The organism is Pseudoalteromonas sp. AWM4_233 (assembly GCF_056158285.1).
Genome location: NZ_JBSWSZ010000113.1, coordinates 57672 through 115342 on the forward strand (window position 1 = coordinate 57672; position 57671 = coordinate 115342).

A 57671-nucleotide genomic window follows, 5' to 3' on the forward strand; every position below is an offset into this window, starting at 1 on the left:
AAAAATTTCAATTATGCTCCCAGCTCGTTTTTATTTATTTCTTTGTTTAGATTCCCTTCTCATCTGCATTTTTTAATCGCACAGTCTAAATTTGCATTGTCCCTAATAATCCCTAGAATGCGCCGCTCAATTGACTGACAGGTTATTACGAGGTTTTCATGTCAAAGTCTTCTCTATTAACGCTTGGGTTTATGACCTTTGCGTTATTTTTAGGTGCGGGTAACGTTATTTTTCCGCCACAGTTGGGCCAAGGCTCAGGTCAATTTTTCTGGCCAGCAACCATAGGTTTTTTAATCACAGCTGTGGGATTACCTGCCCTCACCCTAATTGCCATTGGCTATATGGGTGGTAGCGAAGCGCTTACCAATAAACTACCGCGCGCAGGCCATTTACTGTTTTGGGGTGTATTGTTTCTATCAATTGGCCCGCTATTTTCATTACCACGAACATTTAGCGTGTCGTTTGAGTTTATTGCCAAACCATTTTTCGCCGATTGGGCTTTGTTACCTTTCACTTTAGTGATGGCTGCAACCACGCTATTCTTTGCGCTTAGCCCAGGCAAACTAATGGACAGGATCGGTAAAATCTTAACGCCGGTTTTATTACTGATGCTGTTATTTATCGCCATCAGTGCTTTTTTATATCCTCACGGACAACTCGAAAACACCGCAGAGCAATACCAATCTTTCGCCATTGCCTCTGGCCTATCCGAAGGATATATGACCATGGACGTATTAGGTGCTGTAGGCTTCGGCTGGTTAGTGATCAATGCACTTAAAAGTGCGGCCCCTAATGCGCCTGTTGTGCCTAACCTGATCAAAATTGTGCTGATTTCTAGTGTTGCGATGTGTTTCGTTTATATTGCAATTGCTTTTGTGGGTGCAAATTACGGCATTGTTGAAAGTAATGGTGGTGCACTGTTATCAAATTACATGAATTGGATTTATGGCACCCCAGGTGTTTTACTGATGGGTGTGATTGTAACGCTCGCTTGTTTGACTACCGCCATAGGTTTGACCTGTGCTTGCGCTGAGTTTACTAGCCAAAACTTCAAAAGCATTAACTACAAAACCAGTACTATTACGATTGTTGCCATTACAACATTAGTCGCTAATCTGGGCTTAGACCTGTTGATTGCTATTACATTGCCACTCGTTGTTGTACTTCACCCTGTTGCTATCAGTATTATTTTATTGGGTCTGTTTTATTTAAAGCGTACGTTCAACGGCTTGGTATACAGTTTAACCATTGCAGCCGCGATCACCGGTGGTGTCATTGATGCGCTCAAGATCCTTGGAAATATGCCAGAGCAACTGCATAACGTATTTGTAAATTACCTACCTTTATATCAATACAATGCTGGCTGGATCGTGCCGACATTAGTCGTTTTTGCAGTAGCAAATATGCTGTTCCAACGCAAAGAAAATACAGCTCAAGCTGCTGCTTAACTTGAATAACAACTAAGCTAAGGCCAACGATTTGCTATAAGTAATATAATTTTACAATTTATATACGCAAAAGTTGGCCTTCTCATTTTTCATTCGATTTTTCTCTATATAATGCCACCAGCAAAAACAGGGAAAAGAAATGAAAAAAATAAAACATACACTTAAAACATGGCTAAAGCGCTCTCCCGTTGCCATCGCTCTTTCAAGTGCTTTTGTATTACCGACTACCTTTGCCGCCCAAATCGATGGCGTACTTGATGAAGTACAATGGCAAAACGCTCAAGTCATCAACTTAGACAAAACCACCAGCCCATTCACCCTTGCCCAAGCTGATAAGCAAACTCAAGTAAAATACTTCTCTAGCGAAGAGGGTATACACGTTGCCGTGATTGCCACGCAAGCACTCGATGAGCAAACCTCTATGCGAACCGCCCGTGACAGTGATTTAGAAAGTGACTTTATTGAGCTTATTATCGACTTTGATAATGGTAAAAACACCGCTTATGGCTTTGCGCTAGGAAATGGTGGCTCAATGCGCGACGGTATTTGGCAAAACAATAACCGTTTCAAAAGTGACTGGGATGGCACCTGGTTTGGAAAAACCAGCCAAACTGACACAGGTTGGGTAGCTGAATATTTGATCCCTTGGAATGTTGCGCCAATGGCGACAATTGACGGTAACGAACGCCAAATGGGCATTTACGTTCGCCGTCATGATGTAAAGTCGAACCGAAGCTACAGCCATGCACCAACCTCATCGAGTCAGCCTGACTTTTTACGCGAGTTCAGTCAAATTAAGGTTGCTAACCATGCCAGCTCATCTTTAGATATCTTCGCTTCAGCAACATACCAAAGTGATATGCTGAACGATACCGATGACAGTAATATCGGCGTTGATATCTTCTGGCGCCCAGATGCAAGTCAACAATTGAGCGTGGCATTAAACCCTGATTTTGGTCAGGTCGAATCTGATGGCCTGGTCGTTAACTTTTCACCATTCGAAACTTTCTTTGCAGAACGTCGCCCTTTCTTCACAGAAAACCAAGCTTTATTCGATATTCAGGGTAATGCAGGTATGCGCCTAGTTCACACTCGTCGAATTGGTGTTTATGGCGACATTGATGCCGCTGTTAAATACACGTCGAATGGCCAAAATAATGACTTTGGTGTAATGGCAGTATTTGAAGATGACGGTCATTTTAACGATAAAGAATCAAACAAGTTTGCCACCGCCCGTGCCCAACACCGTTTTGACGACTCTCAAGTTGGCTATTTAGTTACTTATGCAGATAAAGCGACACAGGGCCGTGAGTCTCAAGTTCACAGTGTCGATTACCGTACTGACGTGTCTGATACACTGCAAATTCGTGCGCAAGTAAACGGCAGCTTTGTTGATTCTGACACACACAAAGGTCAAGTCGACGGCTACGGCGCATGGCTGAACTTTGTACATAAATTCAGTGATAACTGGCAGCAACGCTTAAACTTCACGGTTTACGATGAAGAGTTTCAAGTCAATGATTTAGGCTTTTTATCACGCTCAGATTTACAACGAGTTTGGTATAACAACGAACGTTACTTCACCGACTTTGATGAAAACAGCAGCTTAAAGCAACGTCGTGTTGAAGGTTATTTTATGCGCGACCACAATAGTGATGGCGATCATCTAAGAACTGAAATGGGAATAACCGGTACCGAAGAGTACAAAGACAGTGCTTTCTGGTTCTGGCGTTTCGACTATACGTCATCAGGCCTTGATGACAGAACAACCCGTGGCAATGGCGATTTTAATTTAGGTTCAGGCCGCGAGTTTTTCACTGAGTACAACTTTGGTAGCCAAAACAAATTCCGTCACCATATCGCTTTTGGACTACAAAGTTATGACCGAGAAGGCGATGGCGGCCGTTTCCACTATCACCCAAGCTACTACTTCACAGATAACTATCGTGTATCTTGGAGTTTATGGGCTGTGCAACAAAAACAAAGCCTATATTGGATTGACGACCAGTTGGCGCGCTATGACTACAAGCAATTAGAAAACAGCTTAGACTTTGACGCCACCATCGATGACAAGCAAGAAGTTCGAGTGCGTTTCCAATGGGTTAGTGTAACCGGTAAAAATGGTAACCTATTTGCAATTAACAAGCATGGTGACCTATACGATGCCAACGCCGTAGTAAGCGACTTTTCTCGTTCAACAACACGACTGCAAATTCGCTACCGTTATGAGATTGCTCCGCTTTCTAACATCTATTTGGTTTATAGCCGTGGTGGACAATCTATCGATGATTTAGATCAGAGCAACTTCTCGCTATTCAAAGAGGGCTGGGACAATCGTACCGGCGACAACTTTGTAGCGAAAATTCGCTATCGTTTCTAAAGGACGCTCTATATTCCCCAAATCACCTTGTTCATAAACATTCAGTGGTTTGGGGGGTTGCTCTACCAAAAGTAATTTGTGACATAGATTTTAGTCCCTTTTTTCGTGTATTATTCATTTTTTAATAATAATGAAGATACGAAATGGATTTATTCAAACCCGCCCTGCTTACCTCTTTGCTATTTAGTGCTAACAGCTTTGCCACAACAACGGTTGACCAAAGAAGTTTATCAGTTGAGCTTACAAAAACCGCAGCAATGTTAAATAAAAACGGGCCTGTGATGTTAGATGAAGAAACACGATTAGACTCTGTTGCGACATTTAGCAGCCATATTATTTATAACAACACTATGATTAACTACAGTGTCGAGCAATTAGATCCCAATCAATTTACAACACTGCTTCAAGACATAGTAATAAAGCCACTGTGCGGCAATAAAGACTTAAAAGCATTCAAAGAGTATGGCGTGACCATGGTTTATCGCTATCTTGATAAGTCAGGTAATTTTATCAGCGAGTTATCGAAAGATATGTCAACTTGCCCATAAGCTTATAGCGATTAATGCCCGAATATTCTTAGCAAAAAGATAAGCGCTTACATAAAACACCTTATCTTTTTGTTTTCACCACTAGCCATTCCTTACGATTTAATTTCTGTCTATACTCATGTGATAACAATGCTTTTGATAAATGAGCTTTATATTGCGACTGAGTGTTTGCTTTTTCCTATTCTTATTCAGCCATAACTTATTTGCGCAATGTGCCAAAGACAAAACCGTGCACGTAGGCATTGGCGCGACATGGCCGCCCTATGTTATGTATCAACAAGACAGGGCCTTTGGTCTTGAAATAGATATCAGCAGAAAAGTGTTTCAAACAGCAGGCTACTGCGTTGAGTTTGTAAGACTGCCAACCACTGACAGGGCCATAAAAGAACTCAGTATTGGCTTAGTTGACGCGCTTCCCTCTTCAAGCTTCAACATCGAACGAGAAAAGATCGCTGCTTTTACAGCACCGTATCGACGTGAAAGAATGCGATTATTCACACACCTCCCAGTTGAACCAATCAACGACTTAAAAACTCTGTTCGACCAAAAAATGTCATTTGTGATCAACCCTGGGGCATTTTACGGCGATGAATTTGATGGGCACTTTCAAAAACCAGAAAACAAATCACAATTTGCTTTTGTAAAAAGCATTAAACAGCGCATGAGCATGGTGCATTTAAAAAGAGTAGAATTTTTGATCGAAGATGAAATGGCTGGGCTTTACTACTTTTCTACGTACCGCGGCGGTAACATTCAGCTTCACCCTTATATAGTCAATGACAACCCCATTCACTTTATGCTCAATCGTGAACGCTTTTCTGAGCAAGACATTCTCAAAATTAATAATGCAATCTCGTTACTTCAAGAAGAGATTAATACAATTATTGATCGCTATACGACATCCAACACTTAAGGCTGGTAAAATCTGAGCTAGCACCCATCTTTGTTGAAAATTACTGCACTATAAATACCTATTTGGTATCCAAGTCCATTCAAAATGTTAAAAAACTTGTGGAACACTCATTTTTGGCCTTTTAAAATTTAAATTTACGCAACAAACCTAAGGCGCTTCAACTACACTTAATCAATCGTTTATTCAAGTTGAGACTCTTACCTTGAACTACGTTTTTAAAGTGAAAACTCGCGTTGCGACTTTTATATTTTTGATCTGTTTACCATGCACTGTAGTAGCTGATAGCAATGAGGAAATAGACTTATTTTCTTTGTCGCTGAGTGAACTAATCAATGTCACCGTCGAAGCTCGAAAAGTTGAAGAAGACTTGCAACGCACTCCCATTTCAGTTTCTGTCATGTCAAATCGCTTTTTGAAAGAGCGCAGCTTAACCAACTTATTAGAAGCCTCTTACTTTATTCCCAATATTGAAATTACCACGGTAGGCGAGAACTCAGGCTGTACGCATTGTGCGGGGATCACCATGCGAGGGGTTGGACAAGTAGATCCTATTCCAACCACAGATCCGAGTGTCGGCATTTATATAGATGGTGTTTACCATGCCCGCTCAGCCGGAGGTATTTACAGCTTTTTAGATATTGATCGCATCGAAGTGTTAAGAGGGCCACAAGGCACACTGTTTGGAAAAAATACCATTGGCGGCGCCATTAATGTGTTCACAAATAAAGTCACTGACAAAAAACAGTTTAATGGTCAGGTGACCATCGGCGAATTTAACCGAAAAGATGCATCTGTTATCTTCAATTCTCCTATTAATGATAACGTGTCTGCACGCTTAGCTTTGTCGAAGAACTATCGAGAAGGTTTTGTAACTCGTGTTAATGGAGATAGAGAAGGCGGACGAGACGATCTCAATGTCATTGCGAAACTGAATTTTAAACAATCAGAACAGCTAAATTTTGAATTGAGTTATGATAGACAACTACAAAACAATGGCAGTGCGCCCTCAGTGCTCCCTAAAAAAAATGATGATGCTTCACTCATTGTTTTGTACAACAGTATTGCTGAAGTATCTCCAGCAATTGACCCTTATCCTAAACTGACCGTATTTGATGATAAATTTCGCAGTGCCTCTACTGATGAAAACGAAAATCGCCTGAATCAATATGGCTACAAAGCAAATATTGAGTGGGATATCTCAGATCAGCTTAAGCTTAAGTCGATTAGCTCCTATCGAAGCCTTGAAGCCGTATATGGTCGTGATTTTGACAATAACTCTTTTAATATTGGCGTAACCAGAGACTACCAAACTCAAAAACAAACAAGTCAGGAGTTTAATTTAACAGGTAGTGTCGGTAGCCAGTTCGATTGGTTACTAGGCCTGTTCGCCATTGATGAAGAAATTCACTATTTGTTTAATTTTACTTTTATCGAGGGCTTGTACCTTGGCCTTGAAACAATACCCGGCCCACTTGATGGCTCTCCGATAAGCAACCCGACAGCAATTGGAGGCGCCGGCAATACCTTAAATATTGGACTCGACTTAGACAACACATTCAATAATGACATTGAGAGTGAAAGTGTCGCAGCCTTTTTCAATGGTAACTATCGCTTTGATGAGCAATGGACGTTAACTTTAGGTGGTCGCATTACCCGTGAGAAGAAAAAGCAGCAAGTCATTACAACCCGAAATATTGCCCAAGTTGTCGCCATAGAAAGAACTGATACGAGCCCAGAAGGTCCAATAGAAAAAAGCTGGCGGGTATTTTCGCCTTTAGCCAGTGTTCAATACCAAACTTCAAACAATATGATGCTGTTTCTAACGGGGTCTCGCGGATTCAAATCTGGCGGTTTTAATGGTGTAGCTAATACGCCCGTTTCGGCCAGACCGTTTGATCCCGAATACTTAACCGCATTTGAACTGGGTATGCGCTCTCAGTGGTTTGATAACACCCTAAGATTAAATGCAACGGCATTCTTTATGAAGCACAAAGACATGCAACTAAGAGGAGGTGAGTCAGGTGAGGATTCTGGCGTCGAAATATTTATTGATAACGTTGGTAATACTGAGACTCAGGGCGCTGAAATAGAGTTTGAGCGCATCACTGGCAGCGGTTTTACTTTTTCTGGTAGTTTGTCTTATACAGATGCCAAGTTTACCGATGTTGGTACAGCTACTGAAGTCACCACAGACAGCAAGCTGATTAAAACACCTAAGTGGACAGCCTCATTGGGTATTAAATATAAATGGGAGTTATCGCATGGCCAGCAGCTTTCGACTCGCCTAGACTGGGCTTATCGAAGTAAAGTGTACAATGATGTCTTTAATAGTCCTTTTGCAACTCAACAGAGCATAGCTCTGGTGAATGTATCAGTAAACTATCAGATCAACGAGTCACTCAGTGTCACTGCGTTTGTCACCAATTTAACTGACAAATACCATGTTATAGGTTCAAACGACTTTACTGCGTCATTTGGTGTCGCAGAGTTTTATCTCGCACCACCAAGGCAAGCGGGAGTCAGTATTCAATATCAGTTTTAAATAAAGATATCAGCTCAATAAATGAGCAAAATTGCATATCTTCGTCTATAGTTAATTAAAGTCAGATCAAATAGTCATTTTGTGTTGCGATTTTGACTTTTTATAGCCTGAATTTCAGGCTAGCTAGTTGTAAATATGAATTTTCCTATTTCCTTTGCAAAAGATAAAAGGGGTAGCCAGAACTGCGCTAACCCCTTTGTTTCATGCGAATAAAAAACTTCATGTGAATAAAAGCAGCTTGCCCATATAAGCTTCACAAGTAAAAGCCGCCTTTTGACTATTCTCTATTTTGCCTCGCCGGATAAAATACGTAACTGCCAACCAGTGTTGCAGCCAACATAAATATCGCGCCATCATGAACTTGGCTATTAAAGGTATATCTAAATAAAGCCAACAAACCAAAGTAAGCTATCGTGGAATATTGCAGCCAATGCCAGCCTCGATTCACCTTAGGATCTCTCTGAGACGCTATTAAATAGCGACCAAGCCACAAGCCTACTTGCGATGACAATAGCACTAGTCCGCCTACCACAAAAAATGACAACCAAACCAATGACTCAGGCCAATTAATGATCTGCGCTGATTTCGCTGGTCCTGACCAAAGCGCATCCCAACTCACTGCGATGATCAACGCCCATGAAATCGCTTTATGCGTAAAGTTGGCTTCTTCGCCTTCATGATAGTCTTGCAATTCTTGATACAGAAAATAAGCAATAAACGCGAATGCAACTAAACCAATAATAGGGCTAATGCTCGGTAGCCATTTCAAACCAAAATAACTCAGCATATAGCCAAACATCGGAAACAAAGTATGGGTTGCTGTGACTCCCACTACCCAACGCACTTTCACAGCCTTGTCGCTCAGTTGTTTACTATAAAGTGCTGTGACTATGGCAACATCTAGCCCAATAGCTAAGCCCATGAGCAAACAGGCAAAGAGAAATTCAAGCAGTAGCTCCACACCTTTACTCCTTCAAGGATTTGCTATTTTCAGCCTGCGTCCAATCAAGTCGAATATCAAAGCCATACCTGAAATTCTCTTCAAGTGGTGGCATATTATCTTCCACTTTTTCAAGTACGTTCGTTGCTACACCCAATGTTGCATCTCGACCGAACAGATAACTTTGCTCTTTCATGATCGTAAAATAGGCTTTATTTAAATCCAGTGCTCTGCGTGTTGAAGGCATAATTAGTTCATAAATATTTGGTAATGCCTGCACCTGCGCTGTTTTAACCGACCCATCATGATTGAACCACTTTTGTAGCATTTCTTTGTTTTGTCTGAACTCATCGCCCCCGCCAACTCTTTGCAGATAGGTTAAAAACTCACCTTGCTGTTGACCCAGTGTTGGCGTGTCTTTTTGTGTTTTCAGGTTGATGTAGCCCCACCCTTTAGCACCTTCAACTTTGCGAGCAAAAGAAAACGTTTGATCTATGGTTGTGCCCACTGTTTTATGACACCCATTACATGACTGTAATTCTTGATAATGTTGTTGACGCAATTGACCTTTTTCATCTTCAATGAAGCCATTTATGGTCCAGCTAAAGCCGTTATCTATGCCTCTTTCGCGCAAGTTAATTGTGCGTGGGAGTTGTTCAAACTCTTTTTCCTTGCCTTCTCTGTGATATGTAATCGCTACTTTGCGCTTATTCTTAAAGGCATGTTTTTTCATGTAGCGAACTTCTTTCATACGCTCTGCATTGTATGGATTGCCATTTTCGTCAACGCCAATGTAACGAACAGTATGTAAGAACTCGGTCCCCTGTGGATATAACATATCTGTTAAAGGCACTTTCTTAGCGTCACCAAGGTAATGACTACGCTTTTGCATTGTCGTGATCACAGAAAGCTTGCCGTCACCATTTAAATCCTCCTGAAGCCTGTTTTCATTTAAATCAGGTACTGTGATGCTGTCTAATCGCTTCATCGACATTTCAAGCAAGCTTAAATTAGCAAAATACACGTCTAGGTTATCTTCACCTTTAAGTTGTCTAAAAGACTTATCTAGTCGGATCATTACGTCGCCTGTTGAGCCATTGGTTGGCCAAAAGGTACTTGGGAAAGGTTTGTAGTTGAACGCCACCCAATGGCTGCCATCTTTGGCTAAGCCATTGCCAAAAAATGCTTTATTTGGCTTTGCAAGATTGTCTAACTTAATAGCTTCTTGTTGTGGATGATCTGTATGCGCTTTGATAAATGAATGATAGTTGTCTTCTTTTACCCATTCACTGATGAAACTGTCTTTTATATTTTTTATCTTTAGTGAGCGGTCCACAAACAAGTTTGTCCAACTATTTGTCATTCCCACTTCTGAAAATTGATAGTCACCCTGTAAGTCACCATCATTCAAGATATTGGGTCTTTTATCTGTGCTAGGATAGCTCTGATGACAGGCCATACAAGGGTTATGCTTGCCTTCGGTTTTGGTGTAACACTGAGGCGGGATCACTGACTCTGGATTATAAATCTCATTTTGTTTAATAAAATCGAGCGCCTTGAGCGTGTTAGTGTGTTTATACTCAGCCGCACTTTCATTGGCGTAACATGACGCTGAGAAAAGTGCAGTGGCTATAGATGATAGCCAAATTAATCTTGTTCGCATGATGATTACCACTGATGAAAAAAGCAGAGATCTGACGATCTCTGCAACAACTGGATTAGTTCTTAACTGGCTCGTATAACCATAATGTGTTGTTCTCTTGGAAGCCATCTTCACCAATGATGATACGGCCATCGTCCATAACAATGACATTGTCTGGCTGTGAAAGCTGGTTCACATCACATCTTGCCGCGCCATCTAACGAGCTACGATAAGTAGAACCCATAACAACCGGTTCAATACGGCTGATGTTATAACCTGCTTCTAGCTTGGCACGATAAACACCACCACAATCTTTCACACGATTTGATAATTGAATATCACCTTCGCCATCAATCATCGTTTTATCTAGGTCAGCAATTGCAATATAAACAAATGCTTCTGTGACTTCTTCATCAGCAATAGTATTAACACCTTCAATGGCTTCTTTAGCACGATCAGTATTAATAGAAATACCTTCCAGCTTACGCCATTCAGCTGTAGCGCCTTTTGCCTTTGCCGCTTGGCGAGACTCTAAGAATACAACTCGGTCATCCATTGGCGCACCTGCTGTAACCTTACCACCGCCGTTTTCTACTGACGGATAAGTGGCATCACCTTTATTCCATGCTGCAACATCAGCCAAAGTCATATAGCTAGTTTCACCTTCTACATACGCGTCTGTACCAATGCCATCAAAGTCAGCAATCCAAGCTTCGATAGTAGCGTTATCCCCACGACCAAGTTCGATCCATTCAACATCGAAACCAGTGGTTGCAGGGTCATTTTGTCCTGCATCTTGCGTTAGCTTCGCGCCATAAAGCGTACCTTCACTTAAATCTTCTGGTGTGTCTGCAACAAATTTGAATAGTACGCCACCCGTATCATCTTGCGACATATACACGGTTTTACCGTCAGGCATTACTGTTGCATTTTCATGTTCAAAACGACCTAACGCATAATGCTTAACTACTTCAGGCTCAGCTTCTGTTGGCTTTTGTACTTCAGCGATATAACCATAACGATATGGGTTTGGTGCATCTGGTGCAGTTAGCTGCCACATATAACCCAAGATACTTGTGTCAATTGCTGACTGATTGTTCCAACTTGCACTCGTTGTAGAATCAACCGACGTGTTAACTATCCACTCTTCTGAAGTAAGCGGTGTATTCCATGGTGTTACAGAGCCAAAACAGTTTGCCGCTGTGCCGTGAACACCTTTAAAATCAAGCATCATAGCGTCATCGACTGACCACATGCCTTTGTCATCTTTGGTTAAGGCTAAACGGCTCATACCACCTGGGTACATTTCCCAGTTAGTGAACAGATAACCTTTACCCTCACCCGTAGAAATGAAGCCATTAAAGTCAGGCATATCGTTTTCTAGAATTAATTCATTATCTTGATGTGAGTAGATATGGCCTAAACCTGATGGCAACTTGCCCGCATACGTATCGCCAGTTTGACCAAGAATTTGATATTTACCATAAGCAGTCACAACTGTTTGACGCTCCTCTTCACTTGAAGGCACCGGAGAGTCAACTAAAGTTTTAGGTAATTCATTGAAATTCACACCAGAAAGTACCCCGACAGTGCCAGTATGAAACGTATATTTCTCTTCTTCAGGAAGATCATCTAAGTCTTCATTCGTGTGGGTGTACTTTACAGCATTACTGTCTGATGGATGTTGCGCGTTGAAGAACAAGTCGCCTTCTTTTGTTAAAAAGATACCCGTTACTTCAGCACCAGTAGGCACTGTTGCTAAACGTGTTAACTTACCCGCTGTGCCGTCAAGACCATTTTCGCCTGCTTCACCTTGCGCGCCAGTGTCGCCAGTCTCACCTTGTGAACCAGTTTCACCTACTTCACCTTGCACACCCTGTTGACCCGTTTCACCTTGTGGGCCTTGCGCACCTTGTGAACCATCATCGCCGTCGATACAACCCGATAATGCAACCAAAATACTGAGTGTGAGCGCACTGAGCTTTAATCCATTCGTTTTCATTTTTTACCTTGCTACGTTGTTTGTTGGGTTTAAAACGCAGGCTAGAATAGAGGCTCTATTTTAAAGTTAGGCTAAATATCAGTGACAGTTCAATGACTTAAATACGCAATTTCTATGACAGCCGTCATCTTTGAAAAGTGTATTTCTTTATTAGAAAAGCAACATAACACGAATGGAAGACCAGATGTTTACTGGCTTTTACAGAATAAAAAAAAAGGCAACTCAGCTTCTTTTTAACACCTTTGCAAAATGACAGGTGTCTTTAAAAAGTCATACTATTCCTATTAATCAATGGGGTCAGAGTTGTTGATTTACTTTTCAAATTACCTTCTATGTTTATGGGTCATTATTACTTCAACAAAACGAGCAAGCTAAAAGATCCCCCTTAGTTTCTAAGCGCTTACAAAGATAAGCAAACCAGATTTCTGGACTTGAAAAGTGAAAGTCTAGTTAAGGTCTGCAAATGCATGGTTATCAAACCAATTAACTAAAAACTCGATAAAATAGCGTACCTTTGGTGGCGTGTGTTGTCGCACAGGATACAGCGCAAGCAAATTCATAATGGGCTTGGGGTCATTGATAAGCACTTCTACCACCTCGCCTTTGGCAAGCGCACCGGAACTAATGAAACGCGGGATAAAACCAATACCTAGCCCTTGCTTAACCATGTCTAGTAAAAACACTGAGTTGTTTGCTTTTAATGGCCCATTAATTTGCACAGGCTCTTTACCTACTGGCCAGTAATTTTTGTGGCGAAAGTAGCTGTACTCAAAGCAGTGATGGTATTGTAAATCAGACGGTGTTTTGATTTCTGAATGCGCAGCTAAGTAGCTAGGTGAAGCACAAATACTATAGGTAAACTCGGTGATTTTTTTACCCACATAGGCCGAGTCAAACTCACGACTCGCGACTCGCAGCCCCACATCAAAGTTATGCTCAAGTAAATCTTGAGCCATGTCACTAAACTCAATATCAAGTTCAATTAAAGGGTACTGCTTCATAAATTCTGCCAGTGCAGGCGCGAGTACGGTTTGACCTAGCGCCATCGGTGCATTCAATCTCAAACGCCCTTTTACGGTATGCTGAAACGCCTGTAACTGCGATTCCGAGTCTTCAATTTGTTTCAATATATCCCGGCAGCGCTGCAAATACTCCTCTCCTAATTCGGTAAGTTGTAAACGGCGAGTAGAACGCTGTAATAAGCGTACTTCAAGGGCTTCTTCTAAAGCACTGATCTGCTTGCTGATCATCGACTTGCTAGTGCCAACTTGTTCTGCGACTCGAGAAAAACTACCAAGCTCTGCAACGCGCACAAACAAATACATCGCCTTTAATTTATCCATGATTGATTGTTTCCTTATTGGAAAAAGACTGGGCTTATTATGGCTATATATCACTTCAATATAGCGCTCTATAGTGTATCTAATTCAACAACAAAACAAACCAAGGTTCTTATGTACACACTTTATTTTTCACCTGGCACCTGTTCTTTAGCAACTCAAGTTATCCTTCGTGAACTGAATGTGCCATTCCAATTAGTTAATCGTGATTCTGTAGAAAATTATCTTGATATCAACCCATTAGGCGCAGTACCTGCGCTCGGTGTAGATGGTAATATCATCACCGAAGGCGCAGCGATCATTTTACATTTGCTTAAACGTCACCCCAATGACTTACTACCAAACGACCCTCGTGCAAAGAATAAGGCTGTGCAACAACTGATGTTTGCTAATGCATCAGTGCACCCGGCTTACAGTAAATTGTTTTTCATTACGCGAGCACTTGGCGACGAACATAAGCAAGCCCAACAACAAGCTCTCCAAACTGCGGCAGACGACATCAATAAGGCGTGGGCGCAGGTTGAAAAAGCACTAGAAGAACAACCTTATATTGCAGGAGATCAACTTACGCCCGCCGATATTTTGTTGAGTGTTTATGAAACCTGGGGCCAATATTTTGATGTTGCAATTGAAATTGGCCCTAAAACCCAAGCGCTAGTTGATCAAGTCCGCGCGCGTGCTAGTTTTGTTGCCTCCATCGCAGCCGAGCAAGAGGCTGCATAATGGACGACTCATTAAAAACCTCGTTAGAAATCATTGAGGGCATGATCCTAGATTATTTTAAAGGGCTCCACAGCGCAGACATTGCACTACTCGATAGCTTATTTGATCCAACCGCGCAGCTTTACGCGCCAGGTATTCGACGCACTAAAGACGAATGGTTGACTCTTGTAGCAAACCGCCTTGTTCCACAAGAACTTGGCCACCCGTTTAGCTATCAAATTTTGTCAATCGAGCTGTTGGGCGAACAAGCCTTTGCCAAAGTCAGTTGTCCGCTGCTTGGTCACCAATTTATCGACTTTTTGGGTTTCTTGCGAGAAAACGACAAGTGGCAAATCGTCACAAAACAGTACGCAACAAATCCATTTTTAACTGTATAGAAAGGATAAACCATGCCATACGTAAATATTAAAATCACCGACGAAGGCGTTACCCAAGAACAAAAGCAACAACTTATAGCTGGCACCACGCAGTTATTGGTAAGTGTGTTAGATAAAGATCCAGCCACCACCTTTGTCCTAATTGAAGAGGTTAAGACGGACAACTGGGGAATTGGATATGACTCAGTCACGACACTTCGACAAAAGCGATAGAAGGTAAAGCCACACAACTGTCGTAAAAAAGAAGGTTAACAAAGGCACCCAATCTAATCTGTTTTAGTTTGGGTGTTTTACCGTAAACAATGACCAGTCCTGCGGTGCCATTTTCTTTAGGTCTAAATCCATACCAATCAAATTACCTTTATGAACTGCGTAATTTCTATAAAAGCCGTCATATTAAAAACGGTATTTAAAAGTTGGATAAGTAAACAAAAATGCATGGGCAGTGAAATGTTTACTGACTTTATCAGTATAAAAAAGAGGCGATTAAGCCTCTTTTTCACATCTTTTCAAAATGACAGCTATCTTTAAAAAGTCATACTGATCCCAATTGATGGCAGTGGCATATCTGGAAATTGATAGTCTTTTTCAAACTCAGTGTAAGCCGCGTTATATTCGAGCTCCTGCACTGCTCTTGAGCCATACACGTTTAACACTTCGATATACAAGTTGGTGTCTAGGCCAAACCACTCGGTTTTATAGTCTGCGCGAATATCTAACCGATGATAGTTACCCCACTGTTCAGCGTTAAACTCGCCGTAGCTTGGCACATAGAACAATGGCTCGTTGGTCGCGCTGTTCGGTTCAACGTAAGCCGTTGCAGAATTCACTTGCGTGTATCTTCGGCCACTTTGGAAGCGCCATTTCGCGCCTATTTGCCAGTTTTCGTCCCACTTATAGTCAAGTACGATATTCGCCACCCAAGGCAAGTCAAATTCAGAGTTAAATTTTTGCTGCGTCAGCAGGTTGTCTCGCTCAGTTTTACTGAAGGCAATGCTCGCCCAACCAAACCAATCATCTGAAAGCTGCTTATTAACCAAAAGCTCAATACCATAGGCTGTGCCACTGGCGACATCTTCAAATCGAGTAAAACCAGACACATCTTGGGCTAATGAGCGCTTTTGCGCATTCGGGTTTGCGACTACAAGGTTATCAAGCGCTTTATAGAACAGCTCTGTTTTCATGCTTAACCCGTCATCAAGGGTCGATTCAAGATTGAGTACAATATGGGTTGCCTCACTGGCCTCGAGTTCAGTATTACCATAGCCTTCAATAAGGTATTGATAATCGTCAATCAATGTATGGTGTATACCAGCGCTTAAATTCAGTTTATGTGCGTCATTTAAGCGATACCCCAAACGTGCACGTGGCTCCAGATAAGTTTGACTGTTGTTATTAGTGCCAAGTAGCGCAACACCCACTTGGTAGTCCCAATTTGCACTTAAGTCACCGTTCGCCGAAACATAAGCGTGATACTGCTCAAATTTTAATGTGCCTTCTTTGGCAAACATATCGCTAAAATAACTCGGCGGGCACACCTCAAACTCTAAGTTACAAGGTAATAGACGGCCACTACTGACATAATCGACTTCCGTCGATTGCACTTTGGCGCCAAATAGCACGTCAACGTCTTCACCTTGATACTCACTGTCAGCCTTTAAGATCACTTTGGTGATGTCTGCATCCCAACGAAACACATCACCTTCTCGCTCTTGTTGGTTTTGCGTCAGTAAATTTAAGCTAGTGGTGGTTTCGAAATCACCATTAAAATTTTGCCAACTGATTGCTTGGCTATGAAAATACGTTTGATAACGTTCGCCCGATGCCAAGTCTGGGTTTTTGCCTATGTCTCTGCCATCCGCATCGAAAGCAATTTCGATGTAATCTTTCGCACCACTGGCAGTCGCTCTGATCACATTGTTGTCGTCTAAATCCCAAATCAGCTTGGCTTGGTAGTCTCGATTTCGAGGTGGTACCGCAAAAGAAAAGTCTTCGTCCTCAATAAAGTTATCGACATAGGTATGCACTAAGCTTTCTCTAAAAGATACATAAAAAGCCGCATTGTTTGCGATGGCTTGCTCATACAAAAAGCCACTTCTAAAGAAACTTAAATCTAAACCATTGGTTGGGTTATCTGCATCGGGGTCTCTCAGCTCTGTTAAAATCACACCACCATTTGCATTGGCGTATTGGCTCGACCATGCCCCTGTTTTTAGCTCAAAGCTTTCAATTAACAAGGGGTTGTAGACACTGATCCCATCATTGTGAAACACATAGCCCATCTCAAGTCCGTCAGTTAAGTATAAATTGTCACTCACAGAGCTGCCGCGAATGGCCGGCTGAGCAACTGGACCACCTGTACTGGGCGTTGCTAATACCACACCCGGTAAGGCTTCAAGACCTTTTAATGGGTCGTTACCCGTACCAGGTAGAGACAATAACTTACCAGAACTGATTTTTATGCCGTCAGGCTTAGAAGCCACCACAGTAATACTTTCTATATTTGTTTTGTCGTCGTCATTGTTATTTTGCGTATTAGCGAAAGTGTTTGTCGCGAAGGTTCCAACTAAAACAGCTAAGGTGGATTTAATAAAAGTCATTTTTGCATCCTCAATATGCGTTTATTTAATGACAGTAATTTACGCTGTTGTTGCTTTCTGGTTTAATTAAGCCATTGATTTATGTATGAATGGGCAGTTTTTTGTATGAATGGGCAATTTCCAATTGGTTCCATTAGCCCTTGGCGCTACTTTGCTTGTATTGGCTTCTTTTTAGCATGCCTTTTAAGTATCTCTGATGATGACAATGCACTACCGCATTGGCTAAATTTTGTCGTTTGGCAGGTACAAGTGTTCTCTGGTTTGGCGTTTTTTATCGCCACACACACCTTAATGAAAGGCGTATTAGCACGACAAAACGATATCTTAAAACTAGCCATCAGCTCAGTAATTGCGGTGACTATTTATGTGCCATTTTCTTTATTGCGCGACGTATATATAGAGCATGAAACCGCGTATACCTTATATGCCCTGTTTGAAGAGTGGCAAAATATGGCACCTGCAGCACTCATTTCATGGGTGGCGATAAACCTGCCTTGGCTAAGTGGCTTTCAGATCAAACGCACTGACAACATAACCTCCCCGTCGAAAGAAACACCTCAAACCATTGATAATATTGCTAATAAAAATAAAAACGAGACTGTTGAGCCTGTAACGGTTAATCCTGAAACTACAGAGCCCGCAGTTGAGCCACAAGACAATTCAACTACACAGCCAGAGCATGACTTTTTAAAAATCGCAAAAATAGACAACATAGACTCACTCATTTGTCTAAAAGCAGAGCTACATTATTTGAAAGTCGTTACAGAGCAAGAACAACATCTGATTTTATACAACTTAAAGGATGCCATTGAAGCACTTTCAAACATAGACACTACACTCGGCGCAGGACAAACCCACCGTAGTTATTGGGTGAACCACACTCATGCAGAAAAATTGCTAAGGAAGAATCGCGAAGGCGAATTGGTGTTATCGAATCAAGATAAAGTGCCAGTCAGTCGAGCAAATATGAAGAAGGTAAAGGGGTGGTTTGAGTAGCGCTCGTAAGGAGCGCTTTTCAAGTACTATGAGAGCAGAAATTTCTAGGCTGGCAAATTAGCACAATTTATGCTCTTACTTTAAATACAAAGCGCTTAAATAATAAAGCTTGCGCTAACGCTATAAAACCGAAGAGCCATGGTCCATTTGTAAAGTAACTAACACATAAAAAACAAGCTGGTACGAATGTATAATAAAAATAACTCGTCCGCTTCAATTTACAAGCAAGCCAATGAATGGGAAACCCTATAAATAACCACCCAACGAGTGAAACTAACAAAAATATAGCAATATAAAACAGAAATGGTACAAATAAACCAGCTAATTCAGTTGGCTCGAATTTATGTAGTTGAAATGATTCAATTAAGAAGGCAATAGGAATAAGCAGGCTTGAGATGAACAAGCTTTTAAATAGCGCACTATCCCAGTTACCTAAATTCAATTGTTTTCACCTAAAGGTATAACCTTTGATTTACTCAAGATGACTGACTTTTTCATTTGCACCACCTCCAGAAGAAGACGGTGGTAATTTAGGGTCCCTATCGCTAAGGATAAATATCAAAATACCGATTGATGCTATAACCGGTACTACCCAAATAATAACGATTTGAGCAACCTTTTGTGCTTTATCAAAGGAGTCAGATTTAGCGACTAGTAACGTAACAATGATATTTAAAGCAAACGCAAAGATCAGCGCTATCTCTAAGTAATTATCAACCATGAATCACTCCAATATGAAGGGCTATAAAACAACCCAAATAAACGGCAAAGTTAGTTGGCTAAAAATAAACACAAACCTGCTGTCTTGCGTTCCTTGTCTAAACTTTTATTAAATGGCATAGGCACCAAGTCGACTAATGGTAAATGCAATAAATTCTCCAACGACTCTTGGGTCATTAGTCTGTATTACGTCTTCTTCAACAAGTACGCCACAATCAACTGTAACTGGATTTATTGAGATTATTTGTCCATAAGCTCTATATTTCCAACCTGCAATCTGAACAAGACATTTATGATTTCCTGGATTCCCTTGAAACATAGATTCCCAAGTTTCATCCTCACACAGCATATTCGAAAATTGCAGTGCAAAATGTTCTCCCTCTTTAGGCATACTTTCTACATCAAGAGTTAGTTCATCCATAACACAATATTCTTTACCCTCTATTTCTATGAGCGCTTCGAGATATGTGCCCTTTGATGAAATTAGCTTCGCTTTCATAAATATCATTTAACGCTTGCAGCAGCGACAAATTGAAGTGTGTGGATTGTGATGATCTCTTGCGGTATTCTTGAGTAGTATTTTGTCCAAAAAACTGCTCTTGTTAGCTGCCATTATCTGGTTTAGCACGGTAGAATTTTTTAAAAAATACTGTACCAGCAAAAAAGAAAATACCAAATACACCGATATCAATAAGCAATTTAATGATATCAAATGGTTCGCTAAAAACTGCATATTTAAAATCCAATAAACTGAACAGTAATTTTGAGCCAATAAAACCAAACAAGAATGCGACTAAAAACTTCATATTATTTTACTTATCCTTAAATGTTTAAGCTAATGCTGAAAAGCCGATTGGTTCTCATAGTAACCAACAGATAACTCTCTACCTTATTCCATATGAAAACACATATAAACCGGGCTCTATTACTTGCCCCAATAATCACATAAGAAAATCACATTGTAAACATACACTTAGAATATCAAAGTTTCGTTTTTTCAAATCGACATTAATATAAGCAGCCACCAAACAAAAAAGGCATGAAGCGCTCACCTCATGCCTTTATCACTTTAAATATTTCTAAACATCAAACCCAACGCTAAGCATTACTCACTTTAGTAAGCTGCTTTCGCTTTTGCTGCATCACAAATGGGGTGATCACGGCCATTAGAATGAATGCATAGATCATGTGCGCACCTATACCAACGGCAAGAGCCATACAAAACCCTAGACCAAGTAAAATCATTGGGCGGTTTTTCACACTCAGCAAGCGCCATGCCGCTAACATGGCCGCGGCGTAAATCACAACAAACACACCGTTCACCCAGTTAATTAAGTCTTCTAGGTCTTGTTGGCTATAAAATGTGACAATTAAAACCAGCGCAATGACCACCATGAGTGTGGTTAGCGCGCTTAAAGGCACATTGAATTCATTACGTTTTGCCAAATAGCTTGGTAATACGCCCTGCTCTGCGAAACTACAGATCAATCGTGCAAGGCTTGCGGTATAGACGTTAACGGTTGCCAGTCCACCAGCGACGCCTAATACTCCGATAATATAATGACCGTTGTGACCGAATAACTCACCGAAGAACGCATTGAACAACCCGACCATACTGAGTGATTCGTTGTTCGGATAGGCGATAACTAATAAAGTACAGGCCACATATACAGCGCCAACTAATACTGTGCCGATGAGCATCGCTGGGATCATGTCTTTTTCTGGGTTTCTGAAATCATCCGACAGGTGGGACATTGCCTCGACACCTAAGAAGCTCCAAAATGCGATCCCCGCAGCACCAAGCATGGCATAGGTATCGAATGAGCTGGTGTTAAAATTAGCCACAGTTGGATTACTTTTGCCAAATAGTAAGATCACCAAAGTTAAAATGATCAGCGTAAGGGCAAATTGTAATTTGGCCGACACTTGAATGCCGCGTAAATTTATTAGCCATAAAAACAATAAGGTAGAGAGCTGACCTAAAAGTAAAGCTTGCCCTTGTACTGGCACAATTTGCTGCACAAACATAAAGGTCATGACAATGGCAGCAGGTGCGCCAATAGGCACCACACACATAAACATTAAGCCAATCACTCGGCCTGCAACCTTGCCAAATGCTTTTTCAACAAAATACGCTGGCCCTGCCGCATGGGCAAATCGCGCGGCCAATTTTCCAAAAATCAGCGTAACCGGCACAATTGCCAGAGTTAATAGTATCCAAGCATAGAGCGCACTAAACTCTGCTTGTGCCACGGTTAATTGTGGCAATATAAATACCCCAGTGCCCAACAAAGTGGTGGCCATCATGCCCGCCCCTTGCCAGCGCCCTATGCCTAGTTTATCTGTTTTCATTTCTCGTTACCCCTTGTTATTGTGGGGTTAGTATATAAATGTTGTTCATTGCATTCTGCGCAATATCACCATCTTTAAGCCATTCAAACCGTCAAAATGACGGTTTGATACACATCTACAGACAAACTGCCGGCCTTGGTGGCTTTTAAAGTAACTTATATACCCGAGACTAACTCTAGCCTATCAATCTCCATATGCTTTTTAATAAAGCGGATCAGGCGCTTGTCTTTGTTTGGGTCCAACGGTAGATATTGCCCATCTAGATATTTGGCTAAGACTCTTTCAAGCAAATAGCTATATGCCAATACACCTTGCTTTGATGTGGGGGAGTGCAGTGCACTAGGGTCAACAAAATAACTCACCGCTTTATTTGCCTCTTGCAGTCTCAATACATAGTCGTTGACGTCATTGATGAAGATTTTTCTATCTCCGCGACCTGCCCACACAAATACAGGGGTTTGAATTTTGTCAGGGTGAGCGCTGGGTGAATTTGCTGTAAGCTGTGCTTTAGCCGCTTTGTCATCCCAATCCACGATCATTTGTCTAAAGTAATAATCACTAAATTGTCCTCGCACCTTCTCGGCAAAGCGATAATACAAACGCGCTGAACGGCCAATGTCTAAACCCGGCGCACCCGCAAAACCTACTTTGAACAGTTTGGCTTCAAAAGTCAGTGCCGTCAGGCTGCTAAAGCCACCAAAACTGTGGCCTATAATGGCAAGTTTGTCTTTATTGCCGATCCCTTGAGATAAAATGAAATGCGTACCATCAATGATGTCGTTGTGAGCAATGCCAAGTCCGAATTGTTTATTTGCCCCTTTTTCATACCCTTTACCATAACCTGTTGAGGCTCTGAAATTAGGTTCAAACACAATGTAGCCTCTATTTGCCAATAACTGTGTTTGTCTGTCAAAACCCCATTTCACTTGTGAGAAAGGTCCGCCATGTGCTTTAACCACTAAAGGCGCATCTGATAACGCAACACCATTTGGCAACGTTAAGTAACCATAAAGATTAAATCCATCACGACTTTGATATTGCACCGGCACTTTTTCAGATATCCAAGCATCTTTCATTGCTTCATCGTTTTGTTGTAATGCGTTTGTTTGTTCATACAAAATGCGTTGCAAACTCTGTTGCTGTGGCTGATAAATATAGTACTGAGTTGTTGGGCTATTCTCTTGCAAGCTTATCAACCAAGGTTTGGTTTGATAGGCTTTAATACTCGCGGGTAACGCATACGTGAATGCTTTACCTTCGAGATATTCACGAATATGCGTTAAGTGTTTAGCCACAACAGGGTGGTGGCTAAATTGCTGCGTTTTGGCCCCTTGGTATAAATAGGAAGTTGGAATGAGAAAGCCATTTTCGTTCTCGCCCAATGTCGCTGACACCAAGTCGTAGGCTTGCTGTGGTTGCGCTGCAACATCGAGCAACGTCTGCGTTTTTAAATCAAACCAAGCTAGTCTTTTAAACTCTACATCATGATTGGTTTGGAGCAGTAACTGCTGCGATTTGTCGTTAAAACCCTGTATTTGGCACTTATCATCCCATTGGCAGGTAAAGGTTAGCTTTAAAGACCCATCAGGCTGAACTTGATGAATAAAACGCTCCCCGCGATTGCCTTCAGCGGTATTCACTTGCTTGATAAAAGCCGCGTTCCCCGTGTTCGCGTTTACTAATAATTGTGAAAAAGGCAGTGTTGTCTGCCATATCACACGCGCTTTGCCTGAAGTTGCAACACTCAATATTTCAAAGATGCGCTCGTTGGTGCGCCACTTTTTAATTAAAAAGCTGGAAGGCTGACTTGGGTCTACGCCCAAAAATCGCTCTTTCTTTTTCCAATCAATTTTAGCCAATCTTTTTAGCTTGGCTTTGTGTGTTAATGGCAACACTGAAAGCTGTTCACCGACTCTCACGAACACCGCTGAGCTGTCTTTAGAGACTTCAAATAATGGGCGCTTTCTGAGAGTTACTAGCTTAGTGATTTTATGGTCTGCATGGGTATATTGATTAAGCGACCAGCGTTTTATTCCCGCTTTTTCTTCACTGCTGAGATACAAAACATAATCGGCATTAGGTGATAGGGTCACTGCCTGTATACGCTCACTTTGTAAAAAGTGCACTGCCGGTAGAAGCGGCGCACGGTTTTTTTGTTGCACACGTTGTTTGACCTCACTGAGATCGGTTAAAAACTCAGCTTTGGCAGAGCTTGTGCACATTACCCATAAAATCAGCGCGCAACGAAGCATACCACTGAAAATGTCAGTCATATTCATTATTCACTACCTGGTTGTTGATGCGCCGAAGCGCATCACTTGGTTAATTTAGGATTGTGTTAGAAGAAGTTGATGAGACTTTGATATTCGCGCCTCTTAAGTTGCTAAGCCATGGGGTCAACAACATAAAACAAGCCACGCCAATTAAGCTCATGAATAGAGCCATACTCACCCAGAACAGTTGTTGCTGTGTGCTTAATTGTGCTCGTCTTGCCAGCAGATAAACCAAAGCCATACTGAATAAAGTAAACCCTATGGCATATGCCATAACTTGCGCTGACCTTTTTCTCGAAAGATAGTCATCAAATATAGCACCAATGCTTTGATCATTGCTGTTTAACGCCTCATTGGCTGCTTCAAATACGGTGGCAAAGAAAATCGGCGACTGCCAAAACTCTTGCTCGGCCACAAACTTAGGTAAAGGTCGGTGTGCAATATACTGCTTTGAAGTCACTGGCGTCACTTCACCGGCATAGTCAGCAAACACTACAGACACACCTGGTTTTTGGAAGCCAAAGTAAGAGCGACCATGAAACAGAAATAGTGCTCCGTCAGGTAACATATAAAACTGCGTGTACATTCTGCCATAGGCTTGCTCAGGATACGCAACAGAGAAAAGCGGTGCACTGCTGGTATTCAAGGCAAAGAAATCACGCTTTTCGAATACCAACGCTCTTTGATTTGTGGCCATAGAGACAAGTTCACCATCGGGTTCAGTTTCAAAAGGCCCGTAAAAGTGTTCATCGTCTTGCGTTTGAAACTTTATTTCCATGTACTGCTCTTCGAAATCAAGCACATAAAGCGTGTTAGGTGTTTGGATAAAACGACCTGCTATCAATCTTGGCGGATGAGAAAATACCTCTAAGTTTTGTATTTCATCTTTTGATGTCACAGCATGAAAACCATTTTGATCTATTACGTGTTTGAGGTTTTTGCTAACCAAGTCATAACCGAAAAATACTTGATATTGATGTGAAAACTGCCACTTAGTCAGGGTTTTCATGTCTATGTATCTTTGTTGCTGATCTTGATGCATCAACTGATTCAATGTATCGAATGAAGTTGGATGTGTGCTCATAAATAATGTGCTGACACCCTCTAAATTCGGTAGCAAATGGGTTCGCCACTGTGTTTCATCGGCTGGTAAAATTCTATTAATTACCGCTTTGGCATCTGGCCCCCACATTGAAGCGTAATACTCGGGTATATCGGCTTTTTCAAAACGATCAGGATGGGTCGAAAATAGCGTAACCGGAATATGGTAAAACAGAGCCTGAGTCGACATTAAAATGGCACCTAAAGCAGGCCCCATGAGTATAGCTGCGATAAATTGACGACTCATAGGAGTATCGTGTTGACTGACATTCAATTTGAAGGCTGATCTTGCTAAAAAATACACAAGAGCAACCATTACCAAGTCAACTAACAGTACAAGAAACGGCGAGTTTGGCGTGCTATTGAGCACAAAGAGCAGCATGCCAAGAATCAGTAATGCCCCTTTATTTGCCGAAAGCGCAATATATACACCGGTGAAATACGCAAATATTGCAATAAGTGCTACGTGGCTCACATACAGGTAATGCCTAAACTCAATGAGCTCAAGTGACGCACTGTCTAACACAACGAGCATAAACAGTAAGGGTACTACGAGGACCATCATCACAATGCTTAACCCTGCTGCGATCAACGCTTTGAAAATGATTTGCTCAGCTAATGGGCGGTGCATCAGATACGCCCAATGGTTCTTCCTTTTATGTAATAAAAATTGCGTCACAGAAAAGATCAAAGGCAGTATTATCGCAAGGCCACTCAACACAGTGCTGAACATGCCTCGGCCAGCCATAAGATCGCCCTGACTCGATAAATAAGCCAGTAATGCTAGAAATATAAATGCCGCCGTTTTGGCATACGCTTTATATCGCTTAAGCTCAGATAAGAATAAATCCCTCATGCGACTGACTCCCTTTTAATTAACCCTTGTAATTTCGGCCATGGCATCAGTATCAAGAATGCAATCAGCGCAGTTGGGCCTGTGACGAGCGCAATCAATAACCAAAACTTATGCGTTTTATTGTCTAATTGGGCTTTTTTGCCAAGATAGAAGATTGCAGCAACTGAAAGCAAACAACCAAAGATAATAAGAAATGCAAAACTCAAATCGATCGGTCTTTGCCAAATAAAACCTTTGCCTTTTGATGGTTCAGAATTAAACATCAAAGTTGAATGCACTAAGTTATCTACAACATTCAACACCAATGGAGAGAACATTAACTTTTGTTGATGCAACCAATCTGGCAGCGCTGAAAGCTGCACTTCTTTGCTCACTAGTGTGATGTTGTCGCCCTCATGAGGCAGGTAAATTAATTGAGCGCCAGCTTTGAGTGCCGCAAATAAATTGCCGTCGTGCACCATGAGGACATAACCGTCCATCACCTCTGCCATCACAAATTCAGGCGATACAGGGTGTGCAAAGTCTAGCGACACTTGTTTGATTGGTGCTAGACCGCCAAGACTGTCAACAAATTCCACTTTATTGAACAGATAAACTTGCTGGTTTGAGCTCATAAAAATCACATCAAACATAGGTACTGGAGTCGAGGTGAAGTGCTCTTCTAAACCAGTTAATGCAAATTTCAAGTCGATACGTTTATTCTCAAAATCGACTTGATAGAGCTTATTTTTGGTTTGCACATAGTGAGTGTTTGTTTGTACTGCCACAGCCACATCAGCAAATTTATCAGACTCTGTCAGCTGACTTGCTTGGTCTACAAACCCAGTGCGACCTAAAAAACCAACTCGTTCACCAGTTTGTCTATCATTGCCAACAAATAGCATGTCTGAATGAGAGAACACCCACTTTGTGGTATCTGTCTCTAGCGCAAACTGGCTATGTCGAGTATGTAAGTAAAAGCCATGTTTATGTTGAGGTTTATAAAAGTGTGCTCGCGATAGTGTGTTGGTTTTAGCAAGTTTTAGCTGCCTTTGTATCGTATCGCCAAGTGGCTGTTCGATATCTCTGGCAAGCCATTGCATTACCTCAAGGTCGGTGTGCTTTCGTAATAATTCATAATCAAATTGCCCTTGGGTTTCTAATTCGTGCAGCGGTTTAGCAAAGTCGTATTGCTGCGAAGTTAAGCTTAGAGGAATATGGTAATAAAAAGCTTTTAACGATATTAAACCCACGACCGCAACAGGCTGAATAAAAAGCACAGCAATGGCGATGAATCGCTTAGATGTTTGCTCTGCAGCAAGATTAACGCGAAAAGAAGCATAAGCTAAATAACCGCTAAACAATAAGAACATTGAATCTAAAAGCAAGAAATACAGCACACTTTCTTGGCGTCTTAAAATCAAATAAGTGAGTGAGAACAATACGCCAATTGCGAGTTTATTGTTTGCCAACGCAATAAATTGGCCCAAGGTATAGCCACATAGCATGACCAAAAATGCATGCACGACATTAGTGTAATGTCTTGCTTCAACCACTTGCTGCGTCGTGATATCTGCAATCAACACATTCACTAAAAATGGTAAAATAAAGGCAATAAGCAGCAGTAATGCACCGGCTAGACTTAGAGCAAAATAAATTCGCCCTTTAGATAAAGGTCGATGCATCAGATAGATCCAATGGTTTTTTCTTCTGTGCAAAGACACAGACACCAACCCAAATAACCCCCCAACAGCAACGCCACCTAAAATAATAAAAAGATGTAATTCAGATTGCGGCTCTACCACTGAGAAAAATTTGCTGAATGTGCTCCACAGCACCAACTGAAGTAGGCATATGCCCCAAGCAAAAAGTTGGTAGCGCTGATATTCACTTTTGAATAAATCAAACATCACGCTCTCCTACTGTGGTGCTCGGTGATTTTTTGCCAAGATAGAAGCGATGGCTTTATCTAAGCTAACAGGGGCTTGCGTGGCGGCTTCAATGCCGAGCGCATTGAGTTTTTCTAATGCCTCTGCGGCTTCTAAGTCAGCCAAAACTAAGTGAGTTTGTTCGTCTATTGTGCGAGCCGAGAGTACGTTTCCCAATGTGCTAAGTTGTGACTCACTCAAGGCCTCATCAAAGATCCAATACGTCACCATGTCACAGAATTTTTCAGGGCATTCGTTATATTTCATCTCGCCATTTTCAATCACAATTAACTGTTCAGCGACACGTTCTATCTCTTCCATCTGATGCGAGCAGTACACTATGGTGGTGTCGATATCTACTTGGGTGAACATCAGAGCTTCTAAAAACGCTTGCTTGGCAACGACGTCTAAACCCAGCGTTGGCTCATCTAAAATCAGCACTTCTGGCGCTTGCGCTAAGGCCATAGCGAGATTTAGACCGGCTCTTTCACCGCGAGATAACGCCGATACTTTTTGTGACTGCTCAACGTTAAAGTTACCGATCACACTGTCATAGAGATCTTGTCGCCAGTTTTTATAAAGATTTTTCTGCATGGCGGTCACTTCATGGACTTTCATCCAGGTTGGCAGAGTATGCTCTTCGTTCACATAGCCAATACGACCTCGGTGTTCAGGCTCTAAAGACTGACTGTTATGACCCAAGATAAAAGACTCACCCGAGGTCGGGGCATCGAGTCCTAGGAGTATTCTAAATAAGGTACTTTTACCCGCACCATTAGCACCAATCACGGCATGAATGCCACCTTGAGCTATTTTCAAATTAAGAGATTGGATCGCGACTTTCTTTCCAAAACGCTTATGCAGTGCTCGGGTTTCGATAATGTAATTAGCCATAACTAACGCTCTTTATCCTGCTTATTAATCGTCTGTAATTGCCCTTGTACATGCTCAATAATCTCTCGGTGACTAAAGCCTAAGCTAATGATCTCATTTATGAAATCATCGGTAGCTTGCTCAAGCTTTTGCGTCCGCTCTTCCTCAGATAAAGTGCACTGTTGCTGAGTCACAAAAAGGCCTAAACCCTTCTTTGATTCGACTAAGCCAAGGTCAGTTAATTCGTTGTAGGCTTTGGCTACCGTATTTGCGTTAATGGTCAATTGCATTGCCAAGCCACGCACACTGGGTAACTTACTTCCTGTTGGTAATGTTCCGCTGGCAATCTCTTTTCGAATGCCATCGACAATTTGACGAAAAATCGGCCGAGCGTCCCCGGTCACAATTTGTATCGCCAGTGCAGTAGTTTTTGTCATTAGCTAATTATTCACTGTACTATCTGTAGTAGTACAGTAGATCGGGTGTACTATCTCGTCAATAGTACAGTTTAAGTTATTTTATTTATCCTTAAAAATCAGTTGGTTGTTTTTTCCTTTTTTATTTTGAGAATGATTTAAAGGGTAGTTAGGAGGTGTCTATAGACACAAATGTGTATCTTTTTGGGAGTTAAGCATTACAGTCGAGTGCCTAAATAAAGCAGCAATAACACCACTGCTTTTCTGGTGACTGGTTTAAAAAATAGAAAATAATTACAGGTCAAAAGGTCAGTACTGTTAGGCTTAAAAAGTACTGACTAAGATAATTATATAAATTGCATTCAAAGTAAGTCGTTTTCTTCAAACAAAGCAAATGCTTGCTCAACCTGTTGATGTTTAAACCTGACATCAATTGGCAAACCTTCGACCTGAAAATGGTTTGGGATCGGTAAACTTAAAGTAATCTTTAGTGCAGTTTTTTCTCCTTCAAATGGCCCCATTAAGAAACTTGGTAAGCGAGAGGTTAACTCGGTGGGCTCACTGATCCTTGCATTAAGTTTAGTGCCATCTGGAAAGCGAATTTGCGCCTCTTGTCCTATGTTCGAATATTCAAGGTGCTTTGGGTCTAAATAGGCGACTACTTTACTTTCTTTTTGTGTATCAATGAGTAATAAAGGCTGCCCTGCAGTGACACGATCACCAGTTTGCACCAATACGTCTTCAATTCGCCCTGCATTGTCGGTTTTTATAAACAGCGACTGTTTTAGTGCAGCTAAACGCGAAAACTCATAGCTTAGGTCATTATACCTTTGCCCTTTTAAGCCAAAACGGCGCTCTAGTTCTTGACGTTCTTTCTCTCTTGAAATATCAACTTTAGTTTGCTCATACGCCATTTGTGCAGCATTGTACGCATTCACCGCACTGGCTAAATCAGCTGCGGGGATCACCCCTTTTTGCTTAAAGCTTTCGTATTTTTGAAGTAACTCTTTTTGTCGCTGAACACCTTGCTTAGCGACTTTTTTACGTTGCTCTAACTGACTTAAAATGATCTGACTTTGTGGCATGTGCTGAGTGTAAAGCATCATCATTTGTCGGTTAATTTCGTTATATTGCGCCTCAAGCTCTGTATTACTCAGTACCAATAAATCTTGAGCTTGTTCGACATTCATCGCCTTGCTGATATGCACGGATTTAATCACGCCATCGTATGGCGCTCGAATAGTAAGCGGTTCACTGGTCACTATGCCAGGGGCCACAATTGATACTTTGGGGAAAAGAAATAACCATAACACCAACCCAATCGGAGACGTCACCAATAGTACTAAAAGGTACCAACGGAACTGATAGGCGGCGCGCTTGCTTCCTGCGTAAGCCACATTCAGCCCTTTCTCAACTTGCGGATTTTCAGACTTGGTACTTCCATTAAACCTAATTTTCATCTTTTAAAACCTAACGAGAACTTAAAAAACAGTTAATAACTAAAACTTTTGTCCTTTTTTTAGCACCCACCAAGGCGCCATCGAACTTTCTTCATGAGAGCGACGAACCAGCTCATTGAGCAATGCAAAACAACAAATGGTGCGCATGATCATGGAATAAATGGGATAAAGCGGTAGCCACACTGCTAACTTAAGATCTTGTTTTGGTCGCTCTGATACACCTAATAGCACTAAGGCATAAAAGTACGCAATGGTGAAAAAATACAGCGTAAAAATAACCAAAGATAAAGACACAATAAATTGCCAAGGATAGATAATCATAGTGACGATTAAATACACCAATACCACAAACGGCAGCATCACATTTTGTAAAAAACCATAGAGCAAGGTGAACAAAAAGCTTTTCCAACCTAATAGTTTTGGCGAAAAGGCTGGCCAGTGTTTTCGAAAATACAAAAACAGTAAGTCACCATCCCATCGTAATCTTTGCCATAACAAGGTTTTGAAGTCGTCAGGTGCATCAGTGTGACCTATTGCAAGTGTCGCATAGGGAATTTTGAGATTAGGATGGCGCTTAAAGTATTGTTTAATACGTATAGTTAAATCAAGGTCTTCGGCTGTGTGGGTATCCCAGCCACCAATTTGCTTTAAGAAGTCTTTTCTAAATGCGCCAAAAGCCCCTGAGATATTGTTAATAAGGTTCCATTGCGCAAGCCCAGTTTTACCGCCCTGCATAGACACTAAATACTCGATTGCCTGCATTCTTGTCCAAATAGAGCTGGTTACGTTTCTTACTCTAAGCGCACCACCAACTGCGGGTACATTCGGATCTTCAAATAAGCGTACTATGCGGCACAACATATCATTGTCGAACGACGTGTCGGCATCTACATTGACAACGATATCACCTTTTGCCGTATCTAGACCCGCATTTAAGGTAGATACCCGCCCACCACGCTGCCATTTAGGCAACACTCGAATATGTCGTTTTACTCGCTTAATGGTTTTCATACAAAAATTCGCTACCGCATAGGTATGCTTATTTTGTACAGCACCATCAACCACAGCGATGATTTCAACTTCACCTGGGTAAGTTTGTTCCACTAATGATTCTATGGTCGTTTTAACCGCATCCCCTTCGGCATAACAGGTAATGATGCAACTCACTTTTGGGAAGTAATGGGAGGGTTGTTTTAGCAGCTTTGCATTTGCTCTTCGCCATTTAAGTACGCCAAGAGTGATCAGCACAAACAACGGTATTTCGTAGGCCAAATACATGGGCACGAACATCATCATTTGGGTAAAAAACTCTGTCGCTTGTGAGAATATGTTGGCGACTAGATACCTGATAGTATTTAGTTCGCTCAAAACTCAATGCGCCTAGCTTGCTCAAGTGCCTCAAACAACCACATATTCACATCATCAGACATGCTTTTATCTGGCAGCGCCAACGCTTTAATTGATAAGGCGATATTCTTATCTGACTGTAATAGCTCTATTTCATTGAGTTTTTGATAGATTTTTGGCAATTGTGCTAATGGAGTGAGTGGCAAAAACAACAGTAAACTATGCTCTTCTTGTACACAGCAAATGTCGGTAAGACGAATGCTTTTTGCGATCCGCTGCTCTAGCTCATCAAACAGTGAAAAAGCCACTTTCTCGCCTTTGTCTTGAATGAATTGCTCGACGTTCTCCATTGTAATGTAAACAACGCTATGTTCTTGTTTGTGCCTGAGCGCTAGGTTATTTTGCCACTGTAATAACCAGCAAAATTGCGTGAAGTTAATATTTTCAGCTTGGTCGAACATAAAGCTATTGAACTTTTCGCCAAATTTCGCCAAATTGCGGCCATTTGCTGATAACTTGTAACTATTAACACTCTGCACTATCAGGTTATTTACGTCATTCTTCTCACCGCAATCCATGCAGTCCGCAACCACATCTGAGTCTACAAACAAGTTAAAACAGCTATTGCACTGCTGATTTTCGATGGGTCTATCATAATCAACGCCAATATGACGAAGCGGTTTTGAACAGTTTGGGCACCCCAATCCGATTTGCTGCTTAAACTCATGCTCTGCTGCAACATGGCCGCAATTAAAGCAATGCAAACTTGCTTTAAGCCCTATATCTATGGATTGGCATGATGGGCAAGTATCAACATAATTAAGATGACCACTGTGACAAGACTGGCAATAACGCACACGATTAACAAGTGTATCCACTTCTAGCCAGTTTCTTCGAACGACAGAGGCAAGCCAATTAATACTGTCTTCGACTTTTATGCCCCAAGCTTGTAGTAACGGGTACCAATACAGAGATTGCATTTGAGGCGATTTAGCTGGCAGTAAAGTCGCTCCTTTAAACACCCACAAGTAACTGAGTAACTTCATCACCGCAGTTTCAACCAAAGTGCTGTTTACTGCCAACTGCTTTTTACGGGTTTCACTAAACTCAGCCAATGATTTGCTTTGCTCAGACCAAATACCATTGGCTAAATGAGTCGACAGCGAGCTCGCTTGGCAAACAAATATGGTGCTTAACCAAAACGTCTCTGACTGCCTTAAGAAAGCCAGTGTTTCATCTTGTTTTTGAGCTGGTAAATCTAGAATGATTAACCCAATATGTTGCTTTGCTGAAAACTCAGTCTCAAACGAATCGGTGTTTTTGAAATAGAGTAGGTCTGTTAAACCAAAATTTTTCAGTGCGTTATCATTTTCAGCAATAAAAATAGAAGAAGAAAAAAAAGAAAGGTGAGACTTAGACTGTTCGAGCATACAACATTAATCCATTAACTACTTAAATAGAACAAAGCAACGAGCAAAATCTACCATCGATTCCACTATCGTTTAGTCATATTTATTGATCAATAATTTGCTTAGCTATCAAATTGACTCAATAAACACGCCTTCCAAAACTACGAAGATAGTACCACAAATAGTTTATACCTTTAAATAGGAATAAATAAAAAGGCTAATTATATTAGCAAGATAAGAACAACACTTATCAAAAACAGATTAGAGTAAAAAACCTATCTAATACTTAAAATGTTTTGTTAAATTTGTTTTCCTATTTCAGTACTTGCAAAGAACCGAGAGAACTAAATGGCTAAATAGCTTTTCAATATAAGCAAAGGTTGTTGCAAATGTTAATCGAATTGAGCCCACAATATCTCTTTCATTAAAATACGGGCAGTGTAAAATTCTCGTCTGATTAAAATCTCACAAAGTGCTTGAAAATGGATAAGTTCGACAAGCAGATCATTGCTGAATTAAAAAAGAATGCACGCCAAAGCGTCTCGGCCATTGCCGATACCGTGAGCCTTTCACGCTCTGCCGTCACCGAAAGAATAAAAAAACTCGAGCAAAATGGAGTAATTCGAGGCTATCAAGTACTGCTGAGCGAATCTCAAAAAGTTGGTGTATCAGCTTATTTTGAAATTCAGCATCAATGTGCACGCTGTTCTGAAGTCGTACCTTTGTTTCAGGCTATTCCTGAAGTGGTGACTTGTCGTGGGATCACCGGTGACATGGATTTATTAGTTTTTGTTCAAGCTGAATCAATGCAGCGTTTACATGAAATTCGTGAGCACCTTGACGCTCAGCCTGATTTTGTGAAGATAAAAACCCATGTGGTAATGAGTGAATGGATTGATAACCGAGCTGGTTAAAGCTCTAAAAAATCACCAATAATAAGCGCTCATACTTAACACGAAACGAACAAAACTTCTCATTTTTGTGTCACCTAGACTAAAGTTTAGCTAGATAGAAACGTGATTTGGTGATGCATTGCTGTTCATATTACTACTGATTGAGCTAGTTTTACTCCTGCTGATCTTACTGCCTTTGGTGGCATTAAGTGGCGAATATTACCTGCTCGATTTACTGAGTAACTTTCAACTTCACTTTTTTATATTGGCGTTGTTTTTTAGTATTCCTTTGCTGTTAAAGTCGGTCAAAGTTGGCGCGATATCGGCTGTTGTTTCAATCGTACTTTTTGCCAGTAGCCACCTTTGGTTGTTTAGTATGGCACAACCTTTAGAACAGGAATATTTAAACGAGCCTCCCAAGCTGCATATCGTGCAGGCCAACTTAAGTTACTACAACCCAGTGCTAAGAACTGCCGTTGAAGAACTAAACTCGCTCGATGCCGACTTATATCTTTTTTACGAATTTAACCAAGAACAAAAACCACTCTTTCTGGAAATAGCAGCTAAGCGTTATAAGTTTGGCGATGGGGATTATGATGGCTTTCCTGATGGAATGGGTTTAATTAGTAAATACCCACTTACAAACATAAAAAAGCATAAAGTTTTACCACGAAAAGGGACGGTTATTACTTTGACTTTGCAATTACCAAAACAAAGGCTCGATCTCATTTTATTGCACCCACCCTCACCACGTACCCCAGATAAATGGCAAAAACGCAATGTGTTATTGGGCAGTGTTCAACCCTTGGTAGAACTTGCGAAAAATAAACATATTCTGGTGGCCGGTGACTTTAATACCACACCTTGGTCAAATCACTTCCCACGTCATCATCAACTCACCCCGTGCTATCAACAAACAGGCATGTATGCATCTTGGCATGCTTCTAAATACCTACATCCTTATGGTTGGTTAACGGGTTTACCGATAGATCATTGTTTAACGAGTAACGGCGTTAAAGTCTCTCAATTCAAAACCCACTCACTACCGGGTAGCGATCACCTCGCATTAGATTACAAATTACTATTGATTGATTAGTGTTTGATCTTTTAAATCGCACGCGATATAGTCTCAGGAGATTTAAAATAAAAAGGTGCTTAATTTATGTTTTATGATTTAAAAGCGACAAGCTTACAAGGCAAACCGATCAACTTCTCTGATTTTAAAGATAAAGTTGTATTGATCGTTAATACTGCAAGTGAATGTGGGTTTACTTATCAATATGAAGGCATGCAAAAGCTTCACGAAGAATACGCAGACAAAGGCCTTGTGATCATCGGTTTCCCTTGCAACCAATTTGGCAATCAAGAGCCTGGTGATGCCAGTACCATTCAGCAAGGGTGTTTGATTAACTATGGAGTTGATTTTTTGATCAGCGAAAAAGTTGATGTAAATGGCGAAAATGCACACCCAGTTTTTCAATATTTAAAGTCTAAGAAAACAGGCTTTTTTGGCAAAAACATTAAATGGAATTTCACAAAGTTTTTGATCAATCGTCATGGTGAAGTTGAGAGCCGCTTTGCGCCAGTGACAAAACCGCAAGCAATTGCTAAGAAGATTGAAAAGCTACTTTAGAGAGTGCGCAAATGCAAAACGATGATTTACTTAAATTAGAAAATCAGTTGTGCTTTCCGCTTTATGCCGCGTCTAGGCTGGTAACGCGTCTTTACCAGCCTTTGCTTGAAGCTCATGGTCTCACTTATCCGCAATATATTGTTTTGTTGATACTTTGGGAGCAAGATGGCTTAACGGTAAGTGACATCGGTGATAAAGCCATGCTCAGCAGTAACACCTTAACGCCGCTACTGAAAAGAATGCAGGGTGCCGAATTATTAGAAAGAGCAAGAAGCGAATTCGATGAGCGCAAAGTGATCATAAAACTGACTGAAAAAGGGCGCGCATTAAAAAGCGAAGTCGCATGTATTCCTATGCAATTGCTTGAGAATAGCCAAATCGATATTGAAAAAGCTAAACAACTGAAAAGCTTATTAGATGAGCTAATTGGTAAGTTAGCATAGCCTTCAACCTACAAAAAGCACATTTATGAACCTAACTGTCAAACAAGTTTTCACTGATATTAAACATATTTATCTTAATTTGGCTCAGGCATATGAAGCTGAATTTTCAAAGATTGTAGGAAAAGCACCTGATGAAAATGGCATTTTTCCTTTAGATACACAATTAAATGAGTCCACTTTTGGCTTTGTTTGTTATGTCGAAAACGTACCTGCAGGCATTGCCGCAATATCGCAAAATAGTGAATATGAATTTGAGGTATGCGAATTTTACATCGTGCCTTATTTCAGAAAACAAAAACTTGGTATGCAGTTTAGCCACAAATTATTTGATTTATTCAAAGGCCATTGGCAAATCAAGCAAATTGCAGGTGCAGATTATGCCACGCTATTCTGGCAAGAAACCTTACGTTGTTATCAAGTGGAGCAGTTTAGCGAAGACTACTTTACAGACCCATATTGGGGGAAAGTCACTAGGCAAAAGTTCTCAAATCTGTGAAGATAAGAAAAAACAATAGTTAAAATTATGAAGGAACATAACTTAATCTACTTATCTGTAAGTATTATCTTAATTGCTTTGGTTGACTCTGTAGGCGCATTATTAGGCTTTTGGTCTATTGAAGGCGCTGAAAGAAATCAAATATTAGTTTGTGAAAGTCTCATCCTATTCGCGTTATTGTTAAATAGCTGGCTTATTTATCGAAAAACCAACGCTAACACTCAATTCCCTGCACACAAACAAATTGCTTTTCTCAGTTTTAGTAGCCTTTTCTTATGCTTATTAGGTGATATTACCAACTTCAATCTTCCTGAAACCTTTTATCGATATGAAAGCGTCATCAAACATGACTATTTAGCCGATTCTATTTACTTTTTCTTGCCTGGCTACACCTTACTTTTACTCGCTGGTATTCGTGCCATCGAGTTAAACACCAAAGATAAACGCTTCATCAGATACCCTGTTATTGCAGGCAGTGTGGTCAGTATAATCTCAATGATTATAATGCACCTTCCTAACACGGGTTGGTTTATCACAATTAGCACTGGGATTTATGCCATGCTGATTGGCGTTGTTGGCTTTATTGGCCTTGCGTTTATCTTATCTTGCGGCGGTTTAAAAGCATCAAAAGGCGAGTTACTGGTTGGCACTGGCTTTATTCTGGCTGCTGTTGCCGATGCCATCATCGGCAACTTTTGGATATACGGTCATCAAGGCGAAGGGTTTTATCCGCAAGTGAGATATATTAATTGGGTGGTTTACATAACCTCTCAATGCATGGTGATCCATTTACCGCATCTACTTGTAATAAATTCTAAGTATTCGCATGATAAAAATCATCAAGATTACAATCCTGTGACGTAACCGAGGCAAAAATGAAAGATCAATACCAAGCAAATAATATCTTTGCGAAGATTTTAAAAGGCGAAGCCCCTTGCATTAAGTTATTTGAAGATGACTATACGCTTGCTTTTATGGATATCATGCCGCAAAAAGAAGGCCATACTCTGGTTATTCCTAAACAAGCTGCCACAACGATTTATGACCTCACAGATCAAGCTGCACTGGCTTGCATGAAAACGGTACAGAAAGTAGGTAAGGCCGTTGAGCAAGCCTTAAACGTGCAAGGCACTTCGATTGTGCAACATAATGGCAATGCCGCGGGTCAAACCGTGCCGCACTTTCATTTTCATATCATTCCAGGGTCATTACACGGTTTAAAAGCGCATGCTGAAGTGAAGGCTGAACCGGAGCATATAGAGAAAGTCGCGGAGAAAATTAAGGCATATATATAACATATGCCTTTTACACAAAATTAATCTGAGTTTCGTTCATTCGGTAAATCAGATAAATACTCCACAAACTCCACTTCAAAACCGTCTGGGTCGATAAAATATAAATTTTTTCTAAATGGGTGTTCACTGCCTACTTTATCTATTTCAAACCCAGCCGCTAACATTCTTTTTGCAAGCGCATCGATATTTTTAACGACATACGCAAAGTGCGCAAGACCCACTTGATGCCCTTCTAACTTACGGTTGTCACCTTCACCATGGTCGCTCATGGCTAAATAATGGTAATCATCACCAAAATGTACCCATGTACGCTGTTTACCATACCACTCTCCCTCACCTTTGCTACGAATAAACCAATGTGGAAATGCAGCCTGATAAAACTTGAGAGAACGTTCGATATTGCTGACGACTAAATTTACGTGTTCTAAATACATAATGCGCTCCTTACTTATTAACCATAGTTGCGTTAAAAAGTTGCGTGATTCTTTCGATTATTTTTGTGTGCTTCATTGTCTTCATCCTTTGATTATTTTTTGTCTGTTGATTTGATGAAGTAACTTTAAAAGCTCAAGTTAACTTGAGGTAAAGTGCAAATTTTCCGATTGGTATGATTGAAAAAATTGATGAGTAGAAAAAGCTAAAAGCTAAAAGCTAAAAGCTAAAAGCTAAAAGCTAAAAGCTAAAAGCTAAAAATAATATGAACATTCAGTTCCGAAACTGTCGAGTAATGAACTCTCCTTCTCCTTAAAATTTACCCCGTTAAATAACTAAAGTCACATTAGGAACGTATTATGTTTAGAGAACTACATCAGCAAGAAACTCCGCTTATTCTTTGTAATGTATGGGATGCAGCGAGCGCTATCATTGCCGAAAAGCTTGGCTATCAGGCATTAGGTACATCAAGCGCCGCCATTGCGACATCATTAGGAAAAACTGATGGTCAGAACATCCCTTTTGAAACATTAATGATGGTCGTAAAACAAGTATCAGAAGTGACAAGCTTGCCACTTAGTGTGGATATAGAAGCTGGTTATGCTGACACGCCACAAGAGATTGTCGATAACATTGCCAAACTTGCAGAGTTAGGTGTGGTTGGTATTAATATCGAAGACAGCAAATTAATAAATGGCCGCAGCTCTTTAGTCGATAAACATGATTTCAGTGAAAAACTGTCGCAAGTTAAAGCACAGTTGAATGGCGCTCACATTGAAATGTTTATAAACGTCCGCTCAGATACTTATATTGTTGATGCAGCCACAGCTTTACCTGAAACTATCGAGCGAATTAACTTGTACGAAGACGCAGGGGCTGATGGTATCTTCTTGCCTTGCTTAACGGCTCCTGACGATATCAGCAAAATCGTTGCTAACTGCTCATTGCCACTTAATGTCATGTGCATGCCAGAGCTGGAAAGTTTTAACCAACTGCAAAAACTTGGAGTGAAACGTATTTCAATGGGTAATTTTGTTTACGATAGTATGCTCGCCCACTTAGAAAATACCCTGTCATCTATTAAACAACAAGGTTCTTTTGAACCATTGAGTTTTAGTGAGTAAACTCAGCTTTCTCTAAAATAATTATCTAAAGGTAAATTATTTTTTGATTGGGAGTATCTTTATCAAAGTTGTGATTATATTCATTTGTCAATTTGCAATGAATTCAACTAATTATAAAAATGCCCTCAATGAGACCGCTTACATATGTTTATTGGGCTGAATAATGAGAAAATTGAATAGCAACGAAGCATTTTTGCATAGTTTTAAAAAGACATCCTGTTTATTTACTCTAATGGCTGTCGTTGTCGTGGTTTTTGGAAGTTTTCTTCGTGGAAGTAATTTCGAAATGATTAATATAATTAAGGCTTTGTCATTTGTAATTGTTTCAATGACTTTACTTTCTTTTTTCATATCCTATCACGCAGTTAGAAGCGCAATTAAGTCTGGCGATATTGAAGACAAAGGCATACTGTTCAAAAAATAACAACCCGAATTGCTGTATAGTCACTAAGGAAAAATAATGATTGATTTGAGTATTCTGCCGCTGTTTTTTATCGCCTCTATCATGCTTGTACTTTCACCGGGTCCTGATCTGTTACTGATTTCAACTTACTCATCTTCAAAAGGGTTTAAAGCGGGTTTCATGCTTGCAATTGGTATATTGTTAGCTGGAATAGTACAAACCTTACTAGTCGCCTTTGGGCTAGGCCAACTAATGCAACAAATACCACAAATTGCGATGGCGATAAAAGTCATCGGGGCACTCTATTTGGCTTGGTTGGGGGTTAACCTCATTATAACTTGGTACGCCAATCAAACATCGCCAAATGACCCCTTGCCCGTGTCTGAATTAAAGCCAATGCAACTTATGAGTAAGGGGTTATTGAATAACTTATTGAACCCTAAAGCCTTATTGTTTTTCAGCTTGTTTTTACCCCAATTTTCCACTGACAACTCAAGTCTGACGGGTCAAATTCTCGTTCTCGGCACTTTGCTAAGCCTAATAGCTTTTACTTGTAACACGTTATTTTCATTCGGATTTAGTAAAATTGGCGCTTACTTAGGAAATAAACTTCGCTTGGGTAAACATATAGATGGATTACTCGGAGTCATATTCTTAGGGTTAGCAACAAGACTTATGACACAAAAGTAACATCGTTCAGAACTACATTATTTCTTATCGTCGCCGTTATCTTCTTTACGTTTGGGTTGCTCTTGCTTTGCTTTAGCCACGTTTTTAAATGCCGGTGGTGGAATTGGAAACAATGAAATCAGCGGCATGAGTGCCATAAATAAATAGGCGCCTTTAGGCATTTTCTTAGCCCATTTTGTCGCGCTTCTTCCCAAAAAAACAAACAGTAAAATAATTAAAACTCCTAACCCAATGGTTAAAAAATCCATTTTAACTACCTAAAAGTTGATTAATACATAATCAACTTAATTGTGTTCTCCCTCCTTTAATTCAAGTTATTACATATAAATTTATGCCCTATAAGTAATTTCACTTTGACAATAAAGCTGAAAAGATCAAATATAAATAACAATCATTTTCAATTGCATTTTATATATTTACTTATGGATACCAATAACACGCTGATCCAACAGGCTATGCTCACTTGGCAAAATACAATATGCGAAGGTAACAACGCATTCGAAAACAATCGCTATATTACCGCGGACAAATTATACCAAGATAGCTTAGAACACTTAGCTGATATTGGGGGTTTCATAACTTCAAATACACCGCCACCTACATCTTGGGTTATTGATCAATTTGTACCAGCACTTGTCGTGTCGTACTTGAATTTAGTCGACTCTTCTATGGCTCAAGGAAAACATGAAATCGCATGTGACTTCTTAGTTGAGGGCTATAACGTAGTGTGTGATTGTGGACACTGCTTACTGAATGCGACCCAAGACGAAAACCACTATTTATTTTCGAAACATTTGTCTCAGCTACAGCATCATTCATTTGCAATTAGAAAACACCTTGCTCAATCACCAAATTTGCTGAACAAGCTAGAAAAAATTTCAGAACCCTATTCCGTCACATCGCTGACTTTTCACTAATTTATATCTATCAAAACCGAAGGAGTGCTTAATGCCATTCACACTGCCAAAACTAAATTATCAATATGACGCATTAGAGCCACATATCGATACAAAAACCATGGAAATTCACCATACCCTGCATCATCAAACCTATGTAAATAAAGCAAACGAAGCGCTTTCAGGCACTGAATTTGCTGAGAAAAGTGACGAGTGGTTATTAAGAAATATCCAAACCCTACCAAGCTCTCTTCAAGGTGCAGTGAGAGACCATGTTGGTGGGCATCATAATCACAGTCTATTTTGGGAAGTGATGTCTGAGAACGGTGGGCAGTTACATGAAAGCAAACTGGCTGATGATATCAATAGAACATTTGGCAACTTTGACACTTTCAAAGAACTTTTCATCAAAGCAGCACTCACACGTTTCGGTAGCGGCTGGGCTTGGCTAGTTGTGAACGAGCAAGGTGAGCTACAAGTAACCAGTTCACTCAATCAAGACAGTCCACTAATGGATAATCAAGTGCCTATTTTAGGCTTAGATGTATGGGAACATGCATACTACTTGAAGTATCAAAATCGCCGCCCAGAGTATATTAATGCCTTTTTTAATGTCATTAATTGGGCTGATGTGGAGCGCAGATACTTAGCTGCGGTTTAATAAAAAGCAAAATTAATATATGAGTGCTTCTCATCATACAACTTGAAGCACTCGCATATCACACCATTCTTTTTAGTAAATCAAATTTATCAACATCATTCAGACCGAGATCTTCAAATTGCGTATTGATTTGGTTACTAAAATTGAGCCGCTGGTTTTCTTCATCTGGCTTCTCTTTGCCAGCCAATAAATCATCAATTTGCAGTTGTAGTTGCGCGCTTAAATCAGCGGTCATATTTCTTAACTTCTCTTTATCAGAGCGATGCAATGCTGAGTCTTCATCTATATCTTGATCTGTCAACGAAAGCATTTCTATGCGAACTTTTAGCTCTTTGTAATCAAGATAATTTATACCTAAGTTATTAAAGATAAGTGCCTCATTGATTTCTGAAGGTAATATTTCTACATCAATTGGCATTTCCATTATCTCTATCATGGTTTCTTTATAAGTTTCGATAGAGCGCTCTCTGTCGCTTAACGTATCATCAACTCGCTCAGAGGCTTTGTCTTTGGCTATGTGGTAGAGCTCTTTTGCTTGTTCCGACAAGGGTAGATTTTTTGTTAAGAGAGCAACAGCAGATTGTGGTTGATATTCTTCAGCTTTATTTAAATTATTTAACTGACTAGCAAACGAGTCATGCTTATCAGGACTGTCTTTTTGTAAGGCTGAATGCGCTTTATTAAAGCTTTGAGCGGTATACATACTAGTATGAATTTTCATTGCTATCCCTAATCTGAGCGTAAGGCTGAATTTAAAAATGAGTACTCAGATAAAGTTAGCAAACTTTGTACCATTTAAAATCATCAACAAAGTACTGAAAAACGAGCTTAAGTCGTCATGTAAAGGCAATAACTTTCCTGCTGCAAGCTTTTATATTCTGTTTTTTTGCCGTGACACTAAGATCTATGCTTTTAAACTTTAAATTGTTTTATTTCTTGCTTTAATTGCTCAGCCATATCTGACAACTCCTCACCTGAAACTGAATTATTTTGGGCACTCATTGAGATTTCATTAATGCTTAAATTAAAAACTTCAATAGAGTTAGACATTTCGCTCGTAACAGATGTTTGTTCTTCCGTGGCCGTTGAAACTTGAATATTCATCGATGCAATTTCACTCACTGAACTACTAATAGCCTGAATCTTTTGCGATGAATGCTCGGCCATTTCTACACTTTTTGAAGCCCTATTCTCGGCATCAGACATTGCTGAGACCGCATGATTAGCTTGAGTTTGCAGCTTACTGATCATCTCTTTAATATTCTCAGTAGCTTTTTGAGTATTATGTGCCAGCGTTCTTACTTCGTCCGCAACAACTGCAAACCCTCGTCCTGAATCTCCCGCTCTCGCAGCTTCAATGGCTGCATTCAGGGCTAATAAATTAGTTTGCTCAGCAACACCTTGGATCATCATCACGACTTGATTGATCTCGGTTGTTTGATTATTTAATTCATTAATCAACTGAGCATTATTTACCACTAACTCAGCGAGTTCATGAATTGCACCAATACTCTCTTCAATGGTTTTTTGCCCTTCAATTGATAAGTTTTCAGCATCTTCAGCATGTAAAGCGGTACGTGATGCACTTTCTGATACTTCAGCAATGGCTGAACTCATCTCAGTAATTGCTTGTGCGATCATCGCGGTTTGCTGCTCTTGCTCTAAAGCTGAAGATGCCATTTGCTCACCCGATTTTGCAACTTGATTTGATGAGCCAGTCAAAGATTCAACAGCCGATGAAATTTGACTTAGCATGGCATGAAATTTATCCATCATCATATTGAAATCTATTGCTATTTTACTAAATTCATCATTCCCTTTATCTTCAACGCGTAGAGTTAAATCTGTATCTCTAACAATTTGCTCTATGGTTTGACCCATTTTCGTTAAAGGTGAATTTATGCTGTTATAAATTAAGAAGCCCACCGATAGCATTGCAAATACGATAACAACAGACAAAGCAATTAATGAAAACTCGACCTTTTCTGCTTCCTCATCTCCTTCAATTTTTAACAGTTCAGCTTGCTTTACTTGATAGTTAATCAAGTCGCCAAAACTTTCACTGAGTGGATCAAAGGTGCTGTAAACTTCTTTTACAAACAATGAATAATCTTTAGATTTAAAGGTGCCGCTTCTGATCTCTAATAAGTATTGTTCAATCAGGTGATCCACTTCTCCACGACGCTGCTCAGCTAAACTAATAAGCCTTTTTTCTTCTGCACCCGTCACATTTTTTAGATAAAGCTGCCAGTTTTTTCGGGCTACCTCTTGTGCTTTTAAAATATCAGCTATGGCTTGCTCTTTAGTGACTGCCTCACCTCTGAACTTGTGGAATGTGTCAACGATAATGACGGCATAATCGTCTGACACGACTTTGATTTCTTGCATTGGGATGACACGAAGGTCGTATAACTCATCCAAATCATGAACGATAATTTTGACTTCTTTTAAGGTAAAAATCGTCGCACCTATAAACAAAATAATAGGCATACATGCGAGTAAAATGAGTCTAGATTGAACGGTTAGTGTATTTATCATAGTCAATGAGCACGAATTTTATTTTGACTAAGTATTGACCATGATCTAAGTGGGCGCAAAAAAGGAGGTTATTAAAACCTCCTTTTAAAAGATTTTGATAATTTAAGTATTTAGAGAAACCCACTGAGCTTGTATCTCTTCAATCACTGAAGGGTCTTCAATTGTCGAAGGAACTTGAATTTGTTCACCATCGACCAACTGTCGTAGGTTTTTGCGCAGTATCTTTCCAGAACGAGTTTTGGGTAATCGCTCTACAACTTGTATGGTTTGCAAACAAGCAATGGCACCGATTTGAGCGCGAATAGAGGCACGAATTTCAGCGGCAATTTCATCATCTTGCTTAATACAGCCTTCTTTTGTTACCACCATAGCAACGGGTACTTGCCCTTTTAAGTTATCTTTGCTGGCAAACACAGCACACTCTGCCACACTCGGATGCGCAGCAACCACTTCTTCCATTTCACCGGTTGATAAACGATGGCCCGCAACATTAATCACATCATCGGTTCGTCCCATGATAAACAAGTAACCATCTTCGTCGATAAAACCGCCATCACCTGATAAATAGTAGCCTTTATATTGAGACAAGTAACTTTGTTTGAAACGTTCGGCATTGCCCCAAATTGTGGTTAAACACCCGGGCGGTAACGGTAATTTCACCGCAACCACACCTTGTTCATTCGCTTCACATTGGCTGCCATCCACATCAAGAATGTGAACTTGATAACCAGGTGTTGGTACCGTAGCACTGCCCGCTTTGGTTGGTAGTTGCTCAATACCCACTGGGTTACAGGCAATTGCCCATCCTGTTTCCGTTTGCCACCAATGATCAATCACTGGGAGGCCTGTTTTATCTTGTAGCCACTCATAGGTTGCGGGGTCTAGTCGCTCGCCTGCTAAGAACAACCTTTCTAAACTAGACACATCATATTTAGCCAATAGCTCGGCTTCAGGATCTTGCTTTTTAATTGCTCTGAAAGCCGTTGGCGCACTAAACAACGCATTCACTTTATACTCTTCTACTACTCGCCAAAATGCACCTGCATCTGGAGTAAATACCGGTTTTCCTTCATATAAAACCGTCGTGCAGCCATAAATTAACGGCCCATAAACAATATATGAATGACCGACTACCCAACCTATGTCAGACGCAGCCCAAAATACTTGCCCTGGTTGCATACCATACACAGTTTGCATACTGTAATTAAGTGCCACCGCATGACCACCCTGCTCGCGTAATACGCCTTTCGGTGTGCCCGTTGTGCCAGAAGTATAAAGTATATAAAGCGGATGAGTTGCAGGGAGTGGTACGGCGTCTGTCGGTTGTGCTTTTACAAGGACATCTAGCCAATCTAAATCGCGCTTGGCTTGCAACTGGGCTTGGGCGTGTGGTCGTTGGAAGACCACACAGTGATCTACTTTGTGCTCGGCAAGCTCAAGTGCTTCGTCAAGCATAGGTTTGTATTCAATAATACGGCTTGGCTCAACACCGCAAGATGCAGTAAGCACAAGTTTAGGTTTGGCATCATCAATGCGCATAGCGAGTTCTCGCGGAGCAAAGCCTCCGAAAACCACTGAGTGAAAGGCGCCAATTCGGGCGCAGGCTAGCATAGCAATAGACGCTTCGGGGATCATCGGCATGTAAATCACCACGCGATCGCCCGCTTCTACCCCTAAGTTTTTTAAGCCACCAGCAAACAAGCTGACCGCTTCATGAAGTTGGTTATAGGTGTATGTTCGTTTTTGCTCTGTGACTGGTGAGTCATAAATAAGTGCTAACTGCTCGCCTCGCCCCTGTTCAATATGATGATCGAGTGCCAAATAACAGGTATTCAGCTCACCATCTGCAAACCAATGGTCAAGTTGCTCATAGCATTGGCTGACACCTTGAGTAGGCTGTGTATGCCAATTCAGCTTTTGTGCTTGTTTAAGCCAAAATGCCTCTGTATCTTGTTGAAAGTCTTTATAATAAGACTGATAGTGTGAGTTTGTTGTTGTCATAATAGTGCCTTTAATTTCGCCAAATAACCTTGGTTAATTTATGGTCTTTACACTCTCACGCTAGTTTACGCTGACGTTAAAGGACACTAGACTTTAGTCGATTTACCCTAATTAAAGGTTGAGTTGCTCAACTTTAGGATAACGCTCACTTGAATATTCATGATAAATATCATCAAGATAGCCTCTAAGTTCTGAGGCTGTTAAATAATCAGGAATAACGACATCATATACTCGACTTCGTATGCCAGTTTGCGATTCTTTATAAAGTTGCCACTGTTCAGATTCTCTTCGAACCGACATTAGGACGCCAAACACATTAAATCGATACTGCATGTGATACCTCAGCGCTTAATCGTTAACGGTTTACCTTTTACACCCGCATAAAATACCATGATCTCGGCATCCTCTTTGCCAGTGCTAGTCCCCAAATGCCACGTATCGACCACTTCTACAATGGGATCGCCCGCTTTCATCAGTAACGTTTCACCCTCTTTTGTTTTTACCGTCAACTCTCCTTTTAATAGCACACCTACATTAATAACTGGGTGTTGATGCATAGGTAAAGTCACGCCTTTGGGAATAGTGATACGTAATACCGTCACTTCGGGCTGACCTTGCGGGTAGTGTGGTAGCTTAGTGCCATTCCAGCTATTTGAGGATTTCACAACCTCAACCACCTTGATTTCATTTTTAGTTTGCTCAGTAGATACACAAGCAAAAAGAGGGAGTAAGCACAGGGCCACAAAACTATTTTTCATTTTATTAATTCAAACGCGTCGCAAGACGTTCCTTGATGATATCTTAACTGCCAGCCTACCTCGGTTTGCTGCCAGAGTGAAGCCCGTCTTGAAAAAGCATCGACTTTTCCGTCTTCATAAACCCAAGCGGCTTCATAGGTCAGTAACCTTGAATCTGGCCCAACTGTAATACATTGAAAATTTTGAGAATGCACAAAACCCGCTTCATAGGGTTCAAAAGCCAGCATTTCTAGAATACTTTGAAGATCGTAACGTTTTCCTGAAGCTCCAACCTCAACAAACTCTGGGTGGAGAAGACGCGTAACTTGACTGACGTTTTGTCTCACTTCGTATTGGTGGAGTGCAACTTCCTGTGTGATCAGAATATCCATATATTTCCCCTGCTAAACTTCTAAAAGTTTAGTAAAGATTATCATAATGCATTGAAATGTTTTTGTTTCAGCTTGGGAAAGTCTGTCCGATTTCTATATTTTAAATACAGATTACTAAACACAGCCGTTTTTGAAAGCTTATCCAATTCCTGTAAAAACTGACGACCAGATTGCTGCTCTAGCGCTCTACAGCAGGCCTGATAGGCTTTGAGCAGCTCTGCAATAGTATTATATTTGGCTTGCTGCAATTTGAGTTGATATTGCGCTTCCAAAAAAAATGCCACACCACTCCAATACACACGCTGCTGAGCGTTGAGTTGCCACATATTGCTACTTACACTCGCTAAGCGCGCATCTTGAAGATGTGATAAACGATATGTGTTAGATTGTCCGCGCTCAAGCCCAGCTCTTAGTCTCATCATCATATTGTCATAAGTAATAATGCCGGTGTCTTTCATGATTTGGTTTTGCAAAAAAGTCGCTAAACCTTCACTCAACCAGAAGTCTTCGTAATTTAATAACGGGTGATATAAATGCGCTAACTCATGATAAAGCGTCCAGTCGTTTTTTAATTGTTTGAGACTCGCATAGCGACTAAATTGAAGCTCAACACCATCTTGCTCGCCGCGAATGACTTCGGCCCAAGGTACGGCTTCAAAAGCAAAATATTGCGGTTTCAAATATATTGGTACGTTTTTTTGTATTAAGGGCCCGAGTGTTTTTTGGGTTGCGTCTAAGCCATGATTTATCCAGTTTTTCACTTTAATTTGTTGCCCTTCGTTGAGCTCTGACAAGCCAAAGAAGTCCGCTTTAGTATGAACGAACCGAGCAGCCAAACTGTGCTGAGAAAACACCAATATAAAAAATGCCAAACCGTAAAAAATGTTCAATCGCCACCTCACAACGCCCGATTTCAGTTATCCAAAAACAATACTCTATCAATGCAATTTTAGATGACCTTTGAAAGCAGGTTTTACATTCAGTGCCGTTTTTGGCTAGTAGTCTGACACTATCTACATATAATGACTGAAAGCATATTTAATTGGAGCGCTTATGCTCAGTCTAGAAACCTGTCAAAAAGCCCGTTTTTCAAGAGATCCCCGCTTTGATGGCAAGTTCTTCATTGCAGTCAAAACTACGGGTATCTATTGCAGAACGATTTGCCCTGCATCGCCGCCAAAAGAAGAAAACGTAGAGTATTTTAAAAATGCAGTGCAGGCAGCTGAGTCAGGTTATCGTCCATGTTTACGTTGCCGGCCAGATAGCGCGCCAAGCTCAGCGGCTTGGCAAGGCAATGGCGCAACATTAAATCGCGCTGTTAGTTTAATTAATGAAGGGGCATTACAAACGGGTTCTATTGTTGATCTCGCAACACGATTAGGCGTCAGCGATAGATATTTAAGAAAACTATTCAACGAACAAATGGGTGTCTCTCCAAAAGCCTATGCACTCTACCAGCAATGTTTGTTTGCCAAAAAATTATTACACCAAACCAGTTTACCCATTACTGAGATTGCGCTCGCCAGTGGCTTTGACAGTATTCGCCGCTTTAACGACTGCTTCAAACAACAACTTAAACTCACCCCGACTCAAATGCGTAAACAGACTGGCAAAAATAATGCAAAACTGACCTTGAAACTGTCGTATCGTCCACCGTTTGATTGGCAAAAAATGCAGCGCTTTTTATCTGCCAGACTCATTCCAAGGCTAGAATGGATTGGCGAAAATTTTTATGGCCGCAGCTTTATTTATCAGGATATTAAAGGACAATTTACCGCTCACCATCAAGCTGAGAAGCATCAATTTTTAGTCGAGATTAGTATTGAAAACAATCGTGTTCTCAAACCTGTGGTCAGCAATATTCGCCGTGTGCTCGATTTAGACGCCGAGCTTGAGCAAATAGAGCAAGATCTCACTGACGCGCTTGGCACAAATACGTTGATAAGCTCTGGGTTGCGCTTGCCCGGTATTTGGGATGTATTCGAAGCGGGTATGCGCGCTATTTTGGGTCAGCAAATTTCGGTAACTGCTGCCAAAAACCTAGTGATAAAACTGGTTGAAACCTTAGGTGAAAAAGAAATCAATGACCAAGATGCTCAATGTGAGGATGTGCTTTACTTTCCCTCACCCCAAGTCATAGCGAAAAGCGACCTAGCATTTTTTAAAATGCCAGAAAGTCGCAAACAAACCATTACAAGGTTTGCTCAATTTGCTCAAAACCAACCCATTGAAGCGCAAAACCCAGATAACTGGCTAGCACTCAAAGGGATCGGCCCTTGGACTGCAAATTATGCCAAAATGCGCGGCTTAAGCGACCCAGATATATTTCTCGCTACCGATCTTGGAGTAATTAAAGCACTAAAAGCACACGCTGATTTTGACTCAGGAAAAGCCGCCCCTTGGCGCAGCTACCTTACTTTTCAACTATGGGACAAACTATAATGTATTGCGACTACTTTGAAAGCCCGCTTGGCACGATGGAAATAAAAGCAACCGACGAAGGAATTTGTCAGGTCATTTTCTGTGGCGAACATAAAGAGCCTGTTGTAACGTCAAAACTCATCACCCTATGTATTATTCAACTCGAAGAATACTTTGCCGGCACTCGCCAAAACTTTGATCTTCCCATTGACCCAATGGGCACTGAATTTCAAAAGTCGGTCTGGCAAGCACTGCGTGATATTCCATTTGGCCAAACTCATTCATATTTACAGCTCGCAGAGCAGCTTAACAACCCAAAAGCCGTGCGCGCCGTCGGTGGTGCGAACGGCAGAAACCCAATAACTCTGATTGTGCCCTGTCATCGAGTTATTGGTGCATCGGGCACACTAACTGGTTACGCTGGAGGCGTTGAGCGAAAACAATGGCTACTAGCACATGAGGGCGTGTCTGGGTTTACCAAACCGCTCGTATTGGATGAAGTCATTCATACTCGACAAGATAAGACGCAATTTTTGCGCTAGTTGCATTGAGAAAGAACGATCTGAAACTATTTGCATATCGTAGAAACAAAAGTTCAGCATTATAGAGCATTAAATTTTTTATATGGATAAAAGTAAATCAGTTCCAACGTCTCGTTTATCTCGACTCAGTAAATTTGGCTTGCTTGCCTCGAAAGTAGCTGGCAACGTTCTGTTAGATAGTGCTAAGTCTGTCGCCAAAGGTGAAAAGCTAAATAAACAATCATTGATCCTTTCACCTCAAAACATTGAGAATCTGGCTGAGCAGCTCGCTCAACTTAGAGGCGCAGCCATGAAGTTGGGGCAACTTTTATCTATGGACTCGGGTGAAGTATTACCTCCCGAACTGAGCAAATTATTGGCAAGGCTAAGATCTGAAGGTCATGCCATGCCCCACAAGCAATTAGTTGGTGTACTTAAATCACACTGGGGAGATAACTGGCTCAATAAGTTTTCACACATCGAATTAAAACCCTTCGCTGCAGCTTCTATTGGTCAGGTCCACAAGGCCACACTGGAAAATGGCGAGAAGCTTGCGGTCAAAATTCAGTACCCAGGGATCGCAAAAAGCATAGAAAGTGATGTCGATAATCTTGCAAGCCTTCTAAAAATGAGTGGCTTATTACCCAAGCATATCGACATAGCGCCGCTCATTTCTGAGGCAAAGCAACAGCTTTTAGAAGAATCTGATTATCAACTTGAAGCCCGTCATTTAAAGCGATATCAAGAGAATCTTGTAAGCTTTAAACAATTTAAAATACCCAAAGTGATTAACGATTTAACCACTGAGCATATACTGAGTATGGAGTTTGTTGAAGGTATCGATTTAGAAGCTTGTGTATCTTTGTCGCAAACCCAACGTGACGCCCTAGCAAGCAACTTAATCCATTTATTCTTCTTTGAGCTTTTAAAATTTAATACTGTGCAAACCGACCCAAATTTTGGCAATTATCTTTATCAGCCCGATACAGGAAAAATAGTATTACTGGACTTTGGTGCAACCCGAGAGCTCACACAATCAGTATGTAATGGTTATTTTGCCCTATTTTCTGGTGCCATGTCTGAAAATAGAAATTTAGTGGCATCAGCTGCTGAGCAAATTGGTTACTTCAACTCTGAAATAGACTTGGAGTACAAACATAAAGTCGTGGATATTTTTATGCTTGCTTGCGAACCGCTTAGACAAGATAAATCCTATGACTTTGCTACGAGCCCTCTTGCCAAACAAATTCGCGACAAAGGACTTGAGATGAGTACTGATAAATCCAAGTGGCACTCTCCGCCTATCGATGCACTGTTTATACATCGTAAGCTTACTGGGCTTTACCTGATTGCCGCTAAGCTCAATGCCAAGGTCAATGTACAACAGCTGTATAAATCTTTCTTACAACAAGCAAAACTAGCTCAAAAATAATACTGGGTGTAGCATGGGGTATTAGCCAAAAAAGGAGTACCCCATGAATTTAAATCAGGTCACATTACCAGTTAAAAATATGCCGATCGCCGTAGAATTTTACCAAACGCTTGGCTTTAAACTGATAGTTGATACACCACACTACGCACGATTTATGTGTCCTGAAGGGGAAGCGACATTTTCTCTTTCTCTAAACGAAAACGATTTTAATAGCGGCACCACCATTTATTTTGAGCACGAACAGCTAGATGAGTGGGTTGCTACACTGCAAAAGAAAGGCATCGAGTTTGCGCAATTCCCCACCGATGAACGTTATTTATGGCGTGAAGCCATGTTGTTTGACCCATCTGGCAATACAATCAAACTCTACTGGGCTGGCGAGAATAGGTTAAATCCACCTTGGCGCGTTAACCCAGACTAGGGCTAACACGCTATTTTTTTGAATTTTATGATAGTGCTCACTCAGCTACCATTTCAACATATTCTCTACCACTTTCAGTTTGTCGTTATACACTTTTAAACCCAAACTATGTAGCACAGCAACGACGCTAAAAGACGGAATATTGACCATGCGCTTATGCTGACTAAACATCAGGCTGAATAAAAGCCCATATACTTTTGCAGTGTTAAATTGTTTTGGACGTTTGATCTGCCATTGATCTATGCCTTCTTTTGGTAAAGTACAAGGAATATGATCTGGATAAGCCTGCCAGGGAGCATCAAGCGCTTCAGGAAACGCATACTGCAAAAAGTCATGATAAAAACGGTGCTTTCTCACCCGAGAAATAGGCTGAGATAACACATGACGCAACACTTTCCAAGAATAGAATGGCAAACAGAAATCCATTTGGTAATCGTCAACTTTATCAAATGGGATCGCCAGATGGTGGTGCTGATCATTCAACAATAAAAATAAGTAGTAAGCTTTATCTAAAGGCACATCTCCGAATTGCTTTAATGAGCGAATAATATTGGCTTTTAAGGTTTGCTGCATGCCTTCAGCGCCGCGAATAATCGACTTAGGAATATATGCAAATTGTTGTGATAAATACGCATCAGCTAGATGCTCAACATCTTGAGTTAACGCCGCTTGATACACTTTTTCAGAGTAATAAATCACGCCCAAGCCAACACTCCCGCCATTACCTGACCAAGAAAGCCCCGGACGAGTGACACGGTAGTAGTCTGGATGAGCACCGTTACGCCAATGCTTACCGAGCCTGTCTTCAACCGTTTTTGCTTGCGTGTCTTTTACTTTAATCACATCAAGGTTGATGTTCTGACTATCAGCGAAAGCTTGCGCACAATATAAATCTTGAGTCTTACCCTGAGAGAAGTTGAGCGCTGACATATCTAAATTACGGCGCTTCAATAAACAAGCTATCAGTCTTGAATCTAAACCGCCTGAAAGCGTAGTGAGAACATGTTTATCATTGCCTAAATATTTATCAACGTTATTGTCTAAGTCTTGCTTAAGCCCTTCTAATGCACCTTCATAATATTCACCGGCTTTAGCCAATGCACACCAATCAAAGTATTGGGTTTTGCGCACACCTAAACTCGACGCTTGCACGCGATGACCCGGTTGAATACATGAAATCTCTTGATAATGAGTATGGTCGAACAGGTAATAACCTAATGTCGCATACTCCATCATGCCTTCTTCATTACAAGTAAGTGGTACGCCTAGCTCTTTTAACAGGCTGAACTGGGTACTAAAGATAAACGCCCCCTCATAATACATATAATAGAATGGACGAATGCCAAGGGCGTCTGTTGCAATATCTAAGCAGTTTGACTGTTTGTTGTAGCGGGCCATGCAAAATACCCCTTCACATGACTTCAACATATTATCGGTGTAATTTTTATTTAGGGTATCTAAGTCTCTGACTCTATCTGAAGACAGCAACGGATGACCAACAAGCGTTGCAATTTGCGAATCTGTTTGCAAAAAAGCACTTGGGCCGAAGGTTTGATAGTCGAGTGACGCCATAAACAAGGCGCGCTCTTGTACTGAATTAAACTGACCATCGACACGATTTTTTTCTTCCGACTTGAACTTTTCAATAATAAAATCATGCTGTTGTGTCAGCCCCGATGCACAATAAATTCCGAATAATTTAGCCATGAGGGTCACCTTGTTATCTATTAAGTTTATCTTTGAGTTATTAGATAAAACTCAAGCTTCGTACCAAGCTGACAAAAATTTAAAAAAACACCTTTACCTAAAGTTAAGTTGAGCTTTTAAGCTGTGTGCCATTCAAACTAAAAGGAAGCATACAATGGCAAATACTCTCATACTTTTCTCTAGTGCTAATCAAGCAGGCAACACCTATCAACTGACTCAAGCTGTACGATCGCAATTAAATGAAAACCATACACGCTACTTTAATTTAGACGCTCATAATTATGCCGATTACAACTATCACAACTTTTATAGTCGAGATGACTTTTACGACATTGCTGAGGCACTCTCTTGGGCTGATAACATCGTTTTTGCCTCTCCAGTTTACTGGCACGGCGTCACTTCGAATATGAAACGTTTAATCGACCGGATCACAGAATTAACTGAGAATCCTGAGATTAAACATATAGGTAAAGGGCTTAAGAATAAAAAAGGATTTGTACTGACAACCTCTGCCAGTAAAGAAGTTTGCCCTGTTTATGCTGGTTTCTTCGAGAAAGTATTCAGCTATTTCGATATTCACATGACTGAGCTTTTGCATTTAGATTGCAGTAAAACACTTACCCTACCAAAGCAGCAGATCATAAGTTTTGCTCAGCTGTTAAAGTAGCTTGTACCTATTTTAATTTTAACAAGGAATACGAATGCACCAGCGTTTTGTCTCTTTAGCTGCAACATTGTTAATTTCAATGACCGCCTTTGCCAAAACAAATACTTTTGAGTTATCCAGTAACGGTATCAAAGTTGGAGAAGTGCTTAGCTCAAAACATGTTTATAAAGGCTTTGGCTGTGATGGTGACAATCTCTCACCTCACCTTGCTTGGACTGGTGCACCCAAAGATACCAAAGCTTATGCTGTATTTGCATATGATCCAGATGCCCCAACGGGAAGTGGCTGGTGGCACTGGCAACTTGTAAACCTACCAGCTAATACTGCTGAGTTAAAAACTGGTGTGGGAATATTAGATAATACGCTGTTGCCTCAAGGCGCAATACAAATCAACAACGATTTCGGCAGTAATGATTTTGGCGGTGCTTGCCCGCCAAAAGGACATGGCCCGCACCGCTACCAGTTCACCGTTTTCGCGTTAGCTAAGCCGCTTAATGTGTCTGGAGATACCAAAAGTGCCGTTGTCGGCTATATGGTAAATGCAAATATGCTTGCCAAAGCGAGTATTGAAGTAACCTATCAACGAGATTAATTAAAGCCCATCACTTTAATTTAAATAACGACTCTAAAGGCATATCAAAAAACTTAGCTATTTTTAAAGCAATCACCACTGACGGTGTAAAACGACCAGTTTCAATGGTACTAATTGTTTTACGAGAGACTCCCACAGCATCAGCCAACTGCTGCTGTGAGAGTTTATTTAGCACCCTTACTGAATGAATATCATTGTCTAATTGTTCATTCATCTGATTTGTTTAGCCCATATAAAACAGGTAACGCATAGCATACAAACATCACCCCAACCACTAACGTCGCAAGTGCCTTAGCAGAAATGCTATCAGCAGGAAAACTCTCTGAAATTAAAGAGGATATGTTTGAAAATAGAAAAGGGGAAAGAGTAAAAATTACACTATGGAAAGACCATTTAAACCCTAATAGATTCAGATGGTTTAAGTATTCATCTTCAAAGCTGGCAGTCCAAAAATTACGCTTCTTGATGCTAGACATCGTTGTAACCACTTTGCACATTAAATAGATGAAATACACTGACAAACCAAATTTTGCTATACCATAAACAAATGTTAAAGCCTTAGATGATTGAAAATCTAAAAATGGCTCTAAGCTCGCTGAGCAAAAAAGCAGGCCCATCACAAGCGCTAAGTAAGCGTGCCAAGTAATATATTGAAGTTCTCTTTCTGAGTTAGAAACTGCAACCTTTTCCATATTCAACTCCTTGTTGATATTTATAAAACACCAAAAATGTAACCCTAAGGTACACATTGATACCTTAAGGTGTCAACAGTAAAGTATTAATTTGAATCTTTTGCTGGCAATCAAGCACCAATAAACATGTCATTTCAGTAAAACATGACTGATTCATATACAAGATGCAGCTTTGCCATCAGTTTGAAAAATAAATTATTTACCCTAGGTTTTACATAGTAATTTTTTAAAACTGATTAATACTTACAAGATAAGTAAGTTTGGATGTAAAAAAATGTTCTTAAACCAACTTTCCGTCAAAGCAAGACTAGTTTTACTTGTTGCGCTTCCTTGTATCGCTTTCCTTTTACTTGCTGCCGTAACGCTGGTGCTTACTGGTAACTTAGTTGCCGGCATTCAAAGTATTAATAACGACAGAGTGGTGCCGCTCAAACAAATTAAAGTTGTGTCTGATAACTATGCAGTAAGTATCGTTGATAACTTGCATAAATATAATGCAGGTTTAATGTCTAAAGCTGAACTACTTAATTCTATAAACGATGCAGAAAACTTAGCCTCTTCGCAATGGACAGCATATCTTAAAACAGAGCTTACACCTGAAGAGTCGAGGCTTATAAGAAATAGTGAAGCTTTATTTGATAATGTAAAAAAGAAAGTAGAAGAGTATAAGTCTCTACTTAGATCTGACGATACTTTAACAGAATCACCCTCACAATTTGTTAAAGTACTTTACGCTACATTTGATCCCTTTAGTTCAAGCTTAAATGCGCTGATTGATCTTCAACTTGATACTTCACAACAATTTGCTGACCAAGCTGCTGCAGACTATCAAAAAGAAAAAATGATATTGGTTACGGTATGTATCATTCTTTTTGCAATCGTTATTTTCTTAGCGGTTGCCATAAATCGTTCGATTACAATGCCACTCAATAACATAAACCAAATTATGGCAAACATTGCTGACAACACTGACTTAACCCTGCGTGTAGATGAAAATGGTGATGATGAATTTGCTCAAACTGCATCAAGCGTAAATACTATGCTTGCTCATTTTAATGCGCTAATTACTGATTTGCTGAATCTTGTGATTAATTTGCGTTCTCAAACTGAGGGCCTATCTGACAACAGCATGTCGATTGCCAACAGTACTGAGCAACAAGAGCAGCAGACAACCATGTTAGCAACGGCCATTACTCAAATGAGTTCAGCGATTAAGGGCGTTGCAGATACCGCAGTAACCACATCACACAAAGCCAATGAATCAGACTCCCTCGCTCAAGCAGGATTACAAAGTGTTCAGGATAATATCCAAGCCATTAATCAATTACATGAATTGCTTAACCAAACAAAAAGCGATATTGACTTATTAAGTGGTAAAACTAACGAAATTAATAGCGTGGTGCAGATCATTCAAAGTGT

Annotated in this window: 56 protein-coding genes (1 of these 56 only partly in view); 27 read left to right on the forward strand and 29 right to left on the reverse strand. The window is 40.6% G+C overall.

Going from position 1 to position 57671, the window contains the following annotated elements; genetic code table 11:
- The first annotated feature begins 158 nt into the window (after positions 1-158).
- The 5 genes from brnQ (at position 159) to ACXAC4_RS21865 (ending at position 7831) form a co-directional block, all read left to right on the forward strand.
- Entirely contained in the window at positions 159-1448 is a 1290-nt protein-coding gene (gene brnQ / locus ACXAC4_RS21845) for a branched-chain amino acid transport system II carrier protein (RefSeq protein ID WP_475165392.1), read from the forward strand.
- A gap of 139 nt (positions 1449-1587) precedes the next feature.
- A complete protein-coding gene (locus ACXAC4_RS21850) occupies positions 1588-3828 on the forward strand; it encodes a DUF5916 domain-containing protein (RefSeq protein WP_475165395.1) in 2241 nt (746 codons plus the stop codon).
- Between the two features lie 143 nt (positions 3829-3971).
- Positions 3972-4376 carry a hypothetical protein gene (locus ACXAC4_RS21855; protein WP_475165398.1) on the forward strand — a complete coding sequence of 135 codons (405 nt, stop codon included), beginning with the start codon at positions 3972-3974 and terminating at the stop codon, positions 4374-4376.
- A gap of 154 nt (positions 4377-4530) precedes the next feature.
- Positions 4531-5289, forward strand: a complete 759-nt coding sequence (locus ACXAC4_RS21860; RefSeq protein ID WP_475165399.1) for a substrate-binding periplasmic protein — start codon at positions 4531-4533, stop codon at positions 5287-5289.
- Positions 5290-5491: 202 nt separating this feature from the next.
- Complete coding sequence (locus ACXAC4_RS21865; protein ID WP_475165402.1) at positions 5492-7831, forward strand: TonB-dependent receptor; 2340 nt, start codon at positions 5492-5494, stop codon at positions 7829-7831.
- 277 nt (positions 7832-8108) lie between these two features.
- On the opposite strand, the gene ACXAC4_RS21870 is transcribed toward ACXAC4_RS21865, so the two are convergent.
- The 4 genes from ACXAC4_RS21870 to ACXAC4_RS21885 all read right to left on the reverse strand — a co-directional run bounded on the left by ACXAC4_RS21870 (position 8109) and on the right by ACXAC4_RS21885 (position 13758).
- Positions 8109-8792: a manganese efflux pump gene (locus ACXAC4_RS21870; RefSeq protein WP_475165403.1), complete on the reverse strand. Its 684-nt coding sequence runs from the start codon at positions 8790-8792 to the stop codon at positions 8109-8111.
- A 4-nt stretch (positions 8793-8796) separates the two neighbouring features.
- Positions 8797-10434 carry a hypothetical protein gene (locus ACXAC4_RS21875; protein ID WP_475165405.1) on the reverse strand — a complete coding sequence of 546 codons (1638 nt, stop codon included), beginning with the start codon at positions 10432-10434 and terminating at the stop codon, positions 8797-8799.
- Between the two features lie 55 nt (positions 10435-10489).
- Entirely contained in the window at positions 10490-12415 is a 1926-nt protein-coding gene (locus ACXAC4_RS21880; protein ID WP_475165407.1) for an alkaline phosphatase PhoX, read from the reverse strand.
- Positions 12416-12861: 446 nt separating this feature from the next.
- Positions 12862-13758 (reverse strand): LysR family transcriptional regulator, encoded by an 897-nt coding sequence (locus tag ACXAC4_RS21885; RefSeq protein WP_475165412.1) that lies wholly within the window; start codon positions 13756-13758, stop codon positions 12862-12864.
- A gap of 111 nt (positions 13759-13869) precedes the next feature.
- Here ACXAC4_RS21885 and ACXAC4_RS21890 point away from each other — a divergent pair, with 111 nt between their 5' ends.
- Genes ACXAC4_RS21890 through ACXAC4_RS21900 form a run of 3 tightly spaced genes read left to right on the forward strand, consistent with a single transcriptional unit; the run spans position 13870 to position 15068 of the window.
- Positions 13870-14478, forward strand: a complete 609-nt coding sequence (locus ACXAC4_RS21890; RefSeq protein ID WP_475165416.1) for a glutathione S-transferase family protein — start codon at positions 13870-13872, stop codon at positions 14476-14478.
- On the forward strand, positions 14478-14855 hold the full coding sequence (locus tag ACXAC4_RS21895) for a nuclear transport factor 2 family protein (RefSeq protein ID WP_475165419.1): 378 nt from the start codon (positions 14478-14480) through the stop codon (positions 14853-14855). The genes ACXAC4_RS21890 and ACXAC4_RS21895 overlap by 1 nt, the downstream gene beginning before the upstream one ends.
- A 12-nt stretch (positions 14856-14867) precedes the next feature.
- Positions 14868-15068, forward strand: a complete 201-nt coding sequence (locus tag ACXAC4_RS21900) for a 2-hydroxymuconate tautomerase family protein (protein WP_421964657.1) — start codon at positions 14868-14870, stop codon at positions 15066-15068.
- Between the two features lie 314 nt (positions 15069-15382).
- Here ACXAC4_RS21900 and ACXAC4_RS21905 read toward each other — a convergent pair whose 3' ends face one another.
- Positions 15383-17455, reverse strand: coding sequence for a TonB-dependent receptor (locus ACXAC4_RS21905; protein ID WP_475165424.1), 2073 nt, complete (start codon positions 17453-17455; stop codon positions 15383-15385).
- A gap of 105 nt (positions 17456-17560) precedes the next feature.
- Here ACXAC4_RS21905 and ACXAC4_RS21910 point away from each other — a divergent pair, with 105 nt between their 5' ends.
- On the forward strand, positions 17561-18451 hold the full coding sequence (locus ACXAC4_RS21910) for a LytTR family DNA-binding domain-containing protein (protein ID WP_475165426.1): 891 nt from the start codon (positions 17561-17563) through the stop codon (positions 18449-18451).
- Positions 18452-18923: 472 nt separating this feature from the next.
- Here ACXAC4_RS21910 and ACXAC4_RS21915 read toward each other — a convergent pair whose 3' ends face one another.
- The 12 genes from ACXAC4_RS21915 to ACXAC4_RS21970 all read right to left on the reverse strand — a co-directional run bounded on the left by ACXAC4_RS21915 (position 18924) and on the right by ACXAC4_RS21970 (position 33186).
- On the reverse strand, positions 18924-19172 hold the full coding sequence (locus ACXAC4_RS21915; RefSeq protein ID WP_475165427.1) for a hypothetical protein: 249 nt from the start codon (positions 19170-19172) through the stop codon (positions 18924-18926).
- 108 nt (positions 19173-19280) lie between these two features.
- The gene (locus ACXAC4_RS21920; RefSeq protein WP_475165429.1) at positions 19281-19670 is read right to left on the reverse strand and encodes a hypothetical protein; all 390 of its coding nucleotides are present in this window, start codon (positions 19668-19670) and stop codon (positions 19281-19283) included.
- Between the two features lie 103 nt (positions 19671-19773).
- Positions 19774-19977, reverse strand: coding sequence for a hypothetical protein (locus tag ACXAC4_RS21925; RefSeq protein ID WP_475165432.1), 204 nt, complete (start codon positions 19975-19977; stop codon positions 19774-19776).
- Positions 19978-20269: 292 nt separating this feature from the next.
- Complete coding sequence (gene yjeH, locus ACXAC4_RS21930) at positions 20270-21523, reverse strand: L-methionine/branched-chain amino acid transporter (protein ID WP_475165434.1); 1254 nt, start codon at positions 21521-21523, stop codon at positions 20270-20272.
- Positions 21524-21678: 155 nt separating this feature from the next.
- A complete protein-coding gene (locus tag ACXAC4_RS21935) occupies positions 21679-23802 on the reverse strand; it encodes an alpha/beta hydrolase family protein (RefSeq protein ID WP_475165435.1) in 2124 nt (707 codons plus the stop codon).
- A 43-nt stretch (positions 23803-23845) separates the two neighbouring features.
- On the reverse strand, positions 23846-25753 hold the full coding sequence (locus tag ACXAC4_RS21940; RefSeq protein ID WP_475165438.1) for a hypothetical protein: 1908 nt from the start codon (positions 25751-25753) through the stop codon (positions 23846-23848).
- A complete protein-coding gene (locus tag ACXAC4_RS21945) occupies positions 25750-27642 on the reverse strand; it encodes a hypothetical protein (RefSeq protein WP_475165439.1) in 1893 nt (630 codons plus the stop codon). The genes ACXAC4_RS21940 and ACXAC4_RS21945 overlap by 4 nt, the downstream gene beginning before the upstream one ends.
- A 9-nt stretch (positions 27643-27651) precedes the next feature.
- The gene (locus ACXAC4_RS21950; RefSeq protein WP_475165442.1) at positions 27652-28554 is read right to left on the reverse strand and encodes an ABC transporter ATP-binding protein; all 903 of its coding nucleotides are present in this window, start codon (positions 28552-28554) and stop codon (positions 27652-27654) included.
- A 2-nt stretch (positions 28555-28556) separates the two neighbouring features.
- Positions 28557-28970, reverse strand: a complete 414-nt coding sequence (locus ACXAC4_RS21955) for a GntR family transcriptional regulator (RefSeq protein WP_206078133.1) — start codon at positions 28968-28970, stop codon at positions 28557-28559.
- A 341-nt stretch (positions 28971-29311) separates the two neighbouring features.
- Positions 29312-30409, reverse strand: a complete 1098-nt coding sequence (locus ACXAC4_RS21960; RefSeq protein ID WP_475165445.1) for an HlyD family secretion protein — start codon at positions 30407-30409, stop codon at positions 29312-29314.
- A gap of 39 nt (positions 30410-30448) precedes the next feature.
- Positions 30449-31777, reverse strand: coding sequence for a glycosyltransferase family 2 protein (locus tag ACXAC4_RS21965; RefSeq protein WP_475165447.1), 1329 nt, complete (start codon positions 31775-31777; stop codon positions 30449-30451).
- Positions 31774-33186: a TackOD1 domain-containing metal-binding protein gene (locus tag ACXAC4_RS21970; RefSeq protein ID WP_475165449.1), complete on the reverse strand. Its 1413-nt coding sequence runs from the start codon at positions 33184-33186 to the stop codon at positions 31774-31776. The genes ACXAC4_RS21965 and ACXAC4_RS21970 overlap by 4 nt, the downstream gene beginning before the upstream one ends.
- Positions 33187-33647: 461 nt before the next feature.
- Between ACXAC4_RS21970 and ACXAC4_RS21975 the strand changes: the two genes are divergently transcribed.
- From ACXAC4_RS21975 to ACXAC4_RS22005, 7 genes are all read left to right on the forward strand, one after another.
- Complete coding sequence (locus ACXAC4_RS21975; protein WP_138481825.1) at positions 33648-34079, forward strand: Lrp/AsnC family transcriptional regulator; 432 nt, start codon at positions 33648-33650, stop codon at positions 34077-34079.
- A 118-nt stretch (positions 34080-34197) separates the two neighbouring features.
- Positions 34198-35154 (forward strand): endonuclease/exonuclease/phosphatase family protein, encoded by a 957-nt coding sequence (locus tag ACXAC4_RS21980; RefSeq protein ID WP_475165453.1) that lies wholly within the window; start codon positions 34198-34200, stop codon positions 35152-35154.
- A gap of 66 nt (positions 35155-35220) precedes the next feature.
- Positions 35221-35691: a glutathione peroxidase gene (locus ACXAC4_RS21985; protein WP_390442611.1), complete on the forward strand. Its 471-nt coding sequence runs from the start codon at positions 35221-35223 to the stop codon at positions 35689-35691.
- Between the two features lie 11 nt (positions 35692-35702).
- Positions 35703-36134, forward strand: coding sequence for a MarR family winged helix-turn-helix transcriptional regulator (locus ACXAC4_RS21990; protein WP_475165455.1), 432 nt, complete (start codon positions 35703-35705; stop codon positions 36132-36134).
- 25 nt (positions 36135-36159) lie between these two features.
- Entirely contained in the window at positions 36160-36630 is a 471-nt protein-coding gene (locus tag ACXAC4_RS21995) for a GNAT family N-acetyltransferase (protein WP_475165456.1), read from the forward strand.
- A 27-nt stretch (positions 36631-36657) separates the two neighbouring features.
- Positions 36658-37494 carry a hypothetical protein gene (locus ACXAC4_RS22000; protein ID WP_475165459.1) on the forward strand — a complete coding sequence of 279 codons (837 nt, stop codon included), beginning with the start codon at positions 36658-36660 and terminating at the stop codon, positions 37492-37494.
- A gap of 11 nt (positions 37495-37505) precedes the next feature.
- Complete coding sequence (locus tag ACXAC4_RS22005; protein WP_475165461.1) at positions 37506-37925, forward strand: HIT family protein; 420 nt, start codon at positions 37506-37508, stop codon at positions 37923-37925.
- Between the two features lie 20 nt (positions 37926-37945).
- Here the strand turns inward: ACXAC4_RS22005 and ACXAC4_RS22010 are convergent, their stop codons facing one another.
- Complete coding sequence (locus ACXAC4_RS22010) at positions 37946-38359, reverse strand: VOC family protein (protein ID WP_475165465.1); 414 nt, start codon at positions 38357-38359, stop codon at positions 37946-37948.
- A gap of 357 nt (positions 38360-38716) precedes the next feature.
- Here ACXAC4_RS22010 and ACXAC4_RS22015 point away from each other — a divergent pair, with 357 nt between their 5' ends.
- Positions 38717-39481, forward strand: a complete 765-nt coding sequence (locus tag ACXAC4_RS22015; protein WP_475165467.1) for an isocitrate lyase/PEP mutase family protein — start codon at positions 38717-38719, stop codon at positions 39479-39481.
- Between the two features lie 460 nt (positions 39482-39941).
- Entirely contained in the window at positions 39942-40574 is a 633-nt protein-coding gene (locus ACXAC4_RS22020; RefSeq protein WP_475165471.1) for a LysE family translocator, read from the forward strand.
- Positions 40575-40591: 17 nt separating this feature from the next.
- Here ACXAC4_RS22020 and ACXAC4_RS22025 read toward each other — a convergent pair whose 3' ends face one another.
- Complete coding sequence (locus ACXAC4_RS22025) at positions 40592-40822, reverse strand: hypothetical protein (RefSeq protein ID WP_475165475.1); 231 nt, start codon at positions 40820-40822, stop codon at positions 40592-40594.
- Between the two features lie 174 nt (positions 40823-40996).
- Here ACXAC4_RS22025 and ACXAC4_RS22030 point away from each other — a divergent pair, with 174 nt between their 5' ends.
- Positions 40997-41491, forward strand: coding sequence for a hypothetical protein (locus ACXAC4_RS22030; protein ID WP_475165478.1), 495 nt, complete (start codon positions 40997-40999; stop codon positions 41489-41491).
- 31 nt (positions 41492-41522) lie between these two features.
- Positions 41523-42131: a superoxide dismutase gene (locus ACXAC4_RS22035; protein ID WP_475165481.1), complete on the forward strand. Its 609-nt coding sequence runs from the start codon at positions 41523-41525 to the stop codon at positions 42129-42131.
- A gap of 58 nt (positions 42132-42189) precedes the next feature.
- On the opposite strand, the gene ACXAC4_RS22040 is transcribed toward ACXAC4_RS22035, so the two are convergent.
- The 7 genes from ACXAC4_RS22040 to ACXAC4_RS22070 form a co-directional block, all read right to left on the reverse strand.
- Positions 42190-42852, reverse strand: coding sequence for a hypothetical protein (locus ACXAC4_RS22040; protein ID WP_475165482.1), 663 nt, complete (start codon positions 42850-42852; stop codon positions 42190-42192).
- Positions 42853-43043: 191 nt separating this feature from the next.
- On the reverse strand, positions 43044-44669 hold the full coding sequence (locus tag ACXAC4_RS22045) for a methyl-accepting chemotaxis protein (RefSeq protein WP_475165484.1): 1626 nt from the start codon (positions 44667-44669) through the stop codon (positions 43044-43046).
- Between the two features lie 102 nt (positions 44670-44771).
- A complete protein-coding gene (locus ACXAC4_RS22050) occupies positions 44772-46670 on the reverse strand; it encodes a propionyl-CoA synthetase (RefSeq protein WP_475165487.1) in 1899 nt (632 codons plus the stop codon).
- 111 nt (positions 46671-46781) lie between these two features.
- The gene (locus ACXAC4_RS22055) at positions 46782-47003 is read right to left on the reverse strand and encodes a DUF7661 family protein (protein WP_475165488.1); all 222 of its coding nucleotides are present in this window, start codon (positions 47001-47003) and stop codon (positions 46782-46784) included.
- Between the two features lie 8 nt (positions 47004-47011).
- Entirely contained in the window at positions 47012-47428 is a 417-nt protein-coding gene (locus tag ACXAC4_RS22060) for a cupin domain-containing protein (protein ID WP_475165491.1), read from the reverse strand.
- A complete protein-coding gene (locus ACXAC4_RS22065; RefSeq protein WP_475165492.1) occupies positions 47425-47799 on the reverse strand; it encodes a nuclear transport factor 2 family protein in 375 nt (124 codons plus the stop codon). Before ACXAC4_RS22065 ends, ACXAC4_RS22060 begins: the two co-directional genes overlap by 4 nt.
- A gap of 41 nt (positions 47800-47840) precedes the next feature.
- Positions 47841-48689: a M61 family metallopeptidase gene (locus tag ACXAC4_RS22070; RefSeq protein ID WP_475165494.1), complete on the reverse strand. Its 849-nt coding sequence runs from the start codon at positions 48687-48689 to the stop codon at positions 47841-47843.
- Positions 48690-48852: 163 nt separating this feature from the next.
- Here ACXAC4_RS22070 and ACXAC4_RS22075 point away from each other — a divergent pair, with 163 nt between their 5' ends.
- From ACXAC4_RS22075 to ACXAC4_RS22090, 4 genes are all read left to right on the forward strand, one after another.
- Positions 48853-50241, forward strand: coding sequence for a DNA-3-methyladenine glycosylase 2 family protein (locus ACXAC4_RS22075; RefSeq protein WP_475165496.1), 1389 nt, complete (start codon positions 48853-48855; stop codon positions 50239-50241).
- Positions 50241-50762: a methylated-DNA--[protein]-cysteine S-methyltransferase gene (locus ACXAC4_RS22080; protein ID WP_475165498.1), complete on the forward strand. Its 522-nt coding sequence runs from the start codon at positions 50241-50243 to the stop codon at positions 50760-50762. The genes ACXAC4_RS22075 and ACXAC4_RS22080 overlap by 1 nt, the downstream gene beginning before the upstream one ends.
- An 82-nt stretch (positions 50763-50844) precedes the next feature.
- Positions 50845-52173 carry an ABC1 kinase family protein gene (locus ACXAC4_RS22085; RefSeq protein WP_475165501.1) on the forward strand — a complete coding sequence of 443 codons (1329 nt, stop codon included), beginning with the start codon at positions 50845-50847 and terminating at the stop codon, positions 52171-52173.
- Between the two features lie 43 nt (positions 52174-52216).
- Positions 52217-52594, forward strand: coding sequence for a VOC family protein (locus ACXAC4_RS22090; protein ID WP_475165503.1), 378 nt, complete (start codon positions 52217-52219; stop codon positions 52592-52594).
- 45 nt (positions 52595-52639) lie between these two features.
- Here the strand turns inward: ACXAC4_RS22090 and ACXAC4_RS22095 are convergent, their stop codons facing one another.
- Positions 52640-54301 (reverse strand): asparagine synthase-related protein, encoded by a 1662-nt coding sequence (locus ACXAC4_RS22095; RefSeq protein ID WP_475165506.1) that lies wholly within the window; start codon positions 54299-54301, stop codon positions 52640-52642.
- 154 nt (positions 54302-54455) lie between these two features.
- On the opposite strand from ACXAC4_RS22095, the gene ACXAC4_RS22100 reads away from it, so the two are divergent.
- Together ACXAC4_RS22100 and ACXAC4_RS22105 are read left to right on the forward strand one after the other, a co-directional pair.
- Positions 54456-54968, forward strand: a complete 513-nt coding sequence (locus tag ACXAC4_RS22100; RefSeq protein WP_475165508.1) for a flavodoxin family protein — start codon at positions 54456-54458, stop codon at positions 54966-54968.
- A gap of 34 nt (positions 54969-55002) precedes the next feature.
- The gene (locus ACXAC4_RS22105; RefSeq protein WP_475165510.1) at positions 55003-55560 is read left to right on the forward strand and encodes a YbhB/YbcL family Raf kinase inhibitor-like protein; all 558 of its coding nucleotides are present in this window, start codon (positions 55003-55005) and stop codon (positions 55558-55560) included.
- Positions 55561-55570: 10 nt separating this feature from the next.
- Here ACXAC4_RS22105 and ACXAC4_RS22110 read toward each other — a convergent pair whose 3' ends face one another.
- Positions 55571-55774 (reverse strand): helix-turn-helix transcriptional regulator, encoded by a 204-nt coding sequence (locus ACXAC4_RS22110; RefSeq protein WP_475165512.1) that lies wholly within the window; start codon positions 55772-55774, stop codon positions 55571-55573.
- Positions 55767-56252, reverse strand: a complete 486-nt coding sequence (locus tag ACXAC4_RS22115; protein ID WP_138481773.1) for a hypothetical protein — start codon at positions 56250-56252, stop codon at positions 55767-55769. Before ACXAC4_RS22115 ends, ACXAC4_RS22110 begins: the two co-directional genes overlap by 8 nt.
- 274 nt (positions 56253-56526) lie before the next feature.
- Between ACXAC4_RS22115 and ACXAC4_RS22120 the strand changes: the two genes are divergently transcribed.
- A protein-coding gene (locus ACXAC4_RS22120; protein WP_475165514.1) for a methyl-accepting chemotaxis protein crosses the window boundary here: on the forward strand, positions 56527-57671 show its 5' portion. It continues 484 nt past the right edge of the window; 1145 of the gene's 1629 nt are visible here — the first part of the coding sequence; the start codon lies at positions 56527-56529; the stop codon falls past the right edge of the window.

Bases quoted from the DNA above. Each gene is read 5' to 3' on its own strand.
- ACXAC4_RS21880 (WP_475165407.1), bottom strand. From the start codon at position 12,415: ATGAAAACGAATGGATTAAAGCTCAGTGCGCTCACACTCAGTATTTTG.
- ACXAC4_RS22105 (WP_475165510.1), top strand. From the start codon at position 55,003: ATGCACCAGCGTTTTGTCTCTTTAGCTGCAACATTGTTAATTTCAATG.
- ACXAC4_RS22065 (WP_475165492.1), bottom strand. From the start codon at position 47,799: ATGGATATTCTGATCACACAGGAAGTTGCACTCCACCAATACGAAGTG.
- ACXAC4_RS21925 (WP_475165432.1), bottom strand. From the start codon at position 19,977: ATGAAGTTTTTAGTCGCATTCTTGTTTGGTTTTATTGGCTCAAAATTA.
- ACXAC4_RS22115 (WP_138481773.1), bottom strand. From the start codon at position 56,252: ATGGAAAAGGTTGCAGTTTCTAACTCAGAAAGAGAACTTCAATATATT.
- ACXAC4_RS22005 (WP_475165461.1), top strand. From the start codon at position 37,506: ATGAAAGATCAATACCAAGCAAATAATATCTTTGCGAAGATTTTAAAA.
- ACXAC4_RS22110 (WP_475165512.1), bottom strand. From the start codon at position 55,774: ATGAATGAACAATTAGACAATGATATTCATTCAGTAAGGGTGCTAAAT.
- ACXAC4_RS22050 (WP_475165487.1), bottom strand. From the start codon at position 46,670: ATGACAACAACAAACTCACACTATCAGTCTTATTATAAAGACTTTCAA.
- ACXAC4_RS21975 (WP_138481825.1), top strand. From the start codon at position 33,648: ATGGATAAGTTCGACAAGCAGATCATTGCTGAATTAAAAAAGAATGCA.
- ACXAC4_RS21905 (WP_475165424.1), bottom strand. From the start codon at position 17,455: ATGACTTTTATTAAATCCACCTTAGCTGTTTTAGTTGGAACCTTCGCG.
- ACXAC4_RS22095 (WP_475165506.1), bottom strand. From the start codon at position 54,301: ATGGCTAAATTATTCGGAATTTATTGTGCATCGGGGCTGACACAACAG.
- ACXAC4_RS21945 (WP_475165439.1), bottom strand. From the start codon at position 27,642: ATGTTTGATTTATTCAAAAGTGAATATCAGCGCTACCAACTTTTTGCT.
- ACXAC4_RS21950 (WP_475165442.1), bottom strand. From the start codon at position 28,554: ATGGCTAATTACATTATCGAAACCCGAGCACTGCATAAGCGTTTTGGA.
- ACXAC4_RS21910 (WP_475165426.1), top strand. From the start codon at position 17,561: ATGAATGGGCAATTTCCAATTGGTTCCATTAGCCCTTGGCGCTACTTT.
- ACXAC4_RS22075 (WP_475165496.1), top strand. From the start codon at position 48,853: ATGCTCAGTCTAGAAACCTGTCAAAAAGCCCGTTTTTCAAGAGATCCC.
- ACXAC4_RS22000 (WP_475165459.1), top strand. From the start codon at position 36,658: ATGAAGGAACATAACTTAATCTACTTATCTGTAAGTATTATCTTAATT.
- ACXAC4_RS21915 (WP_475165427.1), bottom strand. From the start codon at position 19,172: ATGGTTGATAATTACTTAGAGATAGCGCTGATCTTTGCGTTTGCTTTA.
- ACXAC4_RS22025 (WP_475165475.1), bottom strand. From the start codon at position 40,822: ATGGATTTTTTAACCATTGGGTTAGGAGTTTTAATTATTTTACTGTTT.
- ACXAC4_RS22010 (WP_475165465.1), bottom strand. From the start codon at position 38,359: ATGTATTTAGAACACGTAAATTTAGTCGTCAGCAATATCGAACGTTCT.
- ACXAC4_RS22085 (WP_475165501.1), top strand. From the start codon at position 50,845: ATGGATAAAAGTAAATCAGTTCCAACGTCTCGTTTATCTCGACTCAGT.
- ACXAC4_RS21935 (WP_475165435.1), bottom strand. From the start codon at position 23,802: ATGAATATGACTGACATTTTCAGTGGTATGCTTCGTTGCGCGCTGATT.
- ACXAC4_RS21995 (WP_475165456.1), top strand. From the start codon at position 36,160: ATGAACCTAACTGTCAAACAAGTTTTCACTGATATTAAACATATTTAT.
- ACXAC4_RS21895 (WP_475165419.1), top strand. From the start codon at position 14,478: ATGGACGACTCATTAAAAACCTCGTTAGAAATCATTGAGGGCATGATC.
- brnQ (WP_475165392.1), top strand. From the start codon at position 159: ATGTCAAAGTCTTCTCTATTAACGCTTGGGTTTATGACCTTTGCGTTA.
- yjeH (WP_475165434.1), bottom strand. From the start codon at position 21,523: ATGAAAACAGATAAACTAGGCATAGGGCGCTGGCAAGGGGCGGGCATG.
- ACXAC4_RS21855 (WP_475165398.1), top strand. From the start codon at position 3,972: ATGGATTTATTCAAACCCGCCCTGCTTACCTCTTTGCTATTTAGTGCT.
- ACXAC4_RS22045 (WP_475165484.1), bottom strand. From the start codon at position 44,669: ATGATAAATACACTAACCGTTCAATCTAGACTCATTTTACTCGCATGT.
- ACXAC4_RS21900 (WP_421964657.1), top strand. From the start codon at position 14,868: ATGCCATACGTAAATATTAAAATCACCGACGAAGGCGTTACCCAAGAA.
- ACXAC4_RS21920 (WP_475165429.1), bottom strand. From the start codon at position 19,670: ATGAAAGCGAAGCTAATTTCATCAAAGGGCACATATCTCGAAGCGCTC.
- ACXAC4_RS22080 (WP_475165498.1), top strand. From the start codon at position 50,241: ATGTATTGCGACTACTTTGAAAGCCCGCTTGGCACGATGGAAATAAAA.
- ACXAC4_RS22055 (WP_475165488.1), bottom strand. From the start codon at position 47,003: ATGCAGTATCGATTTAATGTGTTTGGCGTCCTAATGTCGGTTCGAAGA.
- ACXAC4_RS22060 (WP_475165491.1), bottom strand. From the start codon at position 47,428: ATGAAAAATAGTTTTGTGGCCCTGTGCTTACTCCCTCTTTTTGCTTGT.
- ACXAC4_RS22015 (WP_475165467.1), top strand. From the start codon at position 38,717: ATGTTTAGAGAACTACATCAGCAAGAAACTCCGCTTATTCTTTGTAAT.
- ACXAC4_RS21940 (WP_475165438.1), bottom strand. From the start codon at position 25,753: ATGAGGGATTTATTCTTATCTGAGCTTAAGCGATATAAAGCGTATGCC.
- ACXAC4_RS21960 (WP_475165445.1), bottom strand. From the start codon at position 30,409: ATGAAAATTAGGTTTAATGGAAGTACCAAGTCTGAAAATCCGCAAGTT.
- ACXAC4_RS22030 (WP_475165478.1), top strand. From the start codon at position 40,997: ATGGATACCAATAACACGCTGATCCAACAGGCTATGCTCACTTGGCAA.
- ACXAC4_RS21890 (WP_475165416.1), top strand. From the start codon at position 13,870: ATGTACACACTTTATTTTTCACCTGGCACCTGTTCTTTAGCAACTCAA.
- ACXAC4_RS22090 (WP_475165503.1), top strand. From the start codon at position 52,217: ATGAATTTAAATCAGGTCACATTACCAGTTAAAAATATGCCGATCGCC.
- ACXAC4_RS22035 (WP_475165481.1), top strand. From the start codon at position 41,523: ATGCCATTCACACTGCCAAAACTAAATTATCAATATGACGCATTAGAG.
- ACXAC4_RS21985 (WP_390442611.1), top strand. From the start codon at position 35,221: ATGTTTTATGATTTAAAAGCGACAAGCTTACAAGGCAAACCGATCAAC.
- ACXAC4_RS21970 (WP_475165449.1), bottom strand. From the start codon at position 33,186: ATGCTCGAACAGTCTAAGTCTCACCTTTCTTTTTTTTCTTCTTCTATT.
- ACXAC4_RS21990 (WP_475165455.1), top strand. From the start codon at position 35,703: ATGCAAAACGATGATTTACTTAAATTAGAAAATCAGTTGTGCTTTCCG.
- ACXAC4_RS22100 (WP_475165508.1), top strand. From the start codon at position 54,456: ATGGCAAATACTCTCATACTTTTCTCTAGTGCTAATCAAGCAGGCAAC.
- ACXAC4_RS21885 (WP_475165412.1), bottom strand. From the start codon at position 13,758: ATGGATAAATTAAAGGCGATGTATTTGTTTGTGCGCGTTGCAGAGCTT.
- ACXAC4_RS22020 (WP_475165471.1), top strand. From the start codon at position 39,942: ATGATTGATTTGAGTATTCTGCCGCTGTTTTTTATCGCCTCTATCATG.
- ACXAC4_RS21850 (WP_475165395.1), top strand. From the start codon at position 1,588: ATGAAAAAAATAAAACATACACTTAAAACATGGCTAAAGCGCTCTCCC.
- ACXAC4_RS21875 (WP_475165405.1), bottom strand. From the start codon at position 10,434: ATGCGAACAAGATTAATTTGGCTATCATCTATAGCCACTGCACTTTTC.
- ACXAC4_RS22040 (WP_475165482.1), bottom strand. From the start codon at position 42,852: ATGAAAATTCATACTAGTATGTATACCGCTCAAAGCTTTAATAAAGCG.
- ACXAC4_RS21955 (WP_206078133.1), bottom strand. From the start codon at position 28,970: ATGACAAAAACTACTGCACTGGCGATACAAATTGTGACCGGGGACGCT.